This is a genomic window from Cobetia sp. 1AS1 (assembly GCF_029846435.1).
Lineage (GTDB): Bacteria > Pseudomonadota > Gammaproteobacteria > Pseudomonadales > Halomonadaceae > Cobetia > Cobetia amphilecti.
Genome location: NZ_JARWKU010000003.1, coordinates 286564 through 337376, shown reverse-complemented (window position 1 = coordinate 337376; position 50813 = coordinate 286564). Strand labels below are relative to the sequence as shown.

Annotated in this window: 38 protein-coding genes (1 of these 38 running past the window's edge); 18 read left to right on the top strand and 20 right to left on the bottom strand. The window is 63.7% G+C overall.

The genetic code is table 11. The features are described 5' to 3' along the window. Nucleotides 1-142: 142 nt before the first annotated feature. Both QD280_RS08635 and QD280_RS08630 read right to left on the bottom strand, forming a co-directional pair. Complete coding sequence (locus QD280_RS08635; RefSeq protein ID WP_279838940.1) at nt 143-3085, bottom strand: FAD-binding and (Fe-S)-binding domain-containing protein; 2943 nt, start codon at nt 3083-3085, stop codon at nt 143-145. Between the two features lie 62 nt (nt 3086-3147). Beyond that, a complete protein-coding gene (locus QD280_RS08630) occupies nt 3148-4854 on the bottom strand; it encodes an L-lactate permease (RefSeq protein WP_279838938.1) in 1707 nt (568 codons plus the stop codon). Between the two features lie 426 nt (nt 4855-5280). On the opposite strand from QD280_RS08630, the gene QD280_RS08625 reads away from it, so the two are divergent. The 3 genes from QD280_RS08625 to QD280_RS08615 all read left to right on the top strand — a co-directional run bounded on the left by QD280_RS08625 (nt 5281) and on the right by QD280_RS08615 (nt 10048). Beyond that, the gene (locus QD280_RS08625; RefSeq protein WP_279838935.1) at nt 5281-6051 is read left to right on the top strand and encodes an FCD domain-containing protein; all 771 of its coding nucleotides are present in this window, start codon (nt 5281-5283) and stop codon (nt 6049-6051) included. Between the two features lie 83 nt (nt 6052-6134). After that, complete coding sequence (locus QD280_RS08620) at nt 6135-8516, top strand: ATP-binding protein (protein ID WP_279838934.1); 2382 nt, start codon at nt 6135-6137, stop codon at nt 8514-8516. After that, a complete protein-coding gene (locus QD280_RS08615) occupies nt 8513-10048 on the top strand; it encodes a sigma-54 dependent transcriptional regulator (protein ID WP_279838932.1) in 1536 nt (511 codons plus the stop codon). The genes QD280_RS08620 and QD280_RS08615 overlap by 4 nt, the downstream gene beginning before the upstream one ends. Before the next feature lie 63 nt (nt 10049-10111). On the opposite strand, the gene QD280_RS08610 is transcribed toward QD280_RS08615, so the two are convergent. The 3 genes from QD280_RS08610 to QD280_RS08600 form a co-directional block, all read right to left on the bottom strand. After that, nucleotides 10112-10819 carry a metal-dependent hydrolase gene (locus tag QD280_RS08610; protein ID WP_279833849.1) on the bottom strand — a complete coding sequence of 236 codons (708 nt, stop codon included), beginning with the start codon at nt 10817-10819 and terminating at the stop codon, nt 10112-10114. A 247-nt stretch (nt 10820-11066) separates the two neighbouring features. Further along, nucleotides 11067-11609 (bottom strand): gamma carbonic anhydrase family protein, encoded by a 543-nt coding sequence (locus tag QD280_RS08605; RefSeq protein WP_279838930.1) that lies wholly within the window; start codon nt 11607-11609, stop codon nt 11067-11069. 196 nt (nt 11610-11805) lie between these two features. Then, entirely contained in the window at nt 11806-13149 is a 1344-nt protein-coding gene (locus tag QD280_RS08600) for a sodium-dependent transporter (protein WP_279838928.1), read from the bottom strand. A 271-nt stretch (nt 13150-13420) separates the two neighbouring features. Here QD280_RS08600 and prlC point away from each other — a divergent pair, with 271 nt between their 5' ends. Both prlC and QD280_RS08590 read left to right on the top strand, forming a co-directional pair. Further along, on the top strand, nt 13421-15469 hold the full coding sequence (gene prlC / locus QD280_RS08595; RefSeq protein WP_279838927.1) for an oligopeptidase A: 2049 nt from the start codon (nt 13421-13423) through the stop codon (nt 15467-15469). 147 nt (nt 15470-15616) lie between these two features. Further along, nucleotides 15617-15868, top strand: coding sequence for a YheV family putative zinc ribbon protein (locus tag QD280_RS08590; protein ID WP_043335719.1), 252 nt, complete (start codon nt 15617-15619; stop codon nt 15866-15868). A 135-nt stretch (nt 15869-16003) separates the two neighbouring features. On the opposite strand, the gene sodC is transcribed toward QD280_RS08590, so the two are convergent. Continuing rightward, on the bottom strand, nt 16004-16573 hold the full coding sequence (gene sodC, locus QD280_RS08585; protein WP_279838925.1) for a superoxide dismutase [Cu-Zn] SodC: 570 nt from the start codon (nt 16571-16573) through the stop codon (nt 16004-16006). A gap of 159 nt (nt 16574-16732) precedes the next feature. Next, nucleotides 16733-17584, bottom strand: a complete 852-nt coding sequence (gene metF / locus QD280_RS08580) for a methylenetetrahydrofolate reductase [NAD(P)H] (protein WP_153636696.1) — start codon at nt 17582-17584, stop codon at nt 16733-16735. A gap of 385 nt (nt 17585-17969) precedes the next feature. Between metF and QD280_RS08575 the strand changes: the two genes are divergently transcribed. After that, nucleotides 17970-18899 carry an AEC family transporter gene (locus tag QD280_RS08575; RefSeq protein WP_054556323.1) on the top strand — a complete coding sequence of 310 codons (930 nt, stop codon included), beginning with the start codon at nt 17970-17972 and terminating at the stop codon, nt 18897-18899. 3 nt (nt 18900-18902) lie between these two features. Here the strand turns inward: QD280_RS08575 and QD280_RS08570 are convergent, their stop codons facing one another. From QD280_RS08570 to QD280_RS08560, 3 genes are all read right to left on the bottom strand, one after another. Then, nucleotides 18903-19778, bottom strand: coding sequence for a UDP-2,3-diacylglucosamine diphosphatase (locus QD280_RS08570; protein ID WP_279838923.1), 876 nt, complete (start codon nt 19776-19778; stop codon nt 18903-18905). A gap of 178 nt (nt 19779-19956) precedes the next feature. Next, on the bottom strand, nt 19957-21129 hold the full coding sequence (locus QD280_RS08565; protein WP_279838922.1) for a GGDEF domain-containing protein: 1173 nt from the start codon (nt 21127-21129) through the stop codon (nt 19957-19959). Between the two features lie 317 nt (nt 21130-21446). Beyond that, nucleotides 21447-22922 carry an NCS1 family nucleobase:cation symporter-1 gene (locus QD280_RS08560; RefSeq protein ID WP_131431037.1) on the bottom strand — a complete coding sequence of 492 codons (1476 nt, stop codon included), beginning with the start codon at nt 22920-22922 and terminating at the stop codon, nt 21447-21449. Nucleotides 22923-23304: 382 nt separating this feature from the next. On the opposite strand from QD280_RS08560, the gene QD280_RS08555 reads away from it, so the two are divergent. Further along, nucleotides 23305-24060 (top strand): aspartate/glutamate racemase family protein, encoded by a 756-nt coding sequence (locus tag QD280_RS08555; protein ID WP_279838921.1) that lies wholly within the window; start codon nt 23305-23307, stop codon nt 24058-24060. A gap of 99 nt (nt 24061-24159) precedes the next feature. Here the strand turns inward: QD280_RS08555 and QD280_RS08550 are convergent, their stop codons facing one another. From QD280_RS08550 to metK, 3 genes are all read right to left on the bottom strand, one after another. Then, nucleotides 24160-25431: a sodium:proton antiporter gene (locus tag QD280_RS08550; protein WP_279838919.1), complete on the bottom strand. Its 1272-nt coding sequence runs from the start codon at nt 25429-25431 to the stop codon at nt 24160-24162. A gap of 153 nt (nt 25432-25584) precedes the next feature. After that, entirely contained in the window at nt 25585-26088 is a 504-nt protein-coding gene (locus QD280_RS08545; RefSeq protein ID WP_279838917.1) for a M48 family metallopeptidase, read from the bottom strand. A gap of 133 nt (nt 26089-26221) precedes the next feature. After that, complete coding sequence (gene metK, locus QD280_RS08540) at nt 26222-27442, bottom strand: methionine adenosyltransferase (RefSeq protein WP_043335733.1); 1221 nt, start codon at nt 27440-27442, stop codon at nt 26222-26224. 508 nt (nt 27443-27950) lie between these two features. Here metK and tkt point away from each other — a divergent pair. From tkt to QD280_RS08500, 8 genes are all read left to right on the top strand, one after another. After that, on the top strand, nt 27951-29945 hold the full coding sequence (tkt, locus tag QD280_RS08535; RefSeq protein WP_043335737.1) for a transketolase: 1995 nt from the start codon (nt 27951-27953) through the stop codon (nt 29943-29945). 462 nt (nt 29946-30407) lie between these two features. Further along, nucleotides 30408-31517, top strand: a complete 1110-nt coding sequence (locus tag QD280_RS08530; protein WP_225996594.1) for a glyceraldehyde 3-phosphate dehydrogenase NAD-binding domain-containing protein — start codon at nt 30408-30410, stop codon at nt 31515-31517. After that, nucleotides 31514-32677, top strand: a complete 1164-nt coding sequence (locus QD280_RS08525; RefSeq protein ID WP_043335739.1) for a phosphoglycerate kinase — start codon at nt 31514-31516, stop codon at nt 32675-32677. The genes QD280_RS08530 and QD280_RS08525 overlap by 4 nt, the downstream gene beginning before the upstream one ends. A gap of 119 nt (nt 32678-32796) precedes the next feature. After that, nucleotides 32797-33861, top strand: a complete 1065-nt coding sequence (gene fba, locus QD280_RS08520) for a class II fructose-bisphosphate aldolase (RefSeq protein ID WP_043335741.1) — start codon at nt 32797-32799, stop codon at nt 33859-33861. Nucleotides 33862-34054: 193 nt separating this feature from the next. Continuing rightward, a complete protein-coding gene (locus QD280_RS08515; protein WP_043335744.1) occupies nt 34055-34429 on the top strand; it encodes a translation initiation factor Sui1 in 375 nt (124 codons plus the stop codon). Nucleotides 34430-34480: 51 nt separating this feature from the next. Further along, a complete protein-coding gene (locus tag QD280_RS08510; RefSeq protein WP_279838915.1) occupies nt 34481-34933 on the top strand; it encodes a YbaY family lipoprotein in 453 nt (150 codons plus the stop codon). Between the two features lie 92 nt (nt 34934-35025). Continuing rightward, nucleotides 35026-35946: a nuclease-related domain-containing protein gene (locus tag QD280_RS08505; protein WP_107335811.1), complete on the top strand. Its 921-nt coding sequence runs from the start codon at nt 35026-35028 to the stop codon at nt 35944-35946. A 149-nt stretch (nt 35947-36095) separates the two neighbouring features. After that, the gene (locus QD280_RS08500; protein WP_107335810.1) at nt 36096-36932 is read left to right on the top strand and encodes a hypothetical protein; all 837 of its coding nucleotides are present in this window, start codon (nt 36096-36098) and stop codon (nt 36930-36932) included. 109 nt (nt 36933-37041) lie between these two features. On the opposite strand, the gene QD280_RS08495 is transcribed toward QD280_RS08500, so the two are convergent. From QD280_RS08495 to glnA, 6 genes are all read right to left on the bottom strand, one after another. Next, nucleotides 37042-38793, bottom strand: coding sequence for a BCCT family transporter (locus QD280_RS08495; RefSeq protein WP_054556332.1), 1752 nt, complete (start codon nt 38791-38793; stop codon nt 37042-37044). Nucleotides 38794-39211: 418 nt separating this feature from the next. After that, the gene (locus QD280_RS08490) at nt 39212-40549 is read right to left on the bottom strand and encodes a deoxyguanosinetriphosphate triphosphohydrolase (RefSeq protein ID WP_043335753.1); all 1338 of its coding nucleotides are present in this window, start codon (nt 40547-40549) and stop codon (nt 39212-39214) included. 129 nt (nt 40550-40678) lie between these two features. Continuing rightward, complete coding sequence (gene ntrC, locus QD280_RS08485) at nt 40679-42088, bottom strand: nitrogen regulation protein NR(I) (RefSeq protein ID WP_043335756.1); 1410 nt, start codon at nt 42086-42088, stop codon at nt 40679-40681. Beyond that, nucleotides 42085-43179, bottom strand: coding sequence for a nitrogen regulation protein NR(II) (gene glnL / locus QD280_RS08480; protein WP_264158090.1), 1095 nt, complete (start codon nt 43177-43179; stop codon nt 42085-42087). Before glnL ends, ntrC begins: the two co-directional genes overlap by 4 nt. Before the next feature lie 262 nt (nt 43180-43441). Then, nucleotides 43442-44134, bottom strand: a complete 693-nt coding sequence (locus tag QD280_RS08475; protein ID WP_279838914.1) for a DUF4124 domain-containing protein — start codon at nt 44132-44134, stop codon at nt 43442-43444. Between the two features lie 467 nt (nt 44135-44601). Next, nucleotides 44602-46008 (bottom strand): glutamate--ammonia ligase, encoded by a 1407-nt coding sequence (gene glnA / locus QD280_RS08470; RefSeq protein WP_043335758.1) that lies wholly within the window; start codon nt 46006-46008, stop codon nt 44602-44604. A gap of 641 nt (nt 46009-46649) precedes the next feature. On the opposite strand from glnA, the gene typA reads away from it, so the two are divergent. From typA to rnk, 3 genes are all read left to right on the top strand, one after another. Further along, a complete protein-coding gene (typA, locus tag QD280_RS08465; RefSeq protein ID WP_279833892.1) occupies nt 46650-48458 on the top strand; it encodes a translational GTPase TypA in 1809 nt (602 codons plus the stop codon). 650 nt (nt 48459-49108) lie between these two features. After that, the gene (locus QD280_RS08460; RefSeq protein ID WP_043331776.1) at nt 49109-49999 is read left to right on the top strand and encodes a WYL domain-containing protein; all 891 of its coding nucleotides are present in this window, start codon (nt 49109-49111) and stop codon (nt 49997-49999) included. A 187-nt stretch (nt 50000-50186) separates the two neighbouring features. Next, entirely contained in the window at nt 50187-50600 is a 414-nt protein-coding gene (rnk, locus tag QD280_RS08455) for a nucleoside diphosphate kinase regulator (RefSeq protein ID WP_279838913.1), read from the top strand. A gap of 6 nt (nt 50601-50606) precedes the next feature. Here the strand turns inward: rnk and QD280_RS08450 are convergent, their stop codons facing one another. Next, nucleotides 50607-50813, bottom strand: the 3' portion of a protein-coding gene (locus tag QD280_RS08450) for a coniferyl aldehyde dehydrogenase (RefSeq protein ID WP_347881958.1). Its footprint extends 1416 nt past the window's final position; only the last 207 of its 1623 coding nucleotides appear in the window; the start codon falls outside the window, past its right edge; its stop codon occupies nt 50607-50609.

Sequence of the window (50813 nt, the reverse complement as noted above, 5' to 3'; positions counted from 1 at the left end):
AATCACCTGCAAACCTCTTTCACCGCTGGTAACGCCATGCGTCCCCGGCAGCGGATGCGTACTTTACGCACGAACCGGCGTGAGGGCAAGGGCTTTTTCAAGAGATTGTCATCAGGGTGTCATGCATCTCGAACACCTCCCATCACCTTCGTGCCGATGCTCTATCGACCAGACCGAGAATCGATTGATAGCTGAGCCCGGAGTGCTCACTCAGCCCTATCTCGCAGGTGCGCGAGTTGGAAACCCCGTAGTCGCAATCGGCCACTACCTCCTTCAGTCCCTTCAATGCCGAGGCATTGAGCTCCGGTGTACTGAAGCCCTTGTCGCCGGCGAAACCGCAGCAGGTCACCTCTTCCGGCACGACGACTTCACTGGCGCACTGCCGCGCCAGCGCCACGAACTGCTCTGCCAACCCCATGCGGACACTGGAGCAGGTGACATGCACCGCGACTCTCGCCTTGAGCGGTGTGATCGAGAGATAGGGCAATAGATAGTCGAGCACCAGCTGCACCGGCTCGACCAGAGTCAGCGACACCTCGAGGTGCTCGCCCGCATAGGCCTGAGCCTGTGCCAGGCACGGACTGGTATCACAGAAGATCGGCAGCCGTCCGCCGTCGCTCGCCTCCACCAGCGCCGCTGCCAACTCGGCGGCCTTGGCATCTCCCGCCTCGAACTGCCCCTTGGACTGGAAGGCCATGCCACAGCACAGCGCCTCCACCCCTTTCGGCAGCACGACCTCGAAGCCTGCCTTGTCCATCAAGGCCAGCGCCATCTCGGTGACACTGCGCGGATCGCGATCATCAGCAGCGACCCCGAAGACACGCGTGGCGCAGGACGGGAAGTAGACGACATGCCCATTGGGCGCTGCACTGCGCCCCAGTGGCTGCGCGAGACGCTTGAGATAATCACGCGGAGCGGCGGCCGGCATGCTGGGAGTCCATTGCTGCACCCTGTCGCCGGACACCTTGCGAGCAGCCTGGGTCAGGCGGCGCATGTTGCGCGTGCCGACGGCGCCATGCAGCCCATCCGCCAGCCTGAGCACGCCACGCATGCCACTGGTGACCCGCGTGAAGTGTTCACCGGCCCAATGCGCCACCTTCATCTTGCCTGGATGATCGGCACCGGCGTTCTCCTCATGACGCAGCCCCCGGATCAGATCACCGGTATTGATACCGACCGGACACTGGGTCGCACACAGGCCATCGCCCGCACAGGTCTCCATGCCCTGATAGGCGTATTCCTTCCTGAGCACTGCCAGCTGGTCGCGCTGTGCATCATCCGGTGCCTCGAGCGCAGCCAGGCGTGCGATCTCCCGTCGGATGACGATGCGCTGGCGCGGCGTCAGGCTCAGGTTCTTCGATGGGCAGACCGACTCACAGAATCCGCACTCGATGCAGCGGTCCACCAGCGGGTCCGCCGCCGGCAATGGCTTGAGATTTTCCAGATGCAGGCGAGGATTGCGCGTCAGGATCACTTCCGGATTGAGCAGGTTGTCCGGATCGAAGGCCTCCTTGATACGCCACATCAGGGCATAGGCATCCTTGCCCCACTCAAGCTCTACATAAGGCGCCATGTTGCGACCGGTGCCATGCTCGGCCTTGAGCGAGCCACCATATTCCTGCCCCACCAGCTGCGCGACGTCATCCATCAGCGCCTGATAGCGCGCCACCTCGCCTTCGCGCTCGAAGCCCTGCGGGAAGACGAAGTGAAGATTGCCCTCCAGCGCATGGCCAAACAGGATCGCCTGGGAGTAACCATGCCGCTGGAAGACCTCCGTCAGCGCACCGACGCCTTCCGCCAGCCGCTCGATGGGGAAGGCGACATCCTCGATGATCACGGTGGTCCCCAGATCACGCACTGCACCGACCGCCGGGAACAGTCCCTTGCGGATCTTCCAGTACAGCGCATAACGCTGCGCATCCTGGGTGAAAGCCCACGACTCGCAGGTCTCGATGCCTTCCAGCACGCGGGCAACCTCGGCCATGCGCGCCTCCAGCTCCTGATGATGCGCACCCCGCACATCCACCAGCAGCGCGACCGCCTCTCCCGGCAGGGTGCGCAACACGTCCGGCATGCCCGGTGCGTCCTCCACGGAGCGCAGCGCCGCGCGGTCCATCAGCTCCACCGCCGCGACCGGCGCCGTCTTCAGCAGCATGGTGGCGCGACAGGCCGCATCGATGTTCGGGTAGTACACCAGCGCCGCCGCCTTGTGCGGCTCCTCGATCACGGTGCGATAGGTAATGGAGGCGATGAAACCCAGCGTACCTTCCGAACCGATCATCAGATGCTTGAGAACCTCGAGACCATCGGCATAGTCGACCAGTGCATTGAGGCTATAGCCGGTGGTGTTCTTGAGCCGATACTTGTGGCGGATGCGCTCGGCCAGCTCAGGGTCGGCACGCACACTGGCCGCCATGCGTTCCAACTCCGCCAGTAGACCGCCGTGACTGGTGCGAAAGGCCTGCACGCTCTCCGGCGACGACGTATCCAGGCAGGTGCCATCGGCGAGAATGACGCGCAGGCCCTCGACGGTGCGATAACTGTTGTGCGCCGTGCCGCAGCACATGCCGGACGCATTGTTAGCCGCGATACCGCCGATCATGCAGCTGTTGATCGAAGCCGGGTCCGGGCCGATCTTGCGTCCGAAGGGTGCCAGCAGCTGATTGGCACGCGCCCCGATCACCCCCGGCTGCAGGCAGATGCGACTGCCCTGCTCCAGCACCTGTGCCCCTCGCCACTCACCGCCCAGCTGGATGAGCACCGAATCCGTCAACGCCTGGCCGGACAGCGACGTCCCTGCCGCACGGAAGGTCACCGGCAACTTGCGCGCCCGGCACTCGCGCAACACATGCCCCAGCTCCTGCTCGTCATGCACCCGCACCACCAGCTGCGGCACCAGCCGATAGAAGCTGGCATCCGTGCCGTAGGCCAGGGTGCGCAGCGGATCATGGATCAGGCGCTCACCGGGAATGTGCTGCGCCAACGCCTCGCGCAGGGTGTCATAGGCAGCAGCACGCGCCTGGGGAGAGGCATGCCCGCCCATGGCAGGGTGAGCAGTGGAGTCAGGGGCAGCAGCGGCGGTCATGGCCAGTCTCTTTATCAGTCAGTCAGGATGTCTTTCAGGGTATCAGTCAGCACGGATCACGCTTAAGGCAGCAGCGGATCACTCAGGCCCACCAGGTGGAACGCCAGCATGCCCAGCACGCCGGAGGCCAATAGATAGTAGGCGGTCGGAATCGCCGTCATGCGCAGGGTACGACCCTCACGCCCCAGCAGACCGACGGTCGCCGAGGCCGCCACGACGTTATGGATGGCGATCATGTTGCCGGCCGCAGCCCCGACCGCCTGCAGCGCCACCATCAGCGCTCCCGACAGCCCGAGCTGGGCGGCGACGTTGAACTGGAACTGGGACAGCATCATGTTGGAGACCGTATTGGAGCCGGCGATGAAGGCGCCCAGCGCGCCGATGCCCGAGGCGAACAACGGATAGGCCTGACCGAGGCTGTCAGCTACCACGTCCGCCATCACCACCGGCATGGACGCCAGGTCGTTCAGGTTGACGCCGGAGTTGATCAGGATGCGTACCATCGGAATGGTGAACACCAGCACGAAGCCGGCGCCGACCAGTGTGCGCCAGGATTCGCTGGCCGCCGCCACCAGCTGGCGAGAGGCCATGCGATGCAGCAGCAGCGTGATCAGGGCCACGAAGACCATGATGCCGCCAGGCAGATAGAGCGGCTGTACCGCGCCGGAGATACCGCTGGCCCCCAGCAGATCGGTGGCACTGAATTGCACGCTGACCAGCCAGCCCTTGAAGTCACTCGATACGCGTGAGGCGACCAGCAGCAGCGCGATCAGCCCATAGGGCAACCACGCCAGCCACAGAGGCAGCGGCTTTCTGCCCGCCGCGGCGGCCTCGACGTCATCACGCTCCAGCGTCAGGTCACCCAGCCAATGCTTGGGCCACTCGGCCTCGGGCGGAAAATCCCAGCTGTCCTTCGGCAGTAGAAAACCGGCACGCGCCGCTGGCACCACGAGGATCAAGCCGACCAGAGCGCCGATCAGTGACGGGAATTCCGGGCCGAGGAAGATACCCGCCGCCACGTAGGGCAGCGTGAAGCACAGGCCGGCGAACAGCGCGAACGGCGCAATCGACAGCCCCTCGCTCCAGCTTTTCTTCGCGCCGAAGAAGCGCGTCATCATCACGGTCATGAACAGCGGCATCAGCAGGCCGACGATGCCATGCACGATGGCGACCTCCGAGGTGATCAGCTGCATGAAGGCCTCCCAGCTTGAATGGTTCGCCAGCAGCTTCTCACCGAGATTGGCCTTGTCGAGGCCCGCATTCACGCCGATCACGATCGGCGTGCCCACCGCCCCGAATGATACCGGCGTCGACTGGATCATCATGCCCACCATCACCGCCCCCAGCGCCGGGAAGCCGATGGCGACCAGCAACGGCGCCGCGATGGCCGCGGGCGTACCGAAGCCGGAAGCCCCCTCGATGAAGCTGCCGAACAGCCAGGCGATGATGATGGCCTGTACGCGGCGGTCGGGACTGACGGTGGTGAAGGCGCCGCGGATCACCGCGATCGCCCCGGAATGCTTGAGCGTATTGAGCAGGAAGATGGCGCCGAAGATGATCCACAGCACCGAGACGGTCACCATCAGCCCCTGCAGCGTGGAGGCCAGAATGCGCGTCAGCGACATCTGCCATACGAAATAGCCGATGGCAGCGGTGACGAGAAAGACCAATGGCATGGCGCGACGCGCGGGCCATTGCAGACCGACGAGCAGGATGCCCGCCAGCAGGATAGGGGTGAAGGCCAGCAAGGCCAGCAGTGGCTCGGACATGACGGAAACTCCGCAGGCGAATTGTTGTGATTGTTGTCTGGCACGGCAGTGAAGGACTCGGGGGGTTGGCGCACCCTTGGGTCAGGCCTTCCGATAAATTGGTCATACCAATTTACCCTGCTGTGCTTCGGCATAATCTAGGCGTCGCCTTGAAAGGGGTCAAACATCATGTAGTACAAGGTGTCTAGACATTGGTCAAAGCAGCTTCATTGCGTAAAATTGGTCTTACCAATTATTGATAGCACTCATCTCCCACGCGAGGCGTGGTTATCACACATATTGGTAAGACCAATGTCGGCTGTGGCGTGGAATGCCCACGGGCCACACTGATCATCGGCAGCGCCGCAAGCGCCCCTCTCTTGCATGCCGCGCTCTGGCTTTCCAGCGTTCGGCGCCGCCTTTCACCTTTGCCGCAAGGACACTTCCATGCGTTACGCCCCTGTCCGCCAACCCCGTATCGCCGATGTACTCACCGAGCGCCTCGAAAGCATGATCATCGAAGGCAGCCTGAAGCCCGGCGAGCGCCTGCCACCGGAGCGCACCCTGGCCGAGCAGTTCGAGGTCTCGCGCCCCTCCGTGCGGGAGGCCATCCAGAAGCTGGCCGCGCGCGGACTGCTGACTTCACGCCAGGGCGGCGGCACCTACGTCTCTGAAGAGCTGGCGCACGCCTGGTCGGACCCGCTCAGCGCGCTGCTGGGTCGCCACGGCGAGTTCAATCTCGACCTGCTGGAATTTCGCGATGCGCTGGAGGGCATCAGCGCCTACTACGCCGCCATGCGCTCCACCCCTGCCGACAAGGCAATGCTGCGCCAGCGCTTCGAGGACCTGGAAAAGAGCTTCGAGGGACGTGACCCGGAGCGCGAGGCCGGTGCCGATGCCGCCTTCCACCTCGCCATCGCCGAAGCCGCGCACAACGTGGTGCTGCTGCACTCGATGCGCAGCCTGTTCCAGTTGCTGGAGAAGAGCATCGTGGCCAACCTGCGCCACCTGTTCGAGAAGCCGGAATCACGCCCGCGCCTGATCCAGCAGCACCGCAGCCTGTTCGAGGCGATCATGGAAGGCCGCGCCGAAGATGCACGCAACGCCGCCCATGAGCATCTGGTATTCGTCGAGGATTCACTGCTGGAACTGGAACGCGCCGAGACTCGTGCCCAGCGCGCCTTGCGCCGTGCCCAGGCGGCGCCGGATGGCTCATGACGCTCAGTCATGACGCTCTGGCTGAATATGGAGTTCCGGATATGCAGTGCTTGAGATGAGGGCCTGAACATGAAGGCTTGCCGATGAAGGACACGCGCCTGCCCCAGCTGTGGCGTCTCGTACTGGCGGTCATGCTACCGCTGGGGCTGATGCTGTGCGTGTGGCAGGCGGTCTCGATGGCACGCAGCGAGGGTCTGGAGCGCCTGGGGCATGAGGCAGACAACGAACTGCGTCTGACCGCCGCCAGCCTGCGTGGCCAGCTGAATCGCCACGCCTATCTGCCCAGACTGGTGGCAGAAAATGACCAGCTGCGCGACTTCCTCGATCACCCAGAAGATCCCAGCGCGGAAGTGGCGCTCAATCAGCGCCTGGACCGCATGCGTGAGCTGGCCGGCATCTCGGACCTCTATCTGGTCGATGACACCGGCACCACCATCGCCGCCAGCAACTGGCGCTCCGCCAACACCTTCATCGGCCAGAACTACCGCTTCCGCCCCTACTGGCAAGACGCCATCAATGGCGGCGAGGGGCGCTTCTACGGACTGGGCACCAGCTCCGGTGAGCGCGGTTACTTCTTCAGCGCTGCCGTCACCAGCCCGCAGGGCCGACGTGGCGTGGCCGTGGTCAAGGTGCAGATAGAGGCGCTGGAGGCGGCGTGGCTCGACCAGAATGCCGACATCATGGTCACTGATCCGCATGGCGTGATCTTCATCGCCAGCCAGGCGCAGCGGGTACTGCGCACGCTGGAGCCACTCAGCGAGGAGACACGCAACCGGCTGCTCGACACCCAGCGCTATGCCAATCAGCGCCTGCGCCCGCTGCGCCTGCATCACCGCGAGGCGCTACCGGAGCTGCTGGGCCCGCCCTTTGAGTCGCGCCGAGACACGACCTCCATCGAGCTGTTGCAGCTGACACCGGGGGATCTCTGGCAGCACGCCTGGCTGAGCCTGTCCCAGCCACTGCCGGACATCGGCTGGCGCCTGCATGTACTCAAGCCACTGGCACCGCTGCGCAGCGGTATCTGGCAAGCGGCCGGGCTCGCGGCCGGTGGCTATGCCTTGCTGTGTCTGCTGGCAGGGCTGGGCTGGCAGCGACTGCGCATCCTGCGTGAGCGTCGCCTGTTCGCCGAGCGCGAGCGCCAGAATCTCGCCAGCAGCCAGCAACGAGTGCGCGGCATCATCGACCGCACTCAGGCTGGCCTGTGCATCCTCGATGAGCGGGTCCGGCTGGTGTATCTCAATCCGACGGCCATCGCGCTGTTCGGCTCACCCTTGAGTACCGATGCCTCACCGGGCGACTCAGCCCGCCAGCCCAGCGCCTGCGAAGGGCGTGATCTGCGCGAGCTGTTCCTGCCGGCCGAGCGCCACCTGCTGGACCGCCTGACCCAGGCCCGCTCCGTCGGGCCGCTGGAAGTGCACGGCCTGCGCGAGGGTGTCGCGGTGCCACTGGAGCTTTCCTGCTCGCCACTGCCCAGCCCCAATGGCCCGCGCTGGCTGGTCACGGTCTTCGATGTCAGCGAACGCCGTGCCCAGGCCGAACAGCTCGCCCAGGCACGCGATGCCTTCGAGCAACGGGTGGTCGAGCGCACCCGCGACCTCGCCGCCAGCAACACGCGCCTGAGTGCCGAAGTCGAGGAGCGCACCCGCGCCGAACGCGAGCTGCGCGAGACGCGCGATGAATTGATCCAGACCGCCAAGCTGGCGGTGCTGGGGGAACTGGCCGCCGGCATCAATCACGAGCTCAATCAGCCATTGGCCGCCATCCGCGCCTATGCCGAGAACGCGACCGCCTTCCTCGCCCGCGCCCAGACCACCCAGGTCGAGAGCAACCTGCGCCAGATCACCGAGCTGACCCAGCGCATGGGCGAGATCAGCGCACAGCTGCGTCAGTTCTCACGCAAGAGCGGTGACCGCCTGGAAGCCATCGATCTCACCACCAGCCTCGACTACGCCCTGCGCCTGCTGCATGCACGCTGCGAGGCACTCGGCGTGGCCCTCATTCGCGAAGCGAGTCCAAAGCTGGCCCGGGTGCGAGCCGAGCCTGTACGCCTGGAGCAGGTGTTGGTCAACCTGATCGGCAATGCACTGGATGCGCTTGCCGACATGCCCCCCGAGCGCACGGAGTCCCCCAGCATCCAGCTCAACCTGCATGAGCAAGCGGGCAGCGCCGGCAATCAGGTCGTGCTGGAAGTCCACGACAACGGCCCCGGCCTTGAGCCATCGCAACTAATGCGCGTGTTCGAACCCTTCTATACCCAGCGCGCCGACGGCCAGGGACTCGGGTTGGGGTTATCGATCAGCGCGCGTATCGTCGCCGACCTCGGCGGCACCCTCGAGGCGCATCCCTCGCCGCTGGGCGGCGCACTGTTCCGGCTGACGCTGCCGGCACTCACGAGGCACTCACTGGCGATGCCCTCACAAACCCCGATGCCACCCACCGCCAACCATTCACAGGAGCCGTCATGAGCGACGTCACGAATACCGACATGCAGGTGCTGGTGGTGGATGACGAACCGCACCTGCGCGACAGCCTGAGCCAGAGCCTGATGCTGGCCGATTACCGCACTCGCCCGCTGGCCAGTGCCGAGCAGGCACTGGCGATCCTGCGCGCCGAAGCGCCCTTCGAAGGCGTGGTGGTCACGGACATTCGCATGCCGGGCATGGATGGCCTGAGCCTGCTGCACGCGGCGCATGCCGTGGATGACGAGCTGCCGGTGATCGTGATGACGGGGCATGGCGACATCGATACCGCCGTCGCGGCCATGCAGGCCGGTGCCTGGGATTTCATCGAGAAGCCCTTCGATCGCGAGCGCATGCTCGATGGCGTGCGGCGTGCGGTGGCCGCTCGCCGGCTGGCGCTGGAGAACCGCTCGCTGCGCGAACAGCTGGATACCCAGCGCAACAGCGCCGGCCCCAGGCTGGTGGGCAGCAGTGACATCATGCAGCGCCTGGATGCCCAGGTATCACGCCTGGCGGCGGTCGATGCCGACACCCTGCTGTATGGCGAGACCGGCGCCGGCAAGGACCGTGTCGCCCGCTGCCTGCACGAGCGCAGCGCCCGCGCCAGCAAGCCCTTCGTGGCACTCAACTGTGGCGGCATGCCGGAGACGTTGATCGAGTCGGAACTGTTCGGCCATGAGAAAGGTGCCTTCACCGGTGCCAGCGAGCGCCGTATCGGCAAGCTGGAACACGCCGATGGCGGCACCCTGTTTCTCGATGAGATCGAATCGATGCCGATGTCGTTGCAGATCAAGCTGTTGCGGGTGCTGCAGGAGCGCAGCATCGAGCGGCTCGGCAGCAATACGCCACGCCCCATCGACATCCGCGTCATCGCCGCCACCAAGCGGGATCTGCGCGAAGCGGCCAGCGCCGGCGAGTTTCGCGAGGACCTCTACTACCGCCTGAACGTGGTCACGCTGTATCTGCCGCCACTGCGCGAGCATGCCGAGGATATCCTGCAGCTGTTCCGGCACTTCGCGATTCTGGCCAGCGAACGCACCAGCCTGGAAGTCCCGCCGCTGGATGCCACCACCCTGCAGGCACTGCTGGCGCATGACTGGCCGGGCAACGTGCGTGAACTGAGAAACTGTGCGGAACGCCATGTGCTGCTGGGCGGACTGGAGGGCAACATCGGCGACAGCATGGCGGAAGGGCGACCGCTCACCGCGGGCACGAGTGGCCCGGCTGTGAACAGCACGGAAGCCACAAGAGAGACAGACAGAGAAGGCATCACCGCCGGCACGAGCGAGCGGGATGCATCAGGAGCACCAAGGGAATCAGGCGAGCTGGGGGAACTGGAGCACAACGTGAAGGCAGCCACGCAGGCGCAATCGCTGCCGCAGCGCATGGAGGCGTTCGAGGCCGCGTTGATTCGCGAAGCCCTGGCGGCCAGCAAAGGTCAGGTGGTGATGGCCTGCGAACGGCTGGGACTGCCGCGCAAGACGCTCTACGACAAGCTCAAGAAGCACGGCCTGAGCGCCGAGCCCTATCGTGCCTGATGCATCACAACCAAGGCATCAAAACAGTAACTGAGATTCGCGCCGGCCTTCAGCCAGACGGCATCAGACGCCGGCCATCAGACGCGACAGACCTGCGCCGAACACGGACAGCGGCCCCTGCAGATGCATGATGTCCACCAGCACCGAAACGGGCGGCAGCCAGGGCGTCATGGCGGCAATCACCGCCACCATCGCCAGCGAGTTGCCCGGCTCACGATAATCGAACAGCTTGAAGGCGGTGCCGAAGCTGCGTTTCAGGCGTGCCCCGACCATGTCGACGCTGTACATCTCATCGAGCAGCAGGTGAATCATGGCGCCGAACAACAGGGCCGCACCCTGCCACCAGGCCTGCTCTTCACTCTGGCCCAGCACATGCAGGCTGGCGGCCGTCACGCCCAGCGAGCACAGCAGTGACGCCAGCAGCGAGTGCCAGATACCGCGATGGACGGTGAAGCGCTTGAAGATGGCGCTGGCCACATAGCGCACACCCAGATAGGTGGCGCCGCCTGCCATCATCAGCGGCCCCGCCAGCAGGCGGTCCTGCAGCAACAGCACGCAGGCCATGGTCGCCAACACCGCAAACAGCGTGAACAGGATACGGATGGCACGCGAGTTGTCGGAGTCGATATCCGGCAGGATACCGCCGAAGGTGGTCAGGCTCGCCAGCGGAACCCCCTCCGCCAGCGACCACAGGCCGCCCTGCCAGCCCGCCGCCGCGACGATGCCGCCGGCGAAGGCCGCTACGGTGATATGGGTACGAAAATTGGCCATGAAATACGGGTCGCGAGCCCTCGACGATGTCACTGGACCAGACGCCACACGCTGGCACTGGATATACGTCCAGATTATGACGCAAGCATTTCATGAAAAACAATGGCTTGTCCGAGTTAGTACGTACCACCGCCGCCGCTGCCTTCAACGTTTGGAAAAATCCGGCCCCACAACGAGCACTCCCCCGCCGGCCTGAGCCAACGGGGGAGTGATCATTGCTACGTCTGCCGCTCTGTGCGAGGGAGATTCAGTCGACGTAGTCTTCGGCCAGATGCTGATCCTTCAGCTTGACGTAGTTCACCGCCGAATAGGTGAAGAACTCACGCTCACTGTCCTTGATCGGGCGCAGCGCCTTGGCCGGGTTGCCGGCATACACATGCCCACCCTCGAGACGCTTGCCCGGCGGCACCAGCGCACCGGCCGCGATGATGACTTCATCTTCCACCACCACGCCGTCCATCACGATGGCGCCCATGCCGACCAGCACGCGGTCGTGAATGGTGCAGCCATGCAATACGGCCTTGTGACCGATGGTGACGTCATCACCGATTTCCAGCGGATAGCCGCCCGGATTGAAATCACTGGCGTGGGTGATATGCAGTACCGCGCCATCCTGCACGCTGGTGCGCGCGCCGATGCGGATACGGTGCATGTCGCCGCGAATCACCGCCAGCGGCCATACCGAGCTGTCATCCCCGAGGGCGACATCACCCAGCACCACACTGGCCTGATCGACGAAAACCCGCTCGCCCAGTCGCGGCGTCAGGCCCTTGAAGGATCTAATGCTCATGCCTTACCTCCTGAATTAGGCAACCAGCCTACTGCGCCAAACACCGGGATGCCAATAGCGCAACGGCCTGACTCGCGTTGCGATGTTTTCGACACCCCGTCCGACGCCCCGCTTGCCGGCTCGCCATGCCCCGCGCACCGCGCCGCGCCGTGCGCTGACTCAACGCAAGATTCACGTACCGATTACGCAAGCGCGCTTACTTGAAGAAGCTCCAGCCCAGCACGACGACGACCAGCGGAATCGAGATCCAGCGCAGCACCCAACGCCAGGTGCGGAAGAAGCCACGCGAGGTGCCGAGGCCTGCCAGCGCACGATTCTGCGGCATCACCCAGGCCGCGAAGATGGCGATCAGCAGCCCGCCGATCGGCAGGAAGAAGTCCGGCGGAATCGTCGTCACCGCATCGAAGACATTCATCTCGCCCAGCACGTGCACGTCCTTGAGGCTCGAGAAGGACAGCACCGACAACAGCCCCATCGCCCACACCGAGACACCGACCACCAGTGCCGCGCGGCGACGCTTGAGCCCCCAGCCCTCCAGCACCTCGACGATGGGCTCGGCGATGTTGATCGAGCTGGTCCAGGTCGCCAGCAGCAACAGCAGGAAGAACAGCGCCAGCAGCACGCTGCCGCCCGGTAGATTGGCGAAGGCGATCGGCAGGCTGACGAACATCAGGCCGGGGCCGGAGGCCGGGTCCATGCCCTGGCTGAAGACCGCCGCGAAGATGGCGATACCCGCCAGCAGCGCCACACCGATATCCAGTGCCGCCACGGCGATCGCGGCCGTCGGCAGACTCTGGCGCTCCGGCATGTAGGCGCCGTAGGCCATCAGGGCACAGGCGCCGACCGCCAGAGTGAAGAAGGCATGCCCCATGGCATTGAGCATCACGTCCAGCGTGATGGCACTCGGGTTGGGCATGAACAGCCAGCTCAGCGCGGGGCCGAAGCCGGGCGTGCTGATGCTGTAACCGGCCAGCGCCAGCAACAGCACGTAGAGCAGCGGCATCATCAGGTTGTTGAGGCGCTCGAGCCCGGAAGAGATGCCGGCGGTCACCACGCTCATCGTCATCAGCATGAAGACGGTGTGGTTGAAGGTCATCGTGACCGGGTCTTCCAGGAAGGCGCCGAAGGAAGCGCCGATCTCCGGCGGGCTCATGCCGCTGAAGTCACCCTTCAGCGAATCGACCAGATACTCGATCGACCAGCCCGACACCACCGAATAGAACGACAGGATGAAGAACATGGTGATGGCGCCGAACAGCCCCAGCCAGCGCCAGTGCGGGGTGCGTCCACCGCTGACGGCCAGATGGGCCAGCGCCTGCATCGGTCCGCGGCGTCCGGCGCGCCCGATCATGATCTCGGCCATCATCACCGGCAGCCCCAGCAACAGCACGAAGCCGATATACAGCAGCAGAAATGCCGAACCGCCGTTCTCACCGGTCATATAGGGGAAGCGCCAGATATTGCCCAGCCCGACGGCGGCGCCGGTCACGGCCAGAATGAAGGCTCGGCGACTGCCCCAGCGTTCGGTGGTTTCGCTCATGTCTGCTCTCGTGGTCTCGGTACGGGGGAAGGATACGGGCCCCACTCAGGGGCCAAGGCCAGCAAGATAGCAGCCGTACCGGCCTCGGCCAATGCGACATGCGCGTGGCAACGCCCGCCTATCGAGGCGATAGATTGAATAACACGCGCCGAGGCCTCACATTCTAGGTATCCCCGCGGCAGCGGTGACGCCGTTTTCACGGCGCTATTGATGCGCAAGTTCTCCTTTACCGCTCACCGCTGCCGCCCACCCGAATGACGCGAGGTACATGATGTCGATCAATCCCCTGCTGGAACGCAACACCCTCCCCCCCTTCGACACCCTCAAGGCCGAGCACGTCGAGGACGCGATCAGCGAACTGCTGGAGCACAACCAGCAGGAGATCGAACGCCTGATCGAGGCCACCCGCGATGACACGCGCTGGGACAACTTCGCCGCGCCGCTGGAAGCGCTGGGTGATCGCCTGAGCCAGGCCTGGTCGCCGGTCTCGCACCTCAACTCGACCATGAACTCGCCCAAGCTGCGTGAGGCCTATCAGGCCTGTCTCGCCAAGCTGTCGGCCTACTCCACCTGGGTGGGCCAGAACAGCGACCTGGCCGCGGCCTATCAGCGCCTCGCGGACAGCGATGAGTTCGCAAGTCTCGATGAAGCCCAGCAGAAGGCGATCACCAACAGCCTGCGCGACTTCCGTCTCGCCGGTGTCGACCTGCCGCAAGACAAGAAGCAGCGTTACGGCGAGATCCAGGCGCGCCTGTCCGAGCTCTCCAACACCTTCTCCAACCATGTGCTGGATGCCACCCAGGCCTGGCACAAGGATGTCGGCGAAGAGGCGCTGGCGGGCGTACCGGAAAGCGGCCTTGAAGCGCTCAAGGCCAATGCCGAAGCCAAGGGCCTGGAAGGCTATCGCATCACCCTGGACTTCCCGAGCTTCTTCCCGGTGCTCAGCTATGCCGATAACCGCGAGCTGCGCGAGGAGGTCTACACCGCCTTCGTCACGCGCGCCTCGGAGAAGGGCCCCAACGCCGGTGAGTTCGACAACGGCCCGGTGATCGAGGAGATTCTGGCCCTGCGTCAGGAGCTGGCCGCGCTGATCGGCTTCGACGACTACGCCTCGCTGTCGCTGGCGACCAAGATGGCCGACTCGCCAGCGCAGGTCATCGCCTTCCTGGATGACCTCGCCACCCGCGCCGTGCCGCAGGCGCGTGAAGAGTTCAACGAGCTGGCGGCCTACGCCACCGAGAGCCTCGGCATCGACGACCTGCAGCCGTGGGATGTCGGCTATGCCAGCGAGAAGCTGCGCGAGTCGCGCTACGCGATCAATCAGGAGCAGCTGCGCCCCTACTTCCCGGCGCCGCAGGCCATCGACGGGCTGTTCGAGGTCGTCAACCGCCTCTACGGCATCACCTTCAAGCAGCGCGAGGTGCCGGTCTGGCACGAGGACGTCGGCTACTACGAGGTGATCGAGAATGACACCCCGATCGCCGGCTTCTATCTCGACCTCTACGCGCGTGAAGGCAAGCGAGGCGGTGCCTGGATGGATGAGTGCCGCGTGCGTCGTCGCCGCGAGGATGGCAGCCTGCAGCTGCCGGTCGCCTACCTGACCTGCAACTTCACCCGCCCGGTGGGCGATCGCCCGGCACTGCTGACCCACGATGAAGTGGTCACGCTGTTCCACGAGTTCGGTCACGGCCTGCATCACATGCTGACCCGCCAGGAAGTCGCCGAAGTCTCCGGCATCAACGGCGTGGCATGGGACGCCGTCGAGCTGCCCAGCCAGTTCATGGAGAACTTCTGCTACGAGCGTGAAGGGCTGGATCTGATCGCACGTCACGTCGACACCGGCGAGCGCCTGCCCGATGACATGCTCGAGCGCCTGCAGGCAGCCCGCAACTTCCAGGCGGCGATGACCATGGTCCGCCAGCTGGAGTTCTCGCTGTTCGACTTCCGCCTGCATCATGAGCTCGACAAGCCGTCGGCCAGCGATGTCCAGGCACTGCTCGACGAGGTGCGCAGCAAGGTCGCCGTGGTGCCGGCGGTCGAGTTCAACCGCTTCCAGAATGGCTTCAGCCATATCTTCGCCGGCGGTTACGCCGCGGGTTACTACAGCTACAAGTGGGCCGAGGTGCTATCGGCGGACGCCTTCAGTGCCTTCGAGGAAAGCGCGGTCTTCGATACCGCCACCGGCCAACGCTTCCGTGACGAGGTACTGGCTCGTGGTGGCTCGCGTGACGCCGCCGAGCTGTTCCGCGCCTTCCGTGGCCGTGACCCGCAGGTCGATGCCCTGCTGCGTCACTCCGGCATCGGTGCCCAGGCGGCCTGATCTCGCCCCGTCTCGTGATGGCGCAAGCCTGACCACGAGCTGCTGACCATGCGCCCCTGACCTTTACCGGTCGGGGGCGTATCATATGGCGCATCATCCGCCCGAGGCGGGATTGCCAGACCTACCCTGACCCTGACTGGAGGCACCATGTCTACCATCAAGCGCTTCATCGCCGGTGCCGTCTGCCCGCGCTGCGGAGCAATGGACCGCCTGCGCACCTGGGAGCAGAACGAGACCCGCTACCGTGACTGCGTGTCCTGCGACTTCTTCGAACAGCAAGCCATCGAGGAGCCGCCGACCCTCGCCGAGATTTCCACGCGCGTGAGCGACCCCCGCGAGACGCCGGCGAGCGATGAGGTTCAGCCGGTGCGCATTCTGGACCCCGGCAAGCTGCACTGACATCTGCTGTAGCGCTGCGACATGAAAAAGCCCCGCCAATTGGCGGGGCTTTTTCATGTCATCTCGGCAGGATGATCAATCGACCACAGACCAGACTACCGCAGATCTGTCGATCACCGTTCAATCGACCATCGTTCAGTCGACCACACCGCAGGCGACGCGCGAGCCGCCACCGCCCAGCTTGGGCGTATCGGTGTAGTTGTCACCGCCGGAGTGGATCATCAGCGCATGGCCGCTGAGATCGCTTTCCTTGAGGCGCGGTGCCAGCACCGGCAGCGAGATCTTGCCATCGGCATCGACGCTCAGCGCCGGAAGGTCACCGAGGTGGCCATCACCGTAGGGGCCCTGGTGGGTGCCGGTCTCTTCTGGATCGAAGTGGCTACCTGCCGCGGCCGCGGCGACGGTCTTGCCCTCCTTCTCGGCCGGCTCGCAGCTGGCATTGGCATGCAGGTGGAAGCCGTGGATGCCGCTCTCGAGCCCCTCGATCTTCGGCGTCAGCAGCAGACCATCATCGGTATCCTCGGCCATGACACTGCCGACGGACTCACCGACGCCATCACTGCTGACGCGATGCATTTCCACCTCGGTGGCGGCCTGGGCGACACCGCCGAACAACCAGGCGCCGAGCGCCACCGTCGCGGCGGTCTTGAGGGGCTTTCTGGACGAGGTCGTAAAGGATGCCGTGTGCTGTGTCTCGTGATTCATGAGCAATCTCTCCATCACTGAGGCCGGCGTCACTGCCGACGCCTTGAGTGGCTTGCGGGCCGCTGTCACTAGCGGCTACCCGTCAGACCTCAGGGCGAGCGACGTCACATTCAATGCCGCTCTTCCAATTACTTGTCGCGCACACCCGGCACGCGTGACTCAACGAGAAGAGATACCCAGATTTTCCAGCACCTTGAGACACGGCTCGGCCTGATTGAGGGTATAGAAGTGCAGGCCCGGCGCGCCGCCATCCAGCAGACGCTGACTCATGCGCGAGATCACCTCGGTGCCGAAGGCCTGGAGGCTCTCGCTATCATCGCCATAGCTCTCGAGCTGCCGGCGAAGCCAGCGCGGGATGTCCGCCCCGCAGGAATCGGAGAAACGCGCCAGCCGGGTGTAGTTGGTGATCGGCATGATCCCCGGGATGATCGGCTGCTGGATGCCGGCGGCACGCGCGCGCTCCACGAAATGGAAGTAGGCATCGGCATTGAAGAAGTACTGGGTGATGGCGATATCGGCGCCGGCCTGCATCTTGCGCGCGAAGTTCTCGAGATCGCTGTGGTAGTTGTCGGCCTGTGGATGGCACTCCGGATAGGCTGCCACCGCGATCTCGAAGTGATCGCCGGTCTCCTCGCGCACGAACTCGACCAGCTCGTTGGCGTAACGCAGCTCGCTGCGCGAGCCCATCCCGGAGGGCAGGTCCCCGCGCAACGCCACCAGGCGCTTGACGCCCTGCTCACGATATTGCGCCAGGATCTCGCGCAGCTCACCGCGGTCACTGCCGACACACGACAGGTGCGGCGCGGTGCAGATTCCGCTGGCGCTGACCGACTGCACGGTGTTGAAGGTGCGCTCACGCGTAGAGCCGCCCGCGCCATAGGTGACGGAGAAGAACTCCGGCTCCAGCGCCGCCAGCTGATCGCGAACCCCCTTGAGCTTTTCACGCCCGGCCTCGGTATTCGGCGGAAAGAATTCGAAGCTGATCCCTGACGGATGTTCGCTTGCACTCATGGGGCGGCCCTCGTGGTCGTCGTGTCCGGCATTGATGTCGTTATCGCCGCACACTTCGCGGTGTGCGTGCAGCAATACACGTCCGGCGCGTCACGCCACCGCCCCTGTACTGCATGTCGAGCATTCTGACCGCCGCCGCCGACCCCGGCCAATGAAAGGTTTTCGCCTCAACTTCAATACCATTCATATAAGAAAGTGCGTGTTTATAACCATTGCCGACAGTGGCGTCCTGCCCCTCAGTCCTGCCCCCTCACCCCGCGCGCAACCACGCGATCCGCAGCCGGATCAAGGAAAGACGCAATGCGCGACATTCATGAGATGACGCTGACAGGGGCCACACGGCATGATGAGCCAAAAGGACAATGACGCTTCACAAGGAACCGTGATGGACCACATCGATCTGCAGCAACCGCTCTGGATGCTGATCACCTTCGTCGCCCTCGGCGCCCTCTGCGCGCGCCGCCTCGCGATCGACCCGCGCCCCATCGCCACCTTGCTGATCTACGTGATCGCGCCGCTGACCTTCTTCCGCGGGCTGGTGCTCGGCGAGCCATCGCTGAGTGATCTGGGCCTGACGCTGGGACTGTTCTCGCTGGCCAGCAGCATCTGCCTGCTGGTGCGCCCGCTGGCCGCGAAGTTCTTCCCGCCGCAGGAAGCCGCCCTGCTCGCCTTCTCCTCCGGCACCGGCAATACCGGCTACTTCGGCCTGCCGGTCGCGATGCTGTTGCTGCCGCCGGAAGGCGTGACCCAGTACCTGTTCTGCCTGCTCGGCATCACGCTGTATGAGTTCACGCTGGGTTTCTACGTCAGTGCGCGCGGGCAGTTCTCGATGCGCCAGAGTCTGGTCAAGATCGTACGTCTGCCGCTGATCTACGCCTTTCTGGCCGCTCTGCTGGTGGGGACCCTGGGGCTCGAGGTACCGGGGGCGGTGATGGAGGGACTCGACTACTTCAAGTACAGCTACACGGTGCTGGGCATGATGATCATCGGCATGACGCTGGGCGGTGTCAGCCTGCGCGAGATCGACCCGCGCTTCATTCTCGCGGCAACCGGCCTGCGCTTCGTGATGTGGCCGCTGCTGAGTCTGGGCAGCGTGATGCTGCTGGGCAGCCTGTTCGCCCTCGACCCGGTGCTGGCGCAGGTGTTGCTGCTGCTGGGCGTGGTGCCGATGGCCGCCAATGTGGTCGTGCTGGCCATCGAACTGAATATCCAGCCGGCCAAGGGCGCGATCGCGGTGATGCTGACCACCCTGGCGGCGCCGCTGATCATCCCGCTGTATCTGTCATGGATGCTGGCGATCAGCGGCCTGGGGTGAGGCTCAGGCGCCAGCCATCTCGGGCGTGACGGCATCGGGCGGCGCGGCCGGCGCCGGACGCGGCATCAGATGGCGCGGCGCCGTCTCGAGGATCTGACCCTGCCAGTCGATCAGGTGCAGCGCGCCTTCGGCATCTTCCGCCAGCGCGGTGCAGTGCTCGACCCAGTCGCCGTCGTTGCAATAGAGCACGCCTTCCTCGACCCGGAAGCCCGCCTGGTGGATATGCCCCCCGACATAGCCATCCAGCCCTTCGAGACGCGCCTGGCGCATGGCGGCTTCCTCGAACTGGGCCACATAGCGCTGGGCGGTGCCGCTACGACGCTTGAGCGCACTAGCCAGCGACCAGTACGGCAGCCCGAACATGCCACGCGCGCGGTTGCACCAGCGATTGAGCGACAGGATGAAGCCGTGCATGCCATCTCCCAACTTGAGCAGCCACGGCGCGATGCGCACATGGGTGTCGAATTCATCGCCATGGGAAACCAGCAGACGACGACCGCTACCGGTGGTATGGATCGCGCGCCGCTCGATGCTCACGTTGTGCAGCTTCAGGCCGCACAGGCGACGGAAGGCGGCATCATGATTGCCGGGAATGTAGATGACCTTACAGCCACTGCGCGCCAGACGCAGCACCCGCGCCACCAGCGCCTGCTGGTCCTTGTCGAGCACCGCACGCTTGCGCATCGCCAGCAGGTCGACGATATCGCCGACCAGATACAGCCGTTCGGGGCGCACGCGACGCAGCAGCTTCGCAAGCAGCGCCGCCTGGCAGTCCGGGGTTCCCAGATGCACATCGGAGATGAACAGCGTGCGAACCTGACCGAGAGCGTCGGGAGCAGGCGGCATTTCAGCACGGGGAGCCGATTGCGGAGCGGTCATGTCAGTCACCTCTGGGTTGCCAGGCGGAATCGACAGGCGAGGCCCAGATGGCCCCTGTCGTTTCCCAGCAAGACTGAGGGGAGGCGATGACATACCCGTAACAGCGACATGAAAAAGCGATGACAGCCATTGCCATCAATCACTTGCAGCATGAATGAAGGGAAGATCGCGGGCTTTCTCACGCCTGGGGATCGTTGGCGCCCGCCATGGCCCGACGCCGAGCGCGCTTCTGACGATACATGCGGTCGTCCGCGATATGGATCAGATCATCGACATCCACATCGCCCTGCAATACCGGGTCGTGGGTGACGCGCCCGATGCTCACCTCAACCGGGAAGGGGATTTGCTGCTCCAGGCGTTGCTCCTGAAGATGGCGCATCAGCTGGGTCGTCGCCTGCTGGCTGGCCATATCACAGGCTCCGGGCATCACGACCAGGAATTCATCGCCGCCCAGGCGGCATGCCAGCCCGTCTTCACCGGCCGCCTGGGCGACACTCCGGGCCACCAGCTGGATCAGGCGATCCCCCTCGGCGTGCCCGAAGCTGTCGTTGACGTGCTTCAGGCGATCGACATCCACGAACAGGATCGACATGCATTGCCGGGTGCTCGTGCTCTCGGCCAGCATCCGCTCGAGAAAATCAAAGCCGAAACGGCGATTGGGCAGCCCCGTCAGCAGATCATGATTGGCGCGGTATTCCAGCTCGTTCTGCTGGGTGAGCAACCGTTGATTCATGTCGTGCAATTCGAGATTGCGCGCCTCCAGCGTGCGCTGCAGCCGGATGGTGCGATGGAAGGTCGAGGCTCGGGCGTGCGCCAGTGCCGGCGCAATGAAGAGGGTCCCCAGGATGTAGGCACCACCCGCACCGGCCAATGTCGTCAACGACAAGGGACTCAGCCACATATAGATGGGCACATAACACAGTATCAGCGGCAGGCTGCTGGCCAGCTGGTAGCGCCAGCCCCACACCAGCCAGGCAGGCATGGCGATCAGCATGCAGGTCGAGAAACTCAGGTTCCACAACGTCAGCGTCAGCGCATCCGGGATCAGCGCGGCACCGAAGCAGAAGAACAGATTGGCGGGTATCGCTCCGGCCAGCAGGATTCTGTCCGCGTACGCGTCGCCGCGGCGTAGCTGGAGGATGCACAGCAGGCAGCAGAGGAAGATGATCAGCCGCCCCGCCCACAACGCCTGCCAGGCAGACGGCACCTGGAAATAGTCAAACAGCAGGAAGCAGGCGAAGCACGCCATGGCGAACATGATGAAGGTATTGTTGATTCGCGTGCGATAGTGCTGCGCTTCGATATCCGAACCGTCCCTGCCCGGCAATATCAGATGTTCATGAAGCGGCATGTTCCATCCTCGACACTCGGTAGCATCAGCCAATGTTACACCGCGCGCAGAGCACACCTCACTGGAATAAAGAGTTGATCAGTAAACGCAAGATTACCGTCTGCCTGATAGAACAATGTGCTGCGTCATCTGGCCGGCCGGGCGGAACAAGGGCAAAGAGGTGTCGGCAACACGAATATGCCGGCAACACGAATGTGCCGGCAACACGAACGAAAGCGCCCTGCTGTCGTCATCCATCTCGATGGCGACAGCAGGGCGCTGAAGGTAAAGCCAAGGCCAAGGCAATACCAGGTCACGGCCAGGTCATGGCCTGAGCGTCATGACATCTTCTGGCGCACCCCGGCCGGCACATAGATGCGTGCAGAGGCGGCATCTCCCAGCCAGTACCCCGAGAAGATGCCATAAAGCCCTGCCGCCATCAGACCGCCGATGAACAGCGTGAAGTGGGTGATGTCGCCCAGCGGCAGGAAGCTGATGATCAGCGTCACCGCCGAGGAGACCAGCAGCGCCTTGACCGCCGCGACGTTGACGCCCTTCTCGAAGAAGTACTCGCCTTCCGCGCTGTCGGTGAACAGCGCCTTGGTGTTGATGCCGCCCTTGTTGACCAGATAGTGGTCAAACAGGATCACGCCATACACCGGGCCGATGGCTGCGGCGAGGATGCCCACGGTGTACTGGATGATCTCCGGGTTGTTGAACAGATTCCACGGCGTGATGAAGATGGAGCCGACGGCGGCGAGCATGCCGCCCATGCGCCAGCTGATGCGTGACGGTGCCACATTGGAGAAGTCGAACGCCGGGGACACGAAGTTGGCCACGATGTTGATGCCGATGGTCGCCAGCACCAGGGTCAGGATGCCCAGCGCTGCCGCGACGCCATTGTCGATGCGGGCGACGGTCTCCATCGGGTCATGCAGCATCTCGCCGAAGATGGGCTGCGTACCGGATACCACCACCACGGTGATGACGGCAAACAGCAGGAAGTTGACCGGCAGGCCCCAGAAATTGCCGCGCTTCACATCCCCGGGGGTAGCGCAGTAGCGCGAGAAGTCACCGAAGTTGAGCGTCGGCCCCGCGAAGTAGCCCGCCACCAGAGCCGCGGCGATCACCATCTGCCACAGGGCGTCGCTGCCCGAGAGCGTCTTGCTGCCCAGCGTGAAGCTGATGTTGTCCCAGCCGGCCTGCCAGACGATCCAGCCCGCCAGCGCGAACATCACCACATAGACGGCTGGCCCGGCGAAATCGATGAAGCGCCGCACCGCATTCATGCCCCACCAGAACACCAGCGCCTGCAGCACCCACATGAACAGGAAGCAGTACCAGCCCAGCTGCGAGAGCCCGAACAGCTGGGTCTCGGTCAGCCCTTCCAGCGACGGCACGTAGCGCAGCAGCACCAGCATCAAGGCATGCGCCGCCAGATATGTCTGGATGCCGTACCACACCACCGCGATCAGCCCGCGGATGATCGCCGGAATGTTGGCACCATAGATGCCGAAGGATTGACGGCAGACCACCGGGAAGGGCACCCCCGTCTGCTGGCTGGGCCGCGAGATCAGATTAGCGAACACCTGCACCACCAGAATGCCGACCAGCATCGAGACCAGAATCTGCCAGCTGGCCAACCCCAGGGTGAACAGACTGGCGGCAAAGACGTAGCCACCGACGCTGTGCACATCGGACATCCAGAACGAGAAGATGTTGTACCAGTTCCAGTTCTGCTCGCAGGGGGCGAGGTCCTCATTGATGAGCCGCTTGCTCGCGTTGCTCAGATCAGGGGGAGTCTGGGGTGTCATTGTTGTCTCCAGAGGGGCTTGTGGGCCATGGGCCAGTCACGAGGCGTCATGCCTCGCCATACCCTCCCCTTATCAACAAGCGTGCCAGTGAAACACTTGTTGCGGATTTTCAATCTCCAAGCGTTTTCCCCAAGGCCCGATCTGCGTGACACCCCTGCCAGCAACGTCATGTGCGTGGCAACTCCTGAGACATCAGGCACCATCAACTTCCGCGGTATTAGCCATATGCACCACAGCAGCGCACCGGCAATGAAACGAACGTTGCGCCAGCAGGTGTTACCGGGACTGGCACGGATGCTGCTCGTGTTTTGTGTGCTCCGCTCGCACGGCCCTGCATCCGGCGCGCGCCGTCACGCGAAAGTCCATCACGAGCCCCCCCATCATGAGAGAGCCCGCCATGTTGCGTCTCAAGGTCATCAATCCCAACACCAGCCAGGCGATGAGTCAGCAGATGGCGCACTCGCTGCAACGGCAGCTCGCCCGGGACGTCCACCTCGAGGTGCTGACTGCCGAGCATGGCGCCCCCAGCATCGAGACCGCCGTGGAGGAAGCCATGGCGGTGGTCGCGCTACTGGCGCTGATCGCCCGTGATCGTGAGGGCCTGCTGGAGACCCCGCCCGCCGATGGCTATCTGCTGGCCTGCTTCGGTGACCCCGGCCTCGAGGCCGCCCGTGAACTGAGCCCCGTGCCGGTGATCGGCATTGCCCAGGCCGCCATGCACATGGCCACGCTGGCGGCTCCCTCCTTTGCCATCGTCACCAGCATGACCAGCACGCTGCCGATGTCCGAGCAGCTGCTGGAGCGCTATGCGATGCGCCCTCTGTGCAAGGCGCTGCTGGCCTGTGACGTACCGGTACTCGCGCTGTCCGAGGCGCGCACTCCCCCCGCGCCATTGCTGGAGCGCTGTGAACACGCCAGAGCCAGCGGTGCCGGCAGCATCGTGCTGGGCTGCGCTGCGATGGGGCCGCTGCGTGATGCCATCGCGTCAGAGCTCGGCCTGCCGGTGGTCGACCCGCTGCTGGCGGGGCGCGACCTGCTGCTGACCCTGATGCGCCAGCCCGCTGTCGCTCGCGCGAAGCAAGCGGGTGAGGTGAAACCCCTCAGCGGTGTCTTTGCCCGGGGCCTGGCGGCCCTTTGACCCGCAGGCGAGCCGCCCTTGGCTGGCGCCTCGCGACCGAAACGAAAACGCCCCCTCACTGCTGCCAGTGAAGGGGCGTTTGCATTGGCCGACTCTGACTCAGTGCTTGTCGTTCGACTCTCCCGAGTGGCTGCGATCGCCGACCACCGCCGTCACCAGCTTGCCGATGCTCAGCCCCTGCACGAGGATCGAGAACAACACGATGATGTAGGTGGTGACCACCAGCGGCTCGCGGAAGTCGCCTTCGGGAATCGCCAGTGCCAGCGCCACCGAGATGCCGCCGCGCAGGCCACCCCAGGTGAGCACGCGCGTGGTGCCGGGGCGGAAGGTGTACCAGCGACGCAAGAGGCTCAGCGGAAGACCGATCAGCGCCAGGCGCGAGAGCAGGATCACCGCCACCAGCACCAGCGCGATGCCGATCGAGGTCAGCGTGATCGGCATCAGTACCAGTTCGAGGCCGATCAGCACGAACAGCACCGCGTTGAGAATCTCGTCGACCAACTCCCAGAAGCCGTCCAGATAGCGGCGAGTGTTGTCGGACATGGCGCCATCACGCGCCATGTTGCCGATGATCAGCCCCGCCACCACCATCGCGATGGGGCCCGAGGCGTGCAGCGCCGAGGCCAGCGCATAGCCGCCCAGTACCAGCGCCAGACTCAGCATCACCTCGACCTGATACTGGTCGATGCTGCGCATCAGCTGATAGACCAGCGCACCCAGCGCCAGCCCGAGCAGGATGCCGCCGCCGGCTTCCTCGAGGAACAAGAGCCCCATGTGGCCGAGCTCGACCTCACCGCTGCCGGCCGACGCCGCACTCAGCAGTGCGGTGAACAGCACCACCGCCACGCCATCATTGAACAGCGACTCGCCGACGATGCGGATCTCCATGTCGGCAGGCGCGCCGGCACTGCGCATGATGCCGAGCACGGCGATCGGGTCGGTGGGCGAGATCAGCGCACCGAACACCAGGCAATACAGGTAGGGCACCTCGATACCGGCCCACTGGAACAGCCACCAGGCGGCGGAGCCGATCACCAGCGTCGAGATCAGCACGCCCAGCGTGGCCAGCAGGCCGATGGAGCGCCGATAGGCCTTGAGGCGCGAGAGGTCCACGTGCAGCGCGCCGGCGAACAGCAAGAAGGACAGCATGCCGTCCATCAGCAGGCTGTTGAAGTTGATTCGGCCCAACCAGTCTTCCGCGGTATCGGCCACGACGGTGGTCACCGCGAAGTGATCGAGCCCGATCACGCCCAGCGACAGCACCAGGCCGATGGCCATCACGCCGATGGTCGGCGGCAGGCGCAGGACGCGATGATTGAACCACATGCACACGGCAGTGATGGTGATGAACAGTGCAGCGAGATTGAGCATCCGAAAACGGTCCTTTGCAGTGGCGCCGATACCCCTGATGGCATGACGTCCTTGTCATTCTTTCCAGTTCTTCTGTCGCGTGAGCGGCCGCGTGGCTGTCTGAACTGAGCGTGACTGTCCAGAGCGGCTCATGGCTACCAGAACGGAGCGCGGCTACCAGAGATCGCCGTGGCGTTCACGGTGGCAGAGATAGAGACGCAGCTCGAACTCACGTTGATGATACTCCGGCTGCATGTGACAGCAGAGCCGGTAGAACGCCTTGTCGTGGGCCTTCTCGCGCAGATGCGCCAGCTCATGCACCACGATCATGTTGAGCAGTGGCTCCGGCAGCCGACGGAACAGCGACGAGATACGGATCTCGTTCTTGGCCTTGAGCTTGTTGCCCTGCACCCGCGACACGAAGGTGTGCAGCCCCAGGGCATTGTCGATGACGTGAATCCGGTCGTCGTAGATCACCTTGCTGATCGGCGCCGAGCTGCGCAGATACTGATTCTTCAGCGCCATGGTGTAGTCATTCAGCGCCCGCGCACCCTGCAGCTGATGAGGCTCGGGATACTTGCCGAGAAAGAAGGCTGCCGTCTTGCCCGACGCCAGCAGTTCACTCGCCTGCTGTTGGATCTCGGGGGCGTAGCCCTTGAGATAGCGTAGATCAGCCACTGGGCATCTCTCCTGTTGCTGTCCGAAGGAGGGCCAGAGACAAGAAAACCCGCCGAGGCGGGTTTTCTTGTCATGGCGCCGAAAGCGAGGGGCGAGACGTCCGCCACCTGCCAGGCCTGTCGAGCTGGCGAATTTACAGGCCAGCGGCAGCCTTGAGGCCAGCGGCACGATCGGTCTTTTCCCACGGGAAGGCGGTGAAGGTTTCGGTCTTCTGCTCGCCGCTCACGTCGGTCCAGCTGTAGCTGTGCTCGAACGGCTCACGACCGAAGTGGCCGTAGGCAGCGGTCAGCTGATACATCGGGTGCGCCAGGTCCAGCATGGTAGTGATGGCGTACGGACGCAGGTCGAAGTGCTCGCGTACCAGCTCGACGATCTTGGCATCGCTGATCTTGCCGGTGCCGAAGGTGTTGATCGAGACGGAGGTCGGCTCGGCGACGCCGATGGCGTAGGAGACCTGGATCTCGCACTTGTCGGCCAGGCCGCTTGCGACGACGTTCTTGGCCACGTAGCGACCGGCATAGGCGGCGCTGCGGTCGACCTTGGACGGGTCCTTGCCGGAGAAGGCGCCACCACCGTGACGGGCCATGCCGCCGTAGGTGTCGACGATGATCTTGCGACCCGTCAGACCACAGTCACCCACCGGGCCACCGATGACGAAGTTGCCGGTCGGGTTGATGTGGTATTCGGTGGTCTCGGACAGCCACTCGGCCGGCAGCACCTGCTCGATGATCTCACGCTTGACCATCGCGCGCAGGTCTTCCTGGGACACTTCCGGGTCATGCTGGGTCGACAGCACGACGGCTTCGACGGCGACCGGCTTGCCGGCTTCGTCGTAGCGGAAGGTGACCTGGCTCTTCGCATCCGGGCGCAGCCACGGCAGCATGCCGTTCTTGCGCAGTTCCGCCTGACGCTCCACCAGACGGTGAGCGTAGTGGATCGGCGCCGGCATGAAGGAGTCGGTCTCGTTGGTGGCGTAGCCGAACATCAGGCCCTGATCGCCCGCGCCCTGATCTTCCGGCTTGGTGCGATCGACGCCCTGGGCGATATCGATGCTCTGCTTGCCGATCAGGTTGAGGACACCACAGGTCTCGCCGTCGAAGCCGACGTCGGAAGAGGTATAGCCGATATCGGTGATGACACGACGTACCAGCTCCTCGAGATCCACCCACGCGCTGGTGGAGATCTCACCGGCCACGATGGCAACGCCTGTCTTGACGAGCGTTTCGCACGCGACGCGTGCCTGCTTGTCGCGCGCGATGATGGCATCGAGCACGGCGTCGGAAATCTGGTCGGCAATCTTGTCCGGATGCCCTTCGGACACGGACTCGGATGTGAAGAGTGAGTATTCGCTCATTGGTCCTCGACCCTCTTTTCGGATGCGGGGATGATTCGGCCACTGACGGCAGACTGCGTTGACGACCGAGTAGAAACACGCTTGCGGCGCACGATGAAGCTCAACACGGGCGGTTGAGCCTCGGGGGGGCGAGTTTACACGCCACTTATGTGAGTTCCTAGCGCAATGGGGCGCGTGGAGCCGTCCAATCGAGACCTTTTTGCGACAAGCGCTGCACACAGGGTAATAAGCCGTTGCCACCTTTGGACGAGCGCACATCCCGGATGCGATTTGCCGCGCCCTGTCATCTCGGTGACAATACCCGCCCGGAGATCACGCTCGGACGCGAGTCCGCGCGTACAAGGTTCACGCGACGCACTGTCCTTTCCGGCGCACTGTTTCAGGCGCACAGTCCTGAAGGAGACCCAGGCAGCAGCATGCCCTGGCTCTCGGGATGCACTGAGCGTCCGGCGCAGCACGCCGTGATTCATTGCCCCACTCTTGACGCCCGCAGGCGAGGAGCTACTGCATGCCTTCCCGTTTTGACCTGGCCAACGCCATCCGTGCACTTTCCATGGACGCCGTTCAGAAGGCCAAGTCTGGCCACCCCGGCGCCCCCATGGGCATGGCCGACATCGCTGAAGTGCTCTGGAACGACCACCTCAAGCACAACCCGGCCAACCCGAACTGGGCCGATCGTGACCGCTTCGTGCTGTCCAACGGCCATGGCTCCATGCTGCTCTACTCCCTGTTGCACCTCTCGGGTTATCAGCTGAGCCTTGAAGACCTGCAGAACTTCCGCCAGCTGCACGCCAAGACCGCCGGTCACCCGGAATACGGCTACGCGCCGGGCATCGAGACCACCACCGGTCCGCTGGGTCAGGGTCTGGCCAATGCCGTCGGCATGGCGATCGCCGAGAAGACACTGGCGGCGCAGTTCAACCGTCCGGGTCACACCGTCGTCGACCACACCACCTGGTGCTTCCTGGGTGACGGTTGCATGATGGAAGGCATCTCCCACGAGGTCGGCTCGCTGGCCGGCACCCTGGGTCTGGGCAAGCTGATCGCCCTGTATGACGACAACGGCATCTCCATCGATGGCGAAGTCGAAGGCTGGTTCACCGATGACACCGCCAAGCGTTTCGAATCCTACGGCTGGCACGTCGTCTCCAACGTTGACGGCCACAAGCCGGAAGAGATCAACGCCGCCATCGCCCTGGCCAAGAGCCACGACGACAAGCCGAGCCTGATCATCTGCAAGACCGTGATCGGCTTCGGCTCCCCGAACAAGGAAGGCACCGAGTCCTGCCACGGCGCGCCGCTGGGTGACGACGAAGTCGCTGCCACCCGCGAGAAGCTGGGCTGGACCCACGCGCCCTTCCACGTTCCGGAAGACATCTATCAGGGCTGGGACGCCAGCGAGCGCGGCGCCAAGCTCGAGAGCGACTGGGATGCACGCTTCGCCCGTTACGCCGAAGCACACCCGGAACTGGCCGCCGAGTTCACCCGTCGCCTGGAAGGCAAGCTGCCGCACGCCCTGACCAGCGAGAAGATGATCGAGGATGCCCAGGCCGCCGGCGACAGCCCGGCCTCGCGCAAGGCGTCCTTCGAGTGCCTGAACCAGCTCGGCCCGCAGCTGCCGGAACTGCTCGGCGGCAGTGCCGACCTGGCCCCGTCCAACCTGACCTTCTGGAAGGGCGCCCAGGCGATCACCCGCGAAGACTTCAGCGGCAACTACCTGCACTACGGTGTGCGTGAGTTCGGCATGGGCGCGATCATGAACGGCGCCGGTCTGCACGGCGGCTTCATCCCGTACGGCGCGACCTTCCTGATCTTCATGGAATACATGCGCAACGCCGTTCGCATGGCCGCCCTGATGGGCCAGCAGGCCGTCTACGTCTTCACCCACGACTCCATCGGTCTGGGCGAAGATGGCCCGACGCACCAGCCGATCGAACAGCTGACCAGCCTGCGCACCACGCCGAACCTGTCCACCTGGCGTCCGGCGGATGCCGTGGAGACAGCGGCGGCATGGGATGCAGCCATCAAGCGTCACTCCGGCCCGACCGCGCTGATCCTGTCGCGTCAGAACCTGCCGCACCAGAACCGCGACAAGGCCCAGCTGGCCAACATCAGCCGTGGCGGATACGTGCTGAAGGACGCCGCCAACGGCCAGCCGGAAGTGATCCTGATCGCCACCGGCTCCGAAGTCGGCCTGGCGATGGATGCCGCTGCCGAGCTGGAAGCCGCCGGTCGCGCCGTGCGTGTCGTGTCCATGCCGGCCACCGACCTGTTCGATGCGCAGGACGCGGAATACCGTGAATCCGTGCTGCCGTCTTCCGTCACCGCGCGCGTGGCGATCGAAGCCGGTCATCGTGACTACTGGTTCAAGTATGTCGGCCTGAACGGCGACATCATCGGCATGGAGACCTTCGGGGAATCCGCGCCGGCTGGCGACCTGTTCAAGCACTTCGGCTTCACGGTCGAGAACGTGGTCGAACGCGCCAACAAGCTGCTGGGCTGATCACCGCCTGACCCACCCCGCCGATGACGGAGTGGGATGCAGATCGACGCCGCCGCCTCCCGCTGGGAGCGGCGGCGTTTTCGTCTGTGCGACACTCGAGGAGCCCTCAAGCGTCACCGGCTGTCGCCTGTAGTCGACGTGGCTCACACGAGTCGCGACTTGATGACACGATTCATCCTGCATGAGCGGTCATTCTCCGGCGATCATGCCCACGACAGACAGCGCAGACGGCGACTACACAACCCCTCCAGTTGGGTAGTGTGACTACGTGTCCTTAGACGAAAAAAACCAGAAATCAGGCGCTTGCGCGCCTTTCGCTCCCTCCGCCCAGCAAAGCGATGCGCTACCATGGACCCCCTGAAAAACACTCGGAACACGACATCCTTGAACCACCAGCCGCCTCTGCCCACCGCCGATGCTCCCCAGGGAGACAAGGCGTCCCGACGCCAGGGAAACGCTCCCTTGCGAGTGGCCATCAATGGCTACGGACGCATCGGTCAGTGTGTGCTGAGAGCGCTGGTAGAACGTGAAGCACGCGGTGAGGCACTGCCGCTGGAAGTGGTCGCGATCAACGAGCTGTCAGACCTGGACACCATCACCTATCTGACCCGCTACGACACCACCCACGGCCGCTTCCCCGGCACGGTGGAACAGCGCGACGGCCAGCTGGTCGTCAACGGCCATGCGATCAGCATCCTGTCCGAGGCCAATCCAGATTGCCTGCCCTGGCGGGCATTGGGGATTGACCTGGTGCTGGAGTGCTCCGGCAGCTTCAAGGACCGCGCCACCGCCGAGCGTCATCTGGCGGCAGGCGCCGGACGGCTGCTGTTCTCCCAGCCCGGCGATACCGACGCCGATGTCGATGCCACCATCGTGTGCGGCATCAACCAGTCGGCGCTGGCCCCCGCCGAGGCGGGGCAGGCAGGCAGCGGCATGCGCATCGTCTCGGCAGCGTCGTGCACCACCAATTGCCTGATTCCGATTCTGACGGTGCTGGAAGAGGCCTTCGGACTGGAGCGCGGCGTCACCACCACGGTGCACTCGGCGATGAACGACCAGCCGGTGATCGACGCCTACCACCAGACGGACCTGCGCCTGACGCGCTCGGCGATGAGTTCGATCGTGCCGGTGGACACCGGCCTGGCCAAGGGCATCAACCGCCTGATGCCGCACCTGGAAGGACGCTTCGAATGTCTGCACCTGCGCGTGCCGACCATCAACGTGTCCTGCATGGACATGTCCATCGAGGTGAAGCGTGACGTGAGCGCGGATGAGGTCAATGACCTGCTGCGCGAGGCCTGCGCACAACGCCTGCAGGGCCTGATGGGATTGAGCGAGGAGCCGACGGCTTCCATCGACTTCAACCACGATCCGCGCTCGGGTATCGTGGATGCGACCCAGACCCGTGTTGCCGGCGGCCGGCTGATCAAGATGCTGTGCTGGTTCGACAACGAATGGGGCTTTGCCAATCGCATGCTGGACGTCGCCACCCATTGGCACGCCTGCGAGATGACAACGCCTCTGGCGAGGGAAGCTCTCTCCACCGATTCACGACCAAGGAACCCGTCATGAACGTGCAAACGATGACCGCCCTCGACCTGTCCGGAAAGCGTGTGCTGATCCGCGAAGATCTCAACGTGCCGATCCGCGACGGTCAGGTGACCAGCGACGCGCGCATCCGTGCCAGCCTGCCGACCATCAAGGCGGCACGTGACGCCGGCGCACGCGTGATGCTGATGAGTCATCTGGGCCGCCCCACCGAGGGTGAGCCGGAAGACCAGTTCTCGCTGGCACCGGTCGCGGCACATCTGGGCGAGCTGCTGGGCAGCCCGGTGCGCCTGATCAACGACTACCTCGACACGGCACCGGATGTCGCCGAAGGCGAGGTCGTGCTGCTGGAGAACGTGCGCTTCAACAAGGGCGAGAAGAAGGACGAGGAATCCCTGTCCCGCGCCTACGCCGCGCTGTGCGATGTCTACGTGATGGATGCCTTCGGCACCGCGCACCGTGCCCAGGCCTCGACCCATGGCGTGGCACGCTTCGCACCGGACGCCTGCGCCGGCCCGCTGCTGGCCGCCGAGCTGGAAGCCCTCGAGAAGGCACTCGCCGCACCGCGTGCGCCGATGGTCGCCATCGTCGGTGGCTCCAAGGTCTCCACCAAGCTCGACGTGCTCAAGGCGCTGTCCGACAAGTGCCATCAGCTGATCGTCGGTGGCGGCATCGCCAACACCTTCATCGCGGCGGCCGGTTACAACGTCGGCAAGTCCCTCTACGAGGCTGACCTGCTCGATACCGCTCGCGCACTGATGGACAAGGTCGAGATTCCGCTGCCGACCGACGTCGTCGTCGCCACCGAGTTCTCCGACAAGGCCGAAGCCGTCGTGCGCGCCGTCGCCGACGTCCAGGACGACGAGATGATCCTGGATATCGGTCCGGAGACCGCCTCGCGCTTCGGTGCGCTGCTCAAGGACGCCGGCACCATTCTGTGGAACGGCCCGGTCGGCGTGTTCGAGATCGAACAGTTCGCCAACGGCACCGAGCAGCTGGCGATGGCCATCGCCGAGAGCGACGCCTTCTCCATCGCCGGCGGTGGCGACACCCTGGCGGCCATCGACAAGTACGACGTCGAGTCGCGCGTCTCCTACATTTCTACCGGTGGCGGCGCCTTCCTCGAATACGTGGAAGGCAAGGTACTGCCGGCCGTTGCGGCATTGGAAGCCGCAGCAAGCTGAACCCGCCTGTGTCCTCATTGGCGCAGGCTTAGAGTCACGGCCACAAGGTCGCTCCCCGTCAGCTGGCGGGGGGCACCCGACGCTTCTCCACTCGATTCCTCAAAAAGACAGGTGATGTCATGGCATTGATCAGCATGCGCCAGATGTTGGACCACGCAGCCGAGTACGGATACGGCATCCCGGCGTTCAACGTCAACAACCTCGAGCAGATGCGCGCCATCATGGAAGCCGCCGATCACACCGATTCTCCGGTGATCGTCCAGGCCTCCGCCGGCGCACGCAAATACGCGGGCGCGCCGTTCCTTCGCCACCTCATCCTGGCTGCGGTGGAAGAATTCCCGCATATCCCGGTGGTCATGCACCAGGATCACGGCACCTCGCCGGCAGTCTGCCAGCGCTCCATCCAGCTGGGCTTCAGCTCGGTGATGATGGACGGCTCGCTGGGCGAAGACGGCAAGACCCCGACCAGCTACGAATACAATGTCGATGTGACCCGCCGCACCGTCGAGATGGCCCACGCCTGTGGCGTGTCCGTCGAAGGCGAGCTGGGTTGCCTCGGCTCGTTGGAAACCGGCATGGCCGGTGAAGAAGACGGCATCGGTGCCGAAGGCAAGCTGGACCACGACCAGATGCTGACCGACCCGGAAGAAGCCGCCGACTTCGTCAAGAAGACCCACGTCGATGCCCTGGCCATCGCCATCGGCACCTCCCACGGCGCCTACAAGTTCACCAAGCCGCCGACGGGTGACACCCTGTCCATCCAGCGCATCAAGGAAATCCACGCCCGCATCCCCGAGACTCACCTGGTGATGCACGGCTCTTCCTCCGTGCCGCAGGACTGGCTGGAAATCATCAACGAATACGGCGGCAAGATTCCGGAAACCTACGGCGTGCCGGTCGACGAGATCGTCGAAGGCATCAAGCACGGCGTGCGCAAGATCAACGTCGACACCGATCTGCGTCTGGCCTCTACCGGTTCCATCCGTCGCTTCATGGCGCAGAACCCGTCTGAATTCGACCCGCGCAAGTACCTGAAGGAATCCGTGAAGGCGATGCGCGACATCTGCATCGCCCGCTACGAAGCCTTCGGTGCCGCCGGTCATGGCAGCAAGATCGACCCGATCAACCTCGAAGCGATGTTCGAGCGTTACAACCGTGGCGAGCTGGACCCGAAGATCAACTGATCGGGCGGCACCCGCCAAGGTCTCCCTGCCAGCCTGCCCGCACGCGAGCAGGCTGGCAGGGAATGAAGAGAAAGGCGGCCCTTCGGGGTCGCCTTTTTTATGCGCCTCAGGGTGCCAGCCTCTCGCGCACGCAGGTATCCTTTCGAGATTCCGTTTGGCATTGATCATTCATCACCGTATCGCAGGAGACATCATGGCCTCGCTCAAGGATCAACTGTCCGGGCTTGTCTATTCCACCGAACATGGCGCAACCTGCCCTGAGTGTCGGCGTGCCGAAGCCGAGTGCGAATGTGCCGACCTCGCCGAGCGTGAACGCCTGGCAAGCCTCGATGGCGTGGTGCGTATCCGTCGCGAGACCAGCGGTCGCAAGGGCAAGGGCGTGACCACCGTGAGCGGGATTCCGCTCGCCGAGAAGGAACTCAAGGCGCTGGCCAAGACTCTCAAGCAGCGGTGCGGCACTGGCGGCAGCCTCAAGGATGGCATCGTGGAGATCCAGGGCGATCACCGCGAGACGCTCAAGGCTGAACTCACGCGGATGGGCTATACCGTCAAGCTGGCCGGTGGCTGAACGCCTGCTGCGCGCACCTTTGCCTTCCATCTCGCTGCACAAGGGATTTCCATGATGAACTTCATCACGCCACGCCGGCCTTCGGCTCGCACGCTATCGCTCTCTGGCCTGCTGCTGGCCACGCTCGGGCTGGGTGGCTGCATGACCGGCCCGGACTTCACGCAGCTGGAGGCGCGCGTGGTGCCGCAGCAGGCCTTCACGGCACCGCCGGGTGCGATGCTGGAGGTGCGCCTGGTGGATGTCTCCCGCGCCGATGCCGAGGCCGGGCTGATTGCCAGTACCCGCTATGGCGGCCTGCGTGAAGGGCCTTTCCCGGTCAGCCTGCAGTACGATCGCAACGCCATCGAGGAAGGCCATCGCTATGCGCTGCAAGCCGATGTGCGCAGCGAGGGTCGCCTGTATTGGATCAATGACAGCGCGGTGCCGGTACTGGGTGACGCCAGCACCTCGCAGGGCGAGGTCGAGATCCCGCTCACGCCGCTGCCGCGTGCGCTGGGCCACTGATGGCGCGCTCGCCCGGCCCGATCAGTACGTTCGACTTGACCAGTACGCTCGACTTGACCAGTAGGCCCGTCTCTCACCGATAGGACACCCCAATGGATTGGCTGGAATACCTGTTACCTGTCTTCTTCCTTACCCCTCTGGGTGCCATCGCGCTGGTGGTGCTGGGCATGCGCGGTCTGCATGAGCGGCGCATCCAGTCGCCGCTGACCCGCCGCCAGCTGCGTGAACCGGGCCAGAGCCTGCGTGATCGTCTCGACGAGGCCTTCCAGGCGCTGTTTCTCGACGGGGCGCTCGGGCCGCTCATCACCTTGAGTCCGCTGGTCTACGGCATGGGGCGCATGGTATTCGGTGAAGAGCAGAACTGGCTGGAATGGGCCGCCTACGGTCTGGCCTGTGCGCTGCTGGTGCTGGTATTCGCGCTGCGCCTGACGCGACACTTCCAGCGCATCCGCAAGCTCAAGCTGGGGCTGGCCTGCGAGCTGTCCATCGGTCAGGAACTCGACCAGCTGATCCGCCCGGAACAGCTGACCAGCATGGTCTATCACGACGTGCCGGCCGATGGCTTCCATATCGATCATCTGGTGGTCACCCCCGCCGGCGCCTACGCCATTCGCACCAAGGCGCGCTCGCGGCCGCTGGATGCGCTGGGCGCACTCAAGGATGAGGTCAAGCTCAAGGATGGTCGCCTGTACTTCCCGGGCTATCGCGAGCGCAAACCACTGCGCGAGACACGTACCGCACGCGACTGGACAGCCGCCTGGCTGAAGCGTGAATGCGGTGTCGACGTGCCGGTGCAGGGGCTGCTGGCGCTGCCGGGCTGGCAGATCGTGCGCGAGGGGACCCAGCGCGAGAATGACCCCGAGGTCGTCAATGGCGAGGGCCTGGCCGAGTGGCTGAGCACCCATTGCATGGCCCCCGAAGAGGGTTGCCCGACCCTGGATGACGCCCTCAAGCAGCGCATCAACGAGGCGATTCTCGACCGCGTTCAGGCCGAGCGCCTCGCCACCAACTGATCCTCCGCCATGCTCCGGCCCCTCGGAGCATGGCCGCGCCAGACAAAGGCTTGCCAAGGCGCCCCGCCCGGCGTTAAATACGCGCCGGCCCAGCCTTGGCAACCTTATCGCGCTATCGCAATGATGGCGCTCTTGGCGACATATCCCGCATGAAACTCATCACCTTCGACGCTTTTCGTACCCTCGGCATTCCCGGTGTTCGTTATATCAAGCCGGAGCGCATGCTGGATCACCTCGACGAGATCCGCGCCGCCGATATCCTGCTGTTCCCCGAATACTGGCAGATCACCACCCTGGTCTACGGCCTCGGCAAACGCATCTTCCCCAGCCTGCCCAGCTACGCGATCGGCCACGACAAGGTCGAGCAGACACGCGTCTTTCAGGCCATCTGCCCGGACAATGTGCCACCGACCGAGATTCGCGGCGCCAGCCGTCAGGCAATCGACGATATCGAGGCGCGCTTCGGCTACCCGCTGATCGTCAAGGAAGTCAAAAGCTCGATGGGCGTCGGCGTGAAGCTGATCCAGTCGCGTGGCGAACTGGAAGCGCATGCGGCGGAGCATCCGGTGCTGTATGCCCAGCCGCGCCTGGAGATCGACCGCGACCTGCGCATCGTGGTGGTGGGTGGCGAAGTCATCACCGCCTACTGGCGCGTCACGCCGCTGGGCGGCTATCGCTCCAATGTCAGTCAGGGCGGCGAGACGGCCTACGACAATATCCCGGCGCCCGCCATCGCCCTGGCCCTGCACCTGGCCGAGGCATTGAGTGTCGATCATGCCGGCTTCGATATCGCGATGGTCGATGGCCATCCGCTCGTGTTCGAGTTCAACCGCCTGTTCGGCAATCAGGGCATCCCGGACAGCTCGCGGCGCATCGGTGCCGCCATCCTCCGCCATCTGGCGCTCGACAGCAGCGACAACGACCCGACGCCACCGCTACTGACGCCGCGCCGGGTGCGCCGCGCGACACTCGAGGAAACCGGCTGACGCCTTGCGGGCGTACGCCCTTGCCTGCCCTGAACGACAAGACGCCGCCCAATGGGCGGCGTCTTGTCGTCTGACACTGGCCGTTCAACCGGCCAGGCGGTTCATCTCCTCACAGGCGTGAGGGACGGCTGTGCGGGTCGCCTTCGATATGATCCTTGGGCGGGTCCTGCACCGGCTTGCCGGCGGCGGGAATGTCATCTTCCGGCAGATCCCATGAGCCCTCTTCCGTCCAGGGGTCATCTGCCGGGAATTCCTCGATGTTGATTTCCTTGACCGTGTAATCCGGCTGGTAGCGCAGGTCATAGTGCGCGGCACGCACGATGGAGATGCACAGCATCAAGGCCACTGCCAATAATGGCACCCCCCCGATGATGGAGGCCGTCTGCAGGGTCTCCAGCCCGCCGATGAACATCAGCACGATGGGCATGAACGACAGGGCGAAGGCCCAGAACAGGCGGTTCCAGCGCATCGGCTCTTCATCGACTTCCTTCTGGACCACAGCGGCCAGAATGTAGGAGATGGAGTCGAAGGTGGTCGCGGTGAAGATCAGCGCCAGCAGCGTGAAGGCGAAGATCACCACGTAGTCCAGCGGCAGCGTGTGCAGCATCGCGAAGATGGCCGCGGTCGGGCTCTGGTCATTGAGGATGGTGACCACGTCCAGCTCACCGGACAGCTGCAGGTAGAGGCCGTAATTGCCCATCACCATGAAGAACAGGAAGCAGCCCATGGTGCCGAAGAACATCGAACCGGCGACCATGGCGCGGATGGTGCGGCCCCGCGAGATACGCGCGATGAACAGCCCCACGCTGGGCGCGAATACCAGCCACCAGGCCCAGTAGAAGATGGTCCAGTCCTGCGGGAAGTGCGTGTCCTCGAAGCCCTTGAACTCGGCGAACGGCTCAAGCCAGGTGGCCATGTGGATCAGATTGCTCATCACGCGGCCCAGCGCATCCAGGCCGGTATTGGCCATGAACAGGGTCGGCCCCGCGATGAAGATGAACAGCAACAGGCCGACCGCCAGCCAGAAGTTGATGTCTGACAGCAGCTTGATGCCCTTCTTGAGGCCCACGTAGGCGCTGTAGCCGAACAGGGCGGTACACACCAGCAGCACCACGATCTGCGTGGTCAGCGACTTGGGCACTCCGAACAGCTCGTGCACCCCCTCGTTGATCATCGGCGCCGCCAGACCCAGGGTGGTAGCACCGCCGCCCAGCATGCCGAAGATGAAGCTGATATCGATCAGCTTGCCCAGCCAGCCATGCGCCAGCTTTTCGCCCAGCACCGGCATCAGCGCCTCGGAAATCTTCAGCACGCTGTGGTGACGCACGTAGTAGAAGTAGGCAATCGGCACGGCGGGAATCAGGTAGATCGCCCATGCCAGCGGACCCCAGTGGAAGATGCCGTAGGCCGCCGCCCATTCCGCTGCCTCCGGTGTCTGGCCTTCCACATGGAACGGGGGCGACTGATAGTAGTAGACCCACTCGATCATCGACCAGTACAGGATGGAGGCCCCGATACCGGCACAGAACAGCATCGCCGCCCACGACACGATGGAGAATTCGGGCTTCTCCTCGGCATCACCGAGCTTTATCTGACCGATGTCGCTGAAGATGATGTAGATCATGAAGCCGCCGGCCCCCACGCCGAGCAGCAGATAGAGCACGCCGAGCTTGCTGGTGACGAAGTTCTTGGCCGCCGATACCCACATCGCGCCCTGCTCGGGGAAGATGACCAGGGGCAGCGTCACTGCCAACAGCAGGAAGATCGAGCCGAAGAAGGTCGGCTTGTCGATCATGTCGAAGGGCTTTTCCGGCCGATCCCCCGCCGCCCTGGCGGATACCTTTCGGGTTTCCTTGCTCATATATAAGCCTCATTTATCGTTATTGCTATGCATGATAACAGCTTATCATGAGTGATTGCGATACACGCATCCCCACTGCGTACAATCCTAGTACAACGATCCAAGCGGCTACGTAAAGTTAATTTAACGCAAGCAAGTCATTTATTAGCGCATGGCAGGCCTTGGCGTTCAGGCCAAGAGAAGAGCAGGAAGCACGACGACAGGGCTGGCAGCGACAGGCAATTCAGCAGGGAAGACACAGCCAGAACAGGCAGCGCAGAGGTGGATAGCAGCAGGAGAGAAGGCCCATAGGGGTAAGACGCAGGAAAAGCGGCAAATGTCAGGCCGGACAGCAGGCATCCACCAGGGTACGGCACTGCTGCCGCTCCCTGGTGGAAGTAATCAGGCTTGAGATGATCGGGCTGATGGCGCCTCGGGCTCAGTCGCCGCGCAGGCGCCCGCCCATCTCCTGGGCGAGATCCACCGCGAAGTGGTCCGTCATGCCGCCGATGAAGTCGAGCATGCGCCGATAGCTGCGGTAGAGATCCCAGTCCTTGGTCGGCGTGTTCTCGCCGATCAATGCCAGCACACGTTGATGCTTGAAGCTGGAGCGCCCCTTGGTATGCAGCTCATGCGCAGCGCCGATGAAGGCCTCGAGCAGGATACCCAGCGTGGTGTAGGCGCCGATCTCCAGCTTGGCCTTGCGCTCGTTGCGGAAGATCTTCTGGCGCGCCAGATTCTTGGCTTCCCGCACGCCCCAGCCGAGGTCGGGGTGGCACAGGTCGAGCAGGTCTTCACTGAGCGTGCCGGCCAGCAGTTCCGTCTCGCGCTGCACGAAAGCCTCGGCGACATCATTGACGGCACGCTCCATCGCCGCGCCTCTCAACGCCGCCACCTTGCGCCGCTGGGAGGTGCCGCGGGCGACCATCTCCTGATATTCGCGCGGCTCGCCACCGCTGATGCCGGTGAGAATCTCGAACACCTCCTCGAACTGCAGGATGCCCATCTCGAGGCCATCTTCCAGGTCCAGCAGCGCATAGCAGATGTCATCGGCGGCCTCGACCAGCCACGCCAGCGGGTGACGGCACCAGCGGCCATCGGCCCGCGCCAGCAAACCGCAGCGCTCGGCGACCTGATCCAGCAGCACGCGCTCGCTCTGATAGCAGCCGAACTTGCCGCCCGCCGTGGCGTGCTCCACCGTCCACGGGTACTTGAGCAGCGTGCCCAGCGTCGCTGCCGTCAGGCGCATGCCGCCATGGAACTGGTTGTATTCGATCTGGGTGACGATGCGAAAGCCCTGGGCATTGCCTTCGTAGGTGAGCAGGTCCTCGCGCTCGGCATCGCTCAGCCCGGCCAGCCGACCGTGATCACTGGCGGCCTCGGCGGCGAACCAGTCGCGGATGGCGTACTCTCCGGCATGCCCGAAGGGCGGGTTGCCGATGTCATGCCCCAGGCAGCCGGTCTGGACGATGACGCCGAGATCCGACGGTGTGATCCAGTCGGGCAACTGCTCCTTGAGCTTCTCGCCGACCATCATGCCCAGCGAGCGACCGACGCAGCCGACTTCCAGCGAGTGGGTCAGGCGCGTGTGGATGTGGTCGTTGTCGGTCAGCGGGTGGACCTGGGTCTTGCGCCCCAGGCGACGGAAGGAGCCCGCGAACACGATGCGGTCGTGGTCCTTGTGGAAGGGTGTCCGCCCCATCTCACGCGATACGGTGCCCGGTGCGTCATGCAGGCGACTCGGTTCCAGCAGTCGCTCCCAGCTCATCGATGACATCAGGCAACTCCTTGGCAGGCGCCGAGTATTGGCGCCGACGAGCAGATAACAGGTGAATGACGCGCATAAAAAAGAGAACAGGGATTGTGGCACCCTGTTCTCCTTGTCTCCAGCCCACTCAGGCTGTCCTCAGTCCTCGGCCAGCGCCGGCAACAGCACCTTGAGCTTGCGGGTCAGGGTGTTGCGGCCCCAGCCCAGCAGCTCGGCGGCTTCGCCCTTGCGGCCACCGGTATGCTTGAGAGCCGTCTCGATCAGGATGCGCTCGAAATCGGGCACCGCCTCTTCCAGCAGATGGGTGTGGCCGGCGGCGAGTGCGCGGTCCGCCCATTCGCGGAAGGCACCACGCCAATCGCCGGAGGCCGCCTCGGTGCCGCTGGCATCGCGCAGCTCCGGCGGCAGGTCCTCGATCATCACTTCACGCCCCGAGGCCATCACCGTCAGCCAGCGACAGGTGTTCTCGAGCTGGCGCACGTTGCCCGGCCAGTCGAAGCGCGTCAGGTGCTTCTCCGCGGCCTCCGTCAGCACCTTGGGCTCAGTCGACAGCTCACGCGCGGCCTCGCCCAGGAAGTGGCTCATCAGGCGCGGAATGTCTTCGCGGCGCTCCGACAGGCGCGGCAGATGCACGCGAATCACATTGAGGCGGTGGAAGAGATCCTCACGGAAACGCCCATCCTCGACCAGCTTTTCCAGATGCTGGTGCGTCGCGGCGATGATGCGCACGTCGACCTTGACCGGCGTGATGCCACCGACACGATAGAACTCGCCATCGGCCAGCACGCGCAGCAGGCGGGTCTGGGTCTCGGCGGGCATGTCACCGATCTCATCGAGGAACAGCGTGCCGCCATCGGCCTGCTCGAAGCGCCCGCGGCGCAGCGCCGTGGCGCCGGTGAAGGCGCCCTTCTCGTGGCCGAACAGCTCCGATTCCATCAGGTCCTTGGGAATCGCCGCCATGTTGAGCGCGATGAACGGCTTGGCGGCGCGCGGCGAGTGCTGATGCAGCGCCTGGGCCACGCGCTCCTTGCCGGTACCGGACTCGCCGTTGATCAAGACGGTGATATGCGACTGAGACAGGCGGCCGATGGCGCGAAAGACTTCCTGCATCGCCGGCGCTTCGCCGATGATTTCCTTGGTCAGCCCTTCCGGCACGGCGGCGGGCGCCTTGGATTCGCGGGCATGCGCCACGGCGCGCCGTACCAGCGCCAGCGCTTCATCGACATCGAACGGCTTGGGCAGGTATTCGAAGGCGCCGCCCTGATAGGAGGCCACGGCGCTGTCGAGGTCGGAATGCGCCGTCATCACGATGACGGGCAGGTCCGGGTACTTCTCGCGCACGCGCGCCATCAGGTCCAAACCATCGGTTCCGGGCATGCGGATATCGGTGATCAGGACATCCGGGCACTGGCGCATGATGCTGGCTTCGGCCTGATCGGCACGCTCGAAGGTTTCCACCTCGAGGTCGGGTTGTGCCAGAGCGCGCTCCAGCACCCAGCGAATGGCACGGTCGTCATCGACGATACAGACGCGGGCAGTCTCGCTCATGTGTGATCTCCAGAAGTGCCGGCTAGCGGAATGAGTAAACGGAATTCGGTATGGCCGGGGCGCGAGTCACACTCGATCAGCCCCTGATGCTGGTGCAGGATGCCCTGGGCGATCGACAGCCCGAGCCCTGAGCCTTCGGCGCGCCCCGAGACCATCGGGTAGAACAGCGTCTCGCGCAGGCTCTCCGGAATGCCGGGGCCGTTGTCGATGATCGCCAGCTCACAGACCAGCCGGTGGCGCTCATGGCCCAGCGTGAACTGCCGGCGAGCGCGGGTCCGCAGCGTGATCTCGTAAGGGGCGGCGTCAGGCTGCGGTGAATCGGGCTGTGGCTGCTCATTGAGGGCCTGGGTGGCATTGCGCGCGATGTTGAGCACCGCCTGGATCAGCTGACCTTCGTCGCCGATCACCTCCGGCAGGCTCGGGTCGTAGTCGGCGCTCAAGGTGATGGCGCTGCCTTCCGCCTGCAGCAAGGCCCGCACCCGCTCGGTCACCGCATGCACATTGACCGGCGCCTGCAGCGGCGGCCGGTTCGGCCCGAGCATGCGATCGACCAGATCACGCAGGCGGTCCACCTCCTCGATGATGATGCGCGTGAATTCCACCATCTGCGGTTCGGGCAGATCACGTTCGAGCAGCTGGGCGGCGCCACGAATGCCGCCGAGCGGATTCTTGACCTCATGCGCGAGACCACGCGTCAGCACCTTGACCGCCTCCTGGCGGGCGATCAGCGCTTCTTCGCGCGAGATCTGCATCAGGCGGTCACGCGGTTCTATCTCGACCAGCAGTTCATTGGCGCTGATGGGCGTCGCGGTGAAATCCACCGTCAGCGCTTCATTGGCCGCGTTGATGATCTCGGCCTCACGCTGGGTGTAGGGGTGCTGTTCCTCCAGCGCCTTGCGCAGCACATTGATCAGGGTGTCATCCAGCCCGGTCATGTTGTCGGGCGTACTGCCCTTCACACGCACCAGACTCACCGCCAGCAGCGTCTCCGCGGCGGGATTCATCCAGACCATCTGCAGCTGTGAGTCCAGCACCACCACGGCAGTGTTCAGGTGTTCGAGCAGTCGTTGATGCATGGGTTTGTTCGCCATCTGCAGTACGTCTCCCTGTTCTGCAATAACCGCGCCAGTCTGGTGCAGGCACCGAGAACACGGCGTCCGATGCTGTGCAACCATTTCTGGCCCCTCATATTGGCACCAAAATGGTGCAGGCGGAAAATCGCGCTCGAGCTCGCGCTGCCTCACTTCACCGCCAGGCGGTCCGACATCGACTGGCCCGGACACGAAAAAGCCGCCCGAAGGCGGCCTGTCAGCGAAGGAGAAACGCGCGAAGAAAAAGGCCGCCCAGACGCTGCTAGCCACCGCCAGCATTGGCAGGGTTGTTGGGGTTGCGAGGCAGATTGACGCTGGCGCGCTGCACATAGACCACCTTCGGCTCACTGGTCTGGCGCACGCGGCCGGTGGAATCCAGCAGCTCCGCCTGGATGACATGCTTGCCACGCTCCAGCGCCGGCACCATGAAGACGGTGCTGTGCATGGCGGATTGAGACGGCGCGCCGTCCACGGTCACGCGCACCTTGTCTTCCGGGCGCAGCTTGGGCTCGATTCCCAGGCGCACCGCCAGATTGCCCGCCTGCCCGGTCTGCAGCGTCTCCTCGTTGGACGGGCTCTGGATGGTGAAGGTGGTATAGCCACGGAAGGCCACATCCACCGCAGGCGCCCGGGTGCGGGTGCTCTCGCTGGATGAGGAAGAACTCACGCGCGACGACGTACTGCGCCGCGGCGGCAGGGATTCCGTCGACGGCACCACGCTGAGCGGCGTCAGCTGCACCTTGCTGCCGCCCGCAGGCTGATCACTGAAGACGACGTTGCCGTTGGCATCGACGTGACGATAGACCTGGGCCGCCTGAAGATCGAACGACAGGCTCGACAGCATCAGCGTCGCTGCCAGCAGCAGGCACTGCAGTGGCTCGGGGCGCGCTGCTGGCAGTGCACGCGAGTCAGTCGCGGGGTTCGCGACGCGCAGGGAGGATACGAAGGGCCACATCCGAAGATTCCTGAAGAGAGTCATGGGAGGCCAGAAGCCGCAGGCAGCTCCAGCGGGTTGGGTCTATCGACAGGCGATCCTGCTGCCTGATGACAAGGCTAACAAGTTACAAAGCTTACCGCGTTGATGCCAGCATTTGGGGCCTTCGACAAGATGCCTGTGTGCATTGACTGTCACGCAAGGCTACCACCGCGCCCTCCGCGCCTGTCATCAGCATGGCCGATCTCAGGGAAAAGGATCAGGGCAGAGCAAAGGATCAGAGCAAAGAGATAGAACGAAACAGGGCCACAACGAAAAACAGGGCCACAACGAAAAACAGGGCCACAACGAAAACAGGGCCACACCTGTCGGTATGGCCCTGCTGTCGTCATCGTCCGGGGATGGCCTTCACCTGGAAGGCACTCCGTCAGATGGCGTGGCTAGCGAATGTCTGCCTCAACCTCTGCAGTACTTAGACGCTGCTGTACTTAGACGCTGTAGTACATGTCGAATTCGAGCGGGTGAGTCGCCATGCGCAGGCGCTGGACGTCTTCGCCCTTCAGCTCGAGGTAGGCATCGATCATGTCGTCGGTGAAGACGCCGCCCTGGGTCAGGAACTCACGATCGCCGTCCAGCGCGGTCAGGGCCTGTTCGAGGCTCTCGGCCACGGTCGGAATGGACTTGGCTTCTTCGGCCGGCAGGTCGTAGAGGTTCTTGTCCATCGCGTCGCCCGGGTGGATCTTGTTCTTGATACCGTCGATACCGGCCATCAGCATCGCGGAGAACGCTAGGTACGGGTTGGCCGTCGGATCTGGGAAACGCGCCTCGACACGCTTGCCTTTCGGGCTGGCGGTGTACGGGATACGGATGGAAGCGGAGCGGTTGCGGGCAGAGTAGGCCAGCATGACCGGCGCTTCGAAGCCCGGCACCAGACGCTTGTAGGAGTTGGTGGACGCATTGGTGAAGGCATTCAGCGCACGAGCGTGCTTGATGATGCCGCCAATGTAGTAGAGGGCCATTTCGGACAGACCCGCGTACTCGTCACCGGCGAACTGGTTGTCGCCATCCTTCCAGAAGGACTGGTGAACGTGCATGCCGGAACCGTTGTCACCGACCAGCGGCTTGGGCATGAAGGTCGCGGACTTGCCGTAGGCGTGAGCCACGTTGTGGATCACGTACTTGAGTTCCTGAACCTCATCGGCCTTCTTGACCAGGGTGTTGAACTTGACGCCGATCTCGTTCTGGCCGGCGTTCGCCACTTCGTGGTGGTGAACTTCGACTTCCTGACCGATGGCTTCCAGGGTGTTGCACATGGCAGCACGGATATCGTGGAAGCTGTCGATCGGCGGGACCGGGAAGTAGCCGCCCTTCAGACGCGGACGGTGACCCAGGTTGCCACCTTCCGGCGTGGAATCGGTCGCCCAGGCACCTTCTTCGGAAGAGATCTTGAACATGGAACCGTTCATCTCGTTCTTCCAGTGCACTTCGTCGAAGATGAAGAATTCCGGCTCCGGACCGAAGAAGGCGGTGTCGCCCAGACCGGTGGACTTCAGGAATTCCTCGGCACGCTTGGCGACGGAACGCGGATCGCGCTCATAGCCCTGCATGGTGGCCGGCTCGATGACGTCGCAGCGCAGCACCAGGGTGGTGTCTTCGGTGAACGGGTCGAGGAAGGCAGTGCCGTCGTCCGGCATCAGGATCATGTCGGATTCGTTGATGCCCTTCCAACCTTCGATGGAGGAACCATCGAACATCTGGCCGTTCTCGAAGAATTCCTCATCCACTGTACGCGCCGGGATGGAGACGTGCTGCTCCTTGCCCTTGGTGTCGGTGAAGCGCAGATCAACCCACTTGACTTCGTGTTCTTCAATCAGGGCAAGTGTCTTCTCAGCCATGGTAATTCTCCGATGGAGCCGGCGGCTCTGGTTACAGTTGGTGTCAGCGTTGTCTGGGGTTATTGCTCTATTTTGTAAGCCTTTTCTCTCATGGTCGGCGTCGTTATGCCAGCCATCAGACAGGATGCTCTAACAATGCAGCGAGCGTGCCAGAATGGCGCACGCCGCATCGGTCATTTCAGTAAGCTCATGAATATGCTGAAAAAAAACATCACCATCTTCATGCATGCAGCACGGAAACCCGACCAAAGATGGGCCGACAAGGTGCAAAAATTCTTGCCGCGCAGTGCAGATTCATCATTTGAGTGCACCAAAAAACGCCATTGCGCCACATTGGTGCAAAACGCTGAATCCCGGGAGTTCCCCGCTCACACCCGATGATCACGTCAGCATCACATTGCGGTCATTTCTTTCTTTCATCCTCATGTTTGCCTCGACTCACAAGTTTTTTTCATCCGCGACAAGGGCGCGGAAAAGACTTGAGAGACAACCATTTGGGCACTTCAGGCCAATTGAAGGCACTCGCTGACTCGCCTCGTGAATGCACGATGCTGGCAGGAGGCATGCCATGCCCCCTATAATGCGCCCCAAATCACAAGCGCCCGGTACGCGAGCGCCCATTTTCCGCACAGGTTCCCGTCGTGATCGAGAAACTTCGCAACATAGCCATCATCGCCCACGTTGACCACGGTAAAACTACCCTGGTCGACAAGCTCCTGAGTCAGTCTGGCACCCTGGACCGCAAGGCCGAGGGTCAGGAACGCATCATGGATTCCAACGACCAGGAAAAAGAGCGCGGCATCACCATTCTCGCGAAGAACACCGCGATCCAGTGGAACGACTACCACATCAACATCGTGGATACCCCTGGGCACGCTGACTTCGGTGGCGAAGTCGAGCGCGTGATGTCCATGGTCGATTCCGTGCTGCTGCTGGTCGATGCCGTCGATGGCCCGATGCCGCAGACTCGCTTCGTGACCCAGAAGGCATTCGCCCAGGGCCTGAAGCCGATCGTCGTCGTCAACAAGATCGACCGTCCGGGCTCTCGTCCTGACTGGGTCGTTGACCAGATCTTCGATCTGTTCGACAACCTGGGCGCGACTGACGAGCAGCTCGACTTCCCGATCATCTACTGCTCTGCCCTCAACGGCATTGCCGGTATGGATCCGGAAGACCTGAAAGACACCATGGACCCGATGTTCCAGTCCATCGTCGACATCGTCGAGCCGCCGAAGGTCGAGCTGGACGGCCCGTTCCAGATGCAGATCTCCGCACTGGACTATAACAGCTACGTCGGCGTCATCGGTCTGGGTCGCATCAAGCGCGGCGCCGTCAGCCCGGGTCAGCAGGTTTCCATCATCACCAAGGAAGGCGCTGTCCGTAAGGGCAAGATCGGCCAGGTCATGACTCACATGGGTCTGGACCGCGTGCAGACCGACAAGGCGACTGCCGGCGACATCGTCTGCATCACCGGTATCGAGAACCTCGCGATCTCCGACACCATCTGCGACACCGCCACTGTCGAGGCGCTGCCGCCGCTGACCGTCGATGAGCCGACCGTCTCCATGACCTTCCAGGTCAATGACTCTCCGTTCGCCGGTCAGGACGGCAAGTTCGTCACCAGCCGCAACATCCGTGAGCGTCTGGAACAGGAACTGATCCACAACGTCGCGTTGCGCGTCGAGCCAGGCGAGACTCCGGAGAAGTTCGTCGTCTCCGGTCGTGGTGAGCTTCACCTCTCCGTTCTGATCGAGTCCATGCGTCGTGAAGGCTTCGAACTGGCCGTGGGCCGTCCGGAAGTGATCATCAAGGAAATCGACGGCAAGAAGCAGGAACCGTACGAAGAAGTCATCATCGACTGTGAAGAGCAGCACCAGGGCTCCATCATGGAAGAGCTGGGCTACCGCAAGGGCGAGCTGACCAACATGAACCCGGATGGCAAGGGTCGTGTGCGTCTGGACTTCATCATCCCGTCTCGCGGTCTGATCGGCTTCCGTGGCCAGTTCCTGACCATGACGTCCGGTACCGGCATCCTGACCAGCCGCTTCGATCACTACGGTGATCTGAAGGAAGGCGCAGGCGTCGAGCGTCGCAACGGCGTCATGATCTCCATGGTGCCGGGCAAGGCACTGTCCTACGCCCTGTACACCCTGCAGGAACGTGGCAAGCTGATCATCGGTCACGGTACCGAAGTCTATGAAGGCATGCTGGTCGGTATCCACAACCGTGCCAATGACCTGGTCGTGAACCCGACCAAGGCCAAGAAGCTCGATAACATGCGTTCTACCGGCAACGATGAAAACATCGTGCTGACGCCGCCGATTCGTTTCACCCTGGAACAGGCGATCGAGTTCCTGGATGCCGATGAGCTGGTGGAAGTCACTCCGCTGCACATCCGTATCCGCAAGAAGCACCTGAAAGAGAACGAGCGCAAGCGCGCCAGCAAGTAAGCTGGCCCAGCCTGCCCCCTGCCTGATGGCAGGGGGCATCGTGCTCAAACGCAAAAGACCCGCCAACTCGGCGGGTCTTTTGCGTTTGAGCACTTTTCGCTGTTGCCGCAAAGGGCAGCATGACCATCTCTCTAATACTTATGAATGTCATTGCAGGAAGTGCGTCGCTATTAGGGCTCGCAGAATAAGGGAACTTTGCGCGATACCTTGGCCTGAGGCATCTCTAACACTTAAATGAGGGTTATATGAGGCATATTCGTGTTGCGCATATAGCATATTCATTCAGAGCATCTCATAAGCAGCCGATGCCGACGCGCAACATGATGCCTTGATTTCTTTACAGGGCGCAATTACACGTCATCGAGCGAGGATTAATCGTCGAATTCTAATGATGCGTCGCGTTTGAACGACGCAAAAACGAGACGTCGATGCGCAGTCACTAGGGTCAACGCAACGGAGCAGGTATCTTCTGCCGGAGCTTTCTTTATGCATATCCTGCAGTTAACGAAGACTTGTTCGCCACACGCCACCCGGAGCAGGGTCCTCTTACCGATCCTCGTGAGCACTCGCCATGTGTCGCCATTGCCAAGCCCGGTGTGTGCAATGCGTCACGAATACGCTCCAGAAGACCCGTATGAAAGGATTCAGCAATGAGCATCAAGCAACGCCTCGAAGTCCTGCCATGGGACACGCTGGCGCGTTACCGCCTGATCGAGATCATCGCCTTGTGGGAGGGGCGAGTCACTTCGCGTCATCTGGGCAACGCCTTCGGTATCGCCAGACAGCAAGCCTCGCGCGTCATGAAGACCTACCGCGAGACGGTCGCCGAGAACAATCTCGAGTATGACCCCGTCATCAAGGGCTACCGTCCGTCGGCGAATTTCTGCCCCATGCTGACGCGGGGTGAGGTCGATGAATACCTGCAATTGCTGGGCAATCACGACAATCTGAATCCGCATTTCACCGGGTTGGGGCTAGGTCAGGCAAACACCGAGGCCCTGCGCCTGCCGTCACGCAGCGCCAGTCCGCCGGTGGTCAGGGCCTTGATCGAAGCCGCCAGTCAGGGCGCGCGTCTCGAGGTGACCTATGCCTCTCTCAACTCCCCCCAGGGGGAGGAGCGCATCCTGTGTCCGCATACGCTGGTCTACGCCGCTGGCCGCTGGCATGTGCGCGCCTTCTGCGAGAAGAACCGGGCTTTTCGTGACTTCGTGCTGTCTCGATTCCGCGCGGTGCCGGAGCTGTTCGGTGAAGCCCTCGAGGGCAGCCAGCGCGAGTGCGATGAAGGCTGGGAGACGCGAGTCACCTTGAAGCTGGGTGCCGATCCGCGCCTGACGCCCGCCGAGCGCGGCCTGATAGAACAGGACCACGGCATGGTGGATGGCGAGCTGCACCTGCCGACACGCGGCGCCCTGGTGCAGTACGTCCTGCGCGAGCTGGGCATCAATCCGGACCATCTGGAAGAGTCTCCCCGCGCCCAGCAGCTGGTCGTGCTCAATCGCGACGAGATCACTGACTGGCTGTTCGTCAGCTCCAGCGCCTGACGCGGGAGTGAGCGGGTCTGTCCTCGCGCTGACCTCAGTTGCCTGAATGGGCTATCCATCGCCGAGCGAAGTTTATATGATGACTTCTGCACACAGTCCTTCGCCCTTCCCGGCGGAGGGCTGTTTTTTTGGTGTCCAGCAAGGCCTTGCTCGCAAGGGGCTGACACCACGACTGACAGGAGGTCTCATGGCCACACTTCCCTCGATCATCATCAATCGTCTGGACGCCGAACGCCTCGAGCGCCTGATTGATCGCGTTGCCGCCGCCGACCGTCAGGTGGCAGAACAGCTTGAGGATGAGCTGGAGCGCGGCGAGGTCGTCGAGCCTCACGAGGTGCCCGCCGATATCGTCAGCATGAACAGCCGCGTGGAGTTCACGGACCTGACCCGCCAGCAGACTCTGGTGCGCACGCTGGTCTATCCGCATGCGCTGCTCGGCCAGCAGGATGGCCTGTCAGTGCTGGCGCCACTGGGGGCTGCCCTGCTCGGCCTCAAGGTCGGCAGCCTCATCGAGTGGCGGCTGCCGGATGGCAGCCTGCACGAGGTGCGTATCGAGGCGCTGCATTACCAGCCGGAAAGTGCCGGCGACCTGCACCGCTGACAGCGCCTAGCGCATCAGCAGGCGGCGGATAAGACCATGGATGGCGCGCGCTGTCGGCCCATCGGCATAGGGCGGATACATCAGCCGCGCGCCATTCATGCGCCCCTTGGCGAAGATTCCCTTGGCCTTGCTGAGCGTCTGGAAGCCTTCCTTGCCATGATAATGGCCCATCCCCGACGGCCCGATGCCGCCGAACGGCATGTCATCCTGCGC

What these genes read in the sequence shown, in the direction of transcription:
- QD280_RS08635 (WP_279838940.1), bottom strand. Translation starts at nt 3,085, where the DNA reads ATGACCGCCGCTGCTGCCCCTGACTCCACTGCTCACCCTGCCATGGGC.
- QD280_RS08630 (WP_279838938.1), bottom strand. Translation starts at nt 4,854, where the DNA reads ATGTCCGAGCCACTGCTGGCCTTGCTGGCCTTCACCCCTATCCTGCTG.
- QD280_RS08625 (WP_279838935.1), top strand. Translation starts at nt 5,281, where the DNA reads ATGCGTTACGCCCCTGTCCGCCAACCCCGTATCGCCGATGTACTCACC.
- QD280_RS08620 (WP_279838934.1), top strand. Translation starts at nt 6,135, where the DNA reads ATGAAGGACACGCGCCTGCCCCAGCTGTGGCGTCTCGTACTGGCGGTC.
- QD280_RS08615 (WP_279838932.1), top strand. Translation starts at nt 8,513, where the DNA reads ATGAGCGACGTCACGAATACCGACATGCAGGTGCTGGTGGTGGATGAC.
- QD280_RS08610 (WP_279833849.1), bottom strand. Translation starts at nt 10,819, where the DNA reads ATGGCCAATTTTCGTACCCATATCACCGTAGCGGCCTTCGCCGGCGGC.
- QD280_RS08605 (WP_279838930.1), bottom strand. Translation starts at nt 11,609, where the DNA reads ATGAGCATTAGATCCTTCAAGGGCCTGACGCCGCGACTGGGCGAGCGG.
- QD280_RS08600 (WP_279838928.1), bottom strand. Translation starts at nt 13,149, where the DNA reads ATGAGCGAAACCACCGAACGCTGGGGCAGTCGCCGAGCCTTCATTCTG.
- prlC (WP_279838927.1), top strand. Translation starts at nt 13,421, where the DNA reads ATGTCGATCAATCCCCTGCTGGAACGCAACACCCTCCCCCCCTTCGAC.
- QD280_RS08590 (WP_043335719.1), top strand. Translation starts at nt 15,617, where the DNA reads ATGTCTACCATCAAGCGCTTCATCGCCGGTGCCGTCTGCCCGCGCTGC.
- sodC (WP_279838925.1), bottom strand. Translation starts at nt 16,573, where the DNA reads ATGAATCACGAGACACAGCACACGGCATCCTTTACGACCTCGTCCAGA.
- metF (WP_153636696.1), bottom strand. Translation starts at nt 17,584, where the DNA reads ATGAGTGCAAGCGAACATCCGTCAGGGATCAGCTTCGAATTCTTTCCG.
- QD280_RS08575 (WP_054556323.1), top strand. Translation starts at nt 17,970, where the DNA reads ATGGACCACATCGATCTGCAGCAACCGCTCTGGATGCTGATCACCTTC.
- QD280_RS08570 (WP_279838923.1), bottom strand. Translation starts at nt 19,778, where the DNA reads ATGACCGCTCCGCAATCGGCTCCCCGTGCTGAAATGCCGCCTGCTCCC.
- QD280_RS08565 (WP_279838922.1), bottom strand. Translation starts at nt 21,129, where the DNA reads ATGCCGCTTCATGAACATCTGATATTGCCGGGCAGGGACGGTTCGGAT.
- QD280_RS08560 (WP_131431037.1), bottom strand. Translation starts at nt 22,922, where the DNA reads ATGACACCCCAGACTCCCCCTGATCTGAGCAACGCGAGCAAGCGGCTC.
- QD280_RS08555 (WP_279838921.1), top strand. Translation starts at nt 23,305, where the DNA reads ATGAGAGAGCCCGCCATGTTGCGTCTCAAGGTCATCAATCCCAACACC.
- QD280_RS08550 (WP_279838919.1), bottom strand. Translation starts at nt 25,431, where the DNA reads ATGCTCAATCTCGCTGCACTGTTCATCACCATCACTGCCGTGTGCATG.
- metK (WP_043335733.1), bottom strand. Translation starts at nt 27,442, where the DNA reads ATGAGCGAATACTCACTCTTCACATCCGAGTCCGTGTCCGAAGGGCAT.
- tkt (WP_043335737.1), top strand. Translation starts at nt 27,951, where the DNA reads ATGCCTTCCCGTTTTGACCTGGCCAACGCCATCCGTGCACTTTCCATG.
- QD280_RS08525 (WP_043335739.1), top strand. Translation starts at nt 31,514, where the DNA reads ATGAACGTGCAAACGATGACCGCCCTCGACCTGTCCGGAAAGCGTGTG.
- fba (WP_043335741.1), top strand. Translation starts at nt 32,797, where the DNA reads ATGGCATTGATCAGCATGCGCCAGATGTTGGACCACGCAGCCGAGTAC.
- QD280_RS08515 (WP_043335744.1), top strand. Translation starts at nt 34,055, where the DNA reads ATGGCCTCGCTCAAGGATCAACTGTCCGGGCTTGTCTATTCCACCGAA.
- QD280_RS08510 (WP_279838915.1), top strand. Translation starts at nt 34,481, where the DNA reads ATGATGAACTTCATCACGCCACGCCGGCCTTCGGCTCGCACGCTATCG.
- QD280_RS08505 (WP_107335811.1), top strand. Translation starts at nt 35,026, where the DNA reads ATGGATTGGCTGGAATACCTGTTACCTGTCTTCTTCCTTACCCCTCTG.
- QD280_RS08500 (WP_107335810.1), top strand. Translation starts at nt 36,096, where the DNA reads ATGAAACTCATCACCTTCGACGCTTTTCGTACCCTCGGCATTCCCGGT.
- QD280_RS08495 (WP_054556332.1), bottom strand. Translation starts at nt 38,793, where the DNA reads ATGAGCAAGGAAACCCGAAAGGTATCCGCCAGGGCGGCGGGGGATCGG.
- QD280_RS08490 (WP_043335753.1), bottom strand. Translation starts at nt 40,549, where the DNA reads ATGTCATCGATGAGCTGGGAGCGACTGCTGGAACCGAGTCGCCTGCAT.
- ntrC (WP_043335756.1), bottom strand. Translation starts at nt 42,088, where the DNA reads ATGAGCGAGACTGCCCGCGTCTGTATCGTCGATGACGACCGTGCCATT.
- glnL (WP_264158090.1), bottom strand. Translation starts at nt 43,179, where the DNA reads ATGGCGAACAAACCCATGCATCAACGACTGCTCGAACACCTGAACACT.
- QD280_RS08475 (WP_279838914.1), bottom strand. Translation starts at nt 44,134, where the DNA reads ATGTGGCCCTTCGTATCCTCCCTGCGCGTCGCGAACCCCGCGACTGAC.
- glnA (WP_043335758.1), bottom strand. Translation starts at nt 46,008, where the DNA reads ATGGCTGAGAAGACACTTGCCCTGATTGAAGAACACGAAGTCAAGTGG.
- QD280_RS08460 (WP_043331776.1), top strand. Translation starts at nt 49,109, where the DNA reads ATGAGCATCAAGCAACGCCTCGAAGTCCTGCCATGGGACACGCTGGCG.
- rnk (WP_279838913.1), top strand. Translation starts at nt 50,187, where the DNA reads ATGGCCACACTTCCCTCGATCATCATCAATCGTCTGGACGCCGAACGC.